Source organism: Sulfitobacter sp. SH22 (assembly GCF_965641905.1).
Taxonomy (GTDB): domain Bacteria; phylum Pseudomonadota; class Alphaproteobacteria; order Rhodobacterales; family Rhodobacteraceae; genus Sulfitobacter.
Window position 1 is genome coordinate 1 of record NZ_CBFFKI010000003.1, and the last position, 57,671, is coordinate 57,671.

Genomic DNA, 57,671 nt, shown 5'->3' on the forward strand with positions numbered 1-57,671 from the left:
ACCTTTCCCTTCCAAGTTGTTGTCAAGTTCAACGAGCATCTGTTGTCTTGTTGATTAATATTTCGTGGGACTAGATAAATGAAAATTCTTGCGGTTGATGACGATCCGATCATCCTTGAACTGCTTGCGCATTTCATCGATACGTTGACGGATCACAAGGTGGTTTTAGCCTCTTGTGCGGATGAAGCAATTGATGTGATTCAAGCGAATGCCCGTTCACCATTCGATTGCTTTTTGCTTGATATTCAGATGCCGGGAACTGACGGCATCACGCTTGCGGGCAAGATTCGCGCGATGGAACCCTACACCGACACCCCCATTCTTATGCTCACAGCCATGTCTGAAAAGGTCTACATCGATGCTGCCTTTACCGCCGGGGCAACAGATTATGTCACCAAACCGTTCGAGATGTCCGAGCTAAAGGCACGCCTGTCGCTCGTTGAACGTGCCTTTGATCGTCGCAAGGCCAGCACTGGAAAAATATTTGCGACCCAAGCAGTAAGCCCAGAATATAACAAGGTCACGCCGCCGATCAATCTGCATGAGCCAGTGGCCATTTACGATGTCGACAACCTGATTGATTTCATGGCGCTCGAAAACTACATCCAGCAGCTTAGCCGCAACGATTTGTTTGGCTCCACCGCCTTTGCGTTTACAATCCGTAAAATCGAAGAGTTTCACCGAACAATGTCGCCGTTTGAATTCTATTCGGTACTGGTCGACATGGGTGAAATCATTTCCGATACACTTGGCGGCAGTCAGTTCCTGATGGCATATGCAGGGAACGGTACTTTCATCTGCATCACCGAAAGTGGCTGGTGCCCCGATACCAGAGCCCTTGCAAATAGCATCAACCTTACTGCGGCCAAGACTGAATTATTTGACAATCAAGGTCAGCGAATTGAGCCCCGGGTTTGCGCAGGGGAAGCAATCAAATTGATCTGGAAAACCAGCGCATCGGTTATGGATGCAATATCAGCGGCACATGCGTCGGCTGAATCGGCCAGCGCTGCGTATCAGAAAAACCAGAACAATGTTTGGCAGATTGGACTTACAGCATGATCCATCAGAAACTTGAATTACCCGGTATCGAACGCATCCGCACACGTTTCCTTGAGTTATTAAGAGAACGTCAAGTTTCCATTGCCGAACACGCGCTGACCGCATGGGAAAGCGATGAGCTTGAGAAGATTAACGGAAGCCTGGCCAGTGCGCGGACATTGCTCCACCAAATCGCAGGTACCGCAGGGTCGCTTGGCTTTGAAGAGCTGGGCCAGGAAGCGCGCACGGTGGAAACAGAAATTGATGACCATTTAAACGGGGCCGATGCAGATCTGGCGATCTGTCCCGGCGCGTTGATTTATCACATGAGCGATTTTGTCCAGCTTTGCCAGACTTTGACCGCCGCACAGCCCGAAACTGCGCAGTCGGCCTAGTTTAAAACACAGCTTTGATCTGATCACCCAGCGTGATTGGATCAAAAGGCTTGCTGATCACAGTAACCGCACCGATCTGGCGCAATTCGTCCAACTCGTTTGCTTGGGCACGTGCTGTCATAAAGATCGCTGGTATATCCGCAAATGCTGGCAGTTCCCGAAGTTTTTCCAGCGTTTCACGACCGGTCATTCCCGGCATCATCATATCCAGTAGCAGTACATCGGGCGTAAAATCATTCGCATGTGAAAGCGCATCTTCGCCGCATTTGCGTTGAACGACTTCGAAACCGCCTGCCATCTCAAGCGATAGCTCAACGATTTCACGGATCGCTTCATCATCCTCTACGTGAAGAAGTTTGATCATACCTGCCCCTTGTAAAGACTATACTTCTGCCTGATGCAGAAACTGTCCGCTAGACCAACCCTTGATTCTAGTTTGGGTTGATTAGCTTGCTTTCTGAGAAAAATCCATAACACTTTCGATGATGTAGTCCATATCTGCCTGAGCTTTGATGATATGGACACTGATCCGATCATCTTTTTCCCGCACACCATCGGATGATAGGCTGACAAGCCGCGCATCTGGTTGTTGCTGAACGATTTCCTTAAGCAACACCGCCGCGTCCCCGTCTGGTAAGGTCCAGTCCAGAATGATGACATCCCAAGGGCCACCATCCGACAACATCGCTCTGACATCCTTTAGGCGGGTGACGTTTTGCACGTCCGCATAGGGCTTCAGACCCGCGCGGATCACTTCGGCAAAATCTTCATCGTCTTCGAGATGCAAAACCTTGAGCCGCTCATTTTTCTTAGTCCGCAGCTGTTTGATTGCAGGAGGTGCCGGTTTCCGTGAGGGTTCTACGATCTGGCAAGTAAACCAGAATACGGTCGGTCCATCCGGCTTGCTTTCAAATCCGATGTCGCCACCCTGACGCCATACGATCTGGCGGCTGATATTCAGACCCAGCCCTGTACCGCCATTGGCACGTGTGTCTGATCCGTCGGCTTGCGAAAAACGCTGGAAAATGCGCCCTTTAAACGATTCAGGCACCCCTTTCCCAATGTTCTGGACATAGACAATCGCGACCTTGTCCAGCTTTTCGACAGTGATCTTCACCTCTGTACCATCATAAGAATACTTGCATGCATTCGAAATCAGGTTTGCCATTACCTGCATCATGCGCCCCGAATCTGCGATAACGTGCAGCTCTTCCTCGGGAAGCTCGACAACTAACGTCGATTTGTGGGTCACGGCGAATGGCAGCATTTCGTTGTGTGACGATCGTATCAATTCCCCAAGGTCGACCTCGACCATGTTAAAGCTGATCTCGCCCGACGAAATCTTTTCGAGGTCCAGAATATCATTCACAATGTCGGTCAGGCGGTTCGAGTTTGACCGGGCAATCTCGATCAGGCGAAGCGAGGAAGCTGGCAGTTTGTCACGTGCGGCTACCTCGATCAGGCCAAGCGCCCCCTTGATCGAGGTCAGCGGTGTGCGCAATTCATGGCTAACCGTAGAGATAAATTCGCTCTTGATCTGGTCGATCTTCTTTTTATCCGTTATATCAATAACTTGAGCGATAAACACATAAGATCCGGCATTCTTGTCAAACGTCCAGGTAACGTTAAAGAAACCCCAGCGATGCCCCCCGTCTTTGTGAAGTATCCGGAACTCCCCGCGAAAAATATCTTGGATGCCAGACTTCATCGTCTCCTGAACCGCATCAATCAATCCGCCCATCTCGTTCTCTGGGATGACCTTGCTCAGGTTGAAATCCTTCAGCATCTCATCCCGGGAATACCCAGTCAGATCGCACATGGCCGAATTCACGCCAATAAAATATCCGCCATTGTTGAGCGTCGCCATACCAACGGGGGCGGCCTCTTGCACGGTACGGAACCTTTGTTCGCTGGCCTCCAGCGCATTGCGCGCATGGCGCAGATCGGTCACGTCGATTTGCGTACCGACCATGCGCGCTGCTTTGCCATCGGCATCACGCTCAAGGACCACAGCATCCGATTTCATCCAACGCCAGCTGTCCCCAAACCCCATCCGGTATTCCGAGATCGACCGGTCTGTCTCTCCGTTGATGCATTTCCGGTCTACCTCGAACAAAATCGGAAGGTCATCCGGATGAATCCGGTTCATAAAGATGCCCTGCGGATCCTCGGCGTCTTGATCAACGCCCATGATATCCCGCCACGTATGCGACACCACCGATGTACCGGTCTTCAGGTTTATTTCGAACACGCCGATCTGAGAGCCAGACAGCGCCGCATCAAACCGCTGTTTTGTTACGGCCAGTTCGTCCACCACCTCAACGTTGGCAGTTACATCGCGAACAATCACTGTTGTGCGACGTTTTCCATTCAAGGTGACCCAGCGGTTTGTCTGAAGATCAAGATACAGTTCACGCCCCTCAAGGGTATGACCCAATGCATTATAGCCTTTTTGCATCTCGCTTTTTGGTATTTCAGTGACGAAATTCTTGAGTGGCAGTCCGCTTAGACCTTCGCGCTCGCCGCCAAAGCAGGTCGTTGCGGCATGATTTGCGAACAAGATTTTCAAATCTTCATCGAGGATAATCACAGCAACGACCGTATTTTCCACGAGCGACCTGTTTTCTTCTTCTCGCGCACTGATCTGTTTGCCCCGCAGTGCTGCGATCTCGGCCAGGCTTTCATTGCGGGCCCGTAACGCACGCATCGCAAATGCCAACATGACGGATAACAACAGCCCGCCCAACAAGATGAAATACGGTCCACGCAAGTTGAACGACGTGTCAAAAAACTTCGTGCTTTGGTATTCAAGCGTCCAAGGTCGGCCAAATATCTCCAAAGAATATTTCGCAACCTGAGTACCTTGTGAATCAGGCTCCTGCTCGGTGGCATAAATTAATGTGTCCGGGTTAGCCGCGTTCCCGTCATAGACTTGAAAGTCGAAATAATTCTCCAATCCCGGGCTCAGATTTCCCATCAAATTACGCCCGATAAAGGGCGCATAAACCCAGCCGCGCAATTCTTCATCCCTAAAATACGGCTTCAGAATAAGGAAACCGGGCTGTGCGGTCTCATCTTGCACCAACAAAATCCGGGGCGTGATCTGCGGCAAACCCGTTTCGCGGGCACGATTGGCGGCTTCACGGCGGCCTTCCTCGAAACTGATATCCAACCCGACAGCTTGGGCGTTAATATCAACCGGCGCGATATATTTGATCAGGTATTTTACGTCGCTGTCGGTTTCGGGATGCGCCGAAAAATCAGGCGTCCCGTCCGCACGCATCTTCGCGACAAATTCCGCGACTTCGTCTTTTGGAACCAGCTCGATAAAACCGATGCCGTTAATACCAGGTAGTGAATTTTTTATATCAATGGTGCTGGCAAAGATTTCAAAATCATCTGACTCGATATTTTCTGATGCATGCAGCATCCCCGCAGCGCCATTCAGGCTTTGCAGGTAAATATCCAATCGGGTCTTCAGCGCCTGAAGCCCGTCTTCTGTCAGCCGCTGAAATTCAGCATGTGCCGCGACTTGGCCGATGCGTCGACTTTCTGCGAACACTCCCAAAGTCACGAAAATGCAAAATACAACAAGAAGGATATCGAGACGCTTGAACAACCAACAAATCCATTCAAAATCATGCCCATGCCTGCCGCACTTAAGGCTCGGGATAGGAGAAACACCAAATTCGTTTATAGGTTGTGTTTTTTTCTCAAACAACCAAAAAGCCTCCTTGCCCGCAGGGATTGTGGCGAAAGGCGAAACAATTTTACTTATTGCGTTTCGTCCCAGTTTTGCGTGCTTTTGGGAAAGACCAGCATGGCGCGGAAATCATTAACGTTCGTCAGGGTCGGCCCGGTAACGATCTGACCGCCCGCCGTTTTGAAAAACCGATGGGCATCATTCCTCGCCAGCGCCAATTCCGGGTCAACATCCGCCTCTTTGGCCTTGCGTAACGTGGCAGGCCCGATGCACGCCCCGGCCACTTCGTCTGCACCATCGACCCCGTCCGTATCACAGGCCAGCGCCCAAATATCTGCAGCACCGCCCAAGGCCAACGCCAGGGCAAGGCAATATTCGGCGTTTGGCCCGCCGATCCCGTCCCCGCGCCGTGTGACCGTCAACTCTCCGCCTGACAACATCAACACGGGTTGGTCACCCGGTTTCATGGCTGCTTGCGTGGCAAGGGCAAGCTTTGCGTGTTCGGTTGCAACATCACGGGCCTCCCCTTCTAGGTCATTGCCCAAACGGACAACCTGCAAATCCAAGGACTGGGCAAGCGTTTCGGCCGCATCCAACGATTGCTTTGGTGCAGCGTAAATCTGGTTGGTCACCCGTGACAGTCGCAGATCATCCGGCTTAATCACCTGTGATCCCTTTGACAGGGCCGCACTGACAGAGGCAGGTACAACGATCTTCCAACGGTCCAGAATGGCCTGCGCATCCGCAACCGTGCTTGCATCCCCGACGGTCGGCCCCGACCCGATCATCGCCATATCGTCGCCCGGAACATCGGAAATCATCAGCGCCAGCATTGCAGCCGGATAAGCCGCCGCCGCCAGTTGCCCGCCTTTGACCTGCGACAGGTGTTTGCGCACCACATTCATTTGCTGGATCGGCGCACCAGACGCCAACAGCCCTTGGTTCACCGCCTGCTTTTCGGCAAGGGTGATATCGCCCAAGGGTGCCACCAGCAACGCCGACGCGCCGCCAGAAATCAGCGCAAGCACGAAATCGTCCTCGCCCAATCCATCCAGCAAGGCCAGCATCCTTTGGGTCGCGACGACCCCTGCCTGATCGGGCACAGGGTGCGCCGCCTCGACGATCTCAATTCCCTGACAAGGCCGGGCATAGCCGTAGCGGGTAATGACCAGACCCTCGCAAGGGCCCCATTCGGCCTCCACGGCCTCGGCCATGCGCGCGCTGGCCTTGCCCGCCCCGATGACAACAACCCGACCTGCGGGTCGTGCAGGCAAGAACCGTGCCAGACTTTGCATGGGATCAGCCACTTCGACAGCGGTGTCGAACAAACTGCGCAGCAGCGCCTCAGGGTCGGGAAGGGTCATAAAACGTCTCTAAACTTGCTTAAAAGCCGACAGCGCAGCCGTCTTTGCGATGGTCTGATCCAGCCACATATCCATCACCCTGCCGCGCGATCAGTTGCGCACCGCCAAACCCAAAGGCGTTGTCGGGTGCCTCGCGGGTGATTTTGTGGCCCATGGCTTCCAATGCGGCAACTGTCTCATCCGGCATGGTGCTTTCAACGGCCACCTCCAGCCCCGTCACGAAACGCCAGCGTGGCGCGTCACTAGCGGCTTGGGGTGATTGACCGTGCACCATCATCCGCGTGACCATTTGCACATGACCCTGCGCCTGCATCGGGCCACCCATGACGCCAAAGCTCATCAACGGTGCGCCCTCTTGCATCACAAAACCCGGAATGATCGTTTGGAAGGGCCGTTTGCCGGGACCGATCTGGTTTGCATGACCGGGTGTCGTCACAAACCCTGCGCCACGGTTTTGCAGGCTGATCCCTGTATCAGGCACAACAACACCCGATCCGAACCCCATATAGTTCGACTGGATCAACGACACCATCATACCCGACGCATCTGCCGCTGTGATATAGACAGTGCCACCATGTTTCGGCGCGCCCTCAACTGCCATTTTCGCCTTGTTAGGGTCAATTTCCGCGGCCCGCCGCGCCAGATACGCGGGGTTCAACATCTCGCTTGGCGTGACATCCATATGCGCGGGGTCGGCAACAAAAGCCTCGGCATCGGCGAGGCCAAGCTTGATGGCTTCGATCTGCAAATGCAGCGCCTGCGGGCTGTCGGGAGCATGGCTTGCCAGATCGAAATGATCCAGAATCCCAAGTGCTGCCAGCGCCGCGATCCCCTGCCCGTTTGGCGGAATTTCATGCAAGGCAACGCCTGCGTAATCCTGATGCAAGGTGCCGCACCAATCGACGCTGTGATCCGCCATATCGGACATCGACAAAGCAGACCCGTGCCGCGCGGCATCTGCCACAATCTTCTCGGCCAGTTCGCCGGTATAAAACGCCGCGCCCTTGGTCTGGGCAATCAGCCGCAGCGATTTCGCCTGCGCGGGGTTTCGGAAAATCTCACCCGCCTTGGGCGCGCGGCCACCGGGTAAAAAGCAGTCTGCAAAACCGGGCTGCTGGCCCAATGTCTTGCCCGCCATTTCCCACAGCCGCGCGATGATCGGCGACACGGGAAACCCGTTTTCAGCATAGTCTATTGCAGGGCCAAACAGGGTCTCGAACGGCAACGCGCCAAAACGATCCGACAGCGCAACCCAGGCCGAAACAGCCCCCGGCACCGTGACGCTGCCCCAGCCGCGCTCTGTTACTTCGGTCGCGGTCAATCCGGCGGGTGATCTGCCCGACGCATTCAAACCATGCAGCGCATCCCCGTCCCACAGAATTGCAAAACCATCGCTGCCAAGGCCATTCCCGGAAGGTTCAACAACAGTCAGCGCAATCGCCGCAGCTAGGGCCGCATCAACAGCATTCCCGCCTTTATACAGCATGGAAAGCCCGGCTTGGGCTGCCAAAGGTTGCGATGTTGCAACAACATTGCGGGCCAGCAAAGGACCACGGCGAATATCATAAGGAGTGTCATAATTCATGCCCTATCCTGCGACCGGAACTGACCAAGACGCAAGTGGATAAGTGGCATAAATTTCCCGCCTAAATATTGGGCACATTTCATCACACGAAATCACATCCCAAGGAGTGTTTTGCAAATGTCCCTTGTGGTTCCTGAAATGCGCCGTAACGTTGATATATGGAAAAAAACAAACAATTTTTTGACGAAATGATTGCCGGGCCGGATACGGTCACGGCCCCTTATGCTGGCTATAGCAAATGGTTCGAGGAGCAAGACCCGGCCCATCTGACGCGCAAATCGCAAGAGGCCGAAACCTTCTTTCGCCGCAGCGGGATCACCTTTAACGTCTATGGTCAGGCCGAAGCCCAAGAACGGTTGATCCCCTTCGATCTGGTGCCACGCATCATCGCGGAACGCGAATGGGCAAAGCTGTCAAAAGGCATTGCGCAGCGGGTCACCGCAATCAACGCCTTTATTCACGACGTCTATAACCGCCAAGAGATCTTGCGCGCGGGCGTCGTGCCCTATGAACTCGTTGCCAAAAACGAGGCGTTCTTGCCGCAGATGATGGGCTTCAGCCCCCCCGGCAAGGTCTATACCCACATTGTCGGCACCGATATCGTGCGCACCGGACCAGACGAGTTTTTCGTGCTCGAGGACAATGCCCGCACCCCGTCAGGCGTATCCTATATGCTGGAAAACCGCGAAACGATGCTGCAAATGTTCCCTGAACTTTTCAGCCGCGTGCGGGTCAAGCCGGTCAGCACATACCCTGACAGCCTCCACCGCGCCTTGTGCGACAGTGCCCCGCCTGCTTGTACCGGCAAGCCGCGTGTCGCCGTTTTGACGCCGGGCATTCATAACTCGGCCTATTTCGAACATTCATTCCTTGCCGATCAAATGGGCGTTGAACTGGTCGAAGGCCATGATCTGCGCGTCGTCGATGGCCGGATCGCCATGCGCACGACGCTGGGGTATGAACCTGTTGATGTGCTGTACCGCCGGATCGACGACGAATATCTTGATCCGCTGAACTTTAACCCGGAAAGCATGTTGGGCGTGCCCGGCATCATGGATATCTACCGTGCAGGCGGCATCACGATTGCCAACGCACCCGGTGCCGGTATTGCCGATGACAAGGCGATCTACTCCTACATGCCCGAAATCATCGAATTCTACACCGGCGAAAAGGCAATCCTGAAGAACGTCGAAACCTATCGCTGCGCCGAACCCGATGCGTTGAAATATACGCTCGATAACCTCAAGGATCTGGTGGTCAAAGAGGTGCACGGCTCAGGCGGCTATGGCATGTTGGTTGGCCCTGCCGCCAGCAAACAAGAGCTTGAGGACTTTGCCGCAAAACTGCGCGCACGCCCCAGCAACTATATCGCACAACCGACGCTATCGCTTTCGACCGTGCCGATCTTTACCGATGGCGGGCTTGCCCCGCGCCACGTTGATCTGCGACCCTATGTGCTGGTGTCCCCCAAGGGGATCGAAATTACACCGGGCGGGCTGACGCGCGTTGCGTTGCAAGAAGGGTCGCTGGTGGTCAACTCAAGCCAGGGCGGCGGGACCAAAGACACTTGGGTTTTGGAGGAGTAGCACAATGCTAGGCAAAACCGCAGGGGGTCTGTATTGGATGTTCCGGCTGCTGGAACGCGGCGAAAACACCGCACGCATGGTCGAAGCCGGCTTTCGCATGGCGCTTACCCGATCCACCGACAGTGAATCCGAATGGAAATCTGTTGTCACGACATCCGGTGTGCGCACGGGATATGACCAAGTTTACGATCACTATGCCGCCCGCGAAGTCATCGATTATCTGCTGCGCGACACGCGCAACCCGTCCAGTGTCCTGTCGGTCAGCAAAGCAGCCCGTGATAACGCGCGTCTGGTGCGGACCGCGCTGACCACCGAAGTCTGGGAGGCCGTGAACGAAAACTGGATGGTCCTGACCGAATTGTTGCAAACCCCCGTGCAGGAAAAGGATTTGCCCGCTGCCCTTGCCACCATTCGCCAGCATTCGGCACTGGTGCGGGGGGCCTTGCACGGTACGATGCTGCGCAATGATATCTACGATTTTTCACGCATCGGAACGTTTATTGAACGGGCCGACAACACCGCCCGCATTATCGACGTTAAATATTACACGCTGCTGCCATCGGTCAAATTTGTCGGGTCTTCGCTGGATAACGTGCAATGGGAAACCGTGTTGCGGTCCGTATCTGCGCACCGGTCGTTTCGCTGGCTTAATCAAGGCGACATGACCGCCTCGGCGATTGCCGATTTTCTGATCCTTGACCGTCGCCTGCCTCGATCCTTGCTGTTCTGCGTGAGCCAGGTCGAAGACCAACTGGAAGCCCTGGCCGAAGATTACAACGTCCGTGTGCCTTGTAACGACATGGCAAAGAAACTGAAAAAAGAAATGAAATCACGTGACATCGCCACGATCTTTGAGGATGGCCTGCACGAATTCATCAGCGAGTTCATCGGCAAGAACAATGCCCTTGGATTGCAGATCGAAACCGATTTCAGGTTCAACAAATAGGCTGCCCAGATATGTTACTCCAGATCAGCCACACCACCGAATACAACTACGATCAGCCGGTGGAGTATGCCTTGCAGCAGGTACGCCTGACACCCCAGGTGCTGGATTGTCAGAAAACCCTGGATTGGAAGATCACGGTCAAAGGCGGCATGATCGAAGCCTCTTATATCGATCACCACGGCAACACCGTGCATCTGATCAACGTCGATGCAGGGGGCCAGTCTATCACCATCACTGCCGCCGGTTCAGTCGAGACGACCGACACCGCAGGTATCATCCCGCTGCCCAAAAGCGGCCCGCCGCTGTGGTATTTCAGTCAGCAAACACCCCTGACCGCAGCAGGCGACGCGATTACCGAGCTTGCTGCTGAAAGCGAAAGCCACGAAAATATCCTGAACCGTCTGCACGCCTTGTCGCGCATGATCGCGGAACGGGTCAGATATGGCAAAGACGGCACCTATGTCGTGACCACCGCAGAGGAAGCGATGCAAGGTGGCACAGGCGTTTGCCAGGATCACGCACATATCTTTATTGCGGCGGCGCGCGCTGGCGGGATTCCCGCGCGCTATGTCAGCGGCTATCTGATGCTGAATGGTCAAATCGACCAAGAGGCAAGCCACGCCTGGGCCGAAGCCTATGTCGAAGGGTTGGGTTGGGTCGGCTTTGACGTATCAAATGCGCAATCCCCCGATGAACGCTATGTTCGACTGGCCGTCGGGCGCGATTACCACGACGCGGCACCTTTTTCGGGGATGCGCGTCGGCAGTGCCGCAGAAACGATGATTGTAAATCTGCAGGTCCAGCAGTAAAGCGGGCCAACAGCTTGCGGTACGTCCCAAGCGATCAATCAAACGGATATCCATACGATGACCTACTGCGTTGCACTTCGCTTAGAACAAGGGCTGGTCTTTATGTCAGATACCCGCACCAACGCGGGCGTCGACAACTTTTCCACCACCCGCAAGATGTTTACCTTTCAGGTTCCCGGCGAACGCCTGATCACGATCATGACGGCAGGCAACCTTGCCACAACGCAATCGCTGATCAGCCTGTTGGAAGAACGCTCTAAGATCGCGATGGAACGTGACCCCAGCATTCTACGTGCGCCAACCATGTTTCAGGTTGCACGGCTGGTCGGTCAAACCCTGCGCGAGGTCATTCTCGACGTGCAAAGCAAAGGCCAGATGTCGGCGGCCAGCTTTCAAGCGACCGTAATCGTCGGCGGTCAAATCCAAGGCGGCATGCCCACCCTGTTTCTGGTCTATCCCGAAGGCAATTTCATCGAGATTACCGAAGATACGCCTTTTTTCCAGATTGGTGAAACCAAATACGGCAAACCGATCCTTGTGCGCGCCTACGAGCCGGATATGAGCCTGCAAGATGCCGTGAAACTGCTGTTGGTGTCGTTTGATTCAACGCTCAAGGCGAATTTGTCGGTCGGGCTGCCCATTGATGTGCAGACTTATGAAAACAACACCTTCGAGGTCGCAAGCAAGACCCGCATCGAATCCGAAGACCCGATGTATCAGTCGATTTCAAAAGGTTGGGGCGATGCGTTGAAATCGGCGTTCCAGACGTTGCCTTCCTACGATATTGAATCCGGCAAACGCACAACCGACAGCTAAACGAAAAACTGCCGCAGTCTTGACCGCGGCAGTCCCTTTGTTTCCAAGCAGGCGCTTAGGCAGTTTGCTCGCACAGGCGCTTGCGCGCAGCCGCGTATTCAGTGGCAAAGCGTTCCACCACATCGGCTGCCGGCATGACAGATTTCACCGCACCGATCCCTTGGCCCGCGCCCCAAATCTCTTTCCAGCTTTTGGGCTTTTGACGGTCGGCCCCGAAATCCATATTCGACGGATCGGACCGTTCAAGGTTGTCGGGGTCCATGCCCTGCGCCTCGATAGACGGTTTCAGATAGTTACCCCAAACGCCCGTGAACAGATCGGAATAGACGATATCGGACGCCCCTGAATCCGCGATCATCTGCTTGTACCGCTCGTCTGCGTTTGCCTCTGTCGTGGCAATAAACGCCGATCCGGCATAGCCGCCATCGGCACCCATGGCTTGCGCCGCCAAAATGCTGTCACCGCGTGCAATCGCACCCGACAAAAACAGCGGCCCGTTGAACCATTCGCGAATTTCCTGAACCAACGCGAGCGGCGACAACGCACCCGCGTGCCCCCCTGCCCCGGCCGCCACAGCGATCAGACCATCGGCACCTTTTTCAATCGCCTTGTGAGCAAAGCGGTTGTTGATGACGTCATGCAACACCACGCCACCCGCACCATGCGCCGCATCGTTCAGCCAGTTCTGCGCGCCCAGGGACGTGATCCACAACGGCACTTCGTGTTTCACGCAAATCTCGACATCGCGTTCCAGTCGCGCGTTGGATCTATGCACGATCTGGTTCACCGCATAGGGCGCTGCCGGGGTATCTGGGTTCGCCTGGTTATGGCGGTCCAACTCTTCCTTGATGCGGGTCAACCATCGGTCCAGCTCGATCGGTTCGCCGTCGGCTTCGCGGGCGTTCAGCGCGGGAAAACTGCCGACGATCCCCGCCTTACATTGTGCGATCACCAGATCAGGGTTTGAAATGATGAACAGCGGGCTGCCAATCAGCGGAATACGCAGAGTGTCGAAAAGAGCAGGTAGCGTCATGGTTTCCTCCGGGAAGTGTTCTTTTGCCTGTAACTTGTCAGGGCGCGGCAGATTAGGGAATGACAAACGTTGCGTCCGTCACCCCCCGCCTCTGACGTTTCAGGCTCTAAACAGCCTCGATGATGGTGACGTTAGCGATACCACCACCCTCGCACATGGTTTGCAGGCCGTATTTCTTGCCCTGCGCATGAAGGCTGTGCACCAGCGTCGTCATCAACCGCGCACCCGACGCACCCAACGGATGGCCAAGCGCAATCGCGCCGCCATTTACGTTCAGCTTTTCAGGGTCCGCCCCGGTGTGCTTGAGCCACGCCATCGGAACCGGCGCAAAAGCTTCGTTGACTTCGAACAGGTCAATGTCGTCGATCTTCATGCCGGCGCGTTCCAAAGCACGGTCGGTGGCAGGCAGCGGTTCTTCGAGCATGATAACCGGATCACCGGCAGTCACGGTTAGGTTCACGATCCGCGCCTTGGGGGTCAGGTTATATTTCTTCAATGCTGCCTCGGACACGACCAGCACACCCGCCGCCCCATCGCAAATCTGCGAGGCGTTCGCAGCCGATATCATGCCGTTCGGGTCCAACAGTTTTACGTTCGAAATAGACTCTAACGTTGCATCATCGCGGATACCTTCGTCGCGGGTATGCATCCCGCCTTCGATTGCAAGCGGCACGATTTCAGCATCAAACGCCCCGGCATCGCGGGCAGCAGTTGCCCGATGGTGGCTTTCCAAGGCAAAGCTGTCCAGTTCTTCGCGGTTAAAGCCGTGCTTTTGCGCAATCATCTCGGCCCCGATAAACTGGCTGAAATTCTTGGTGCCAAAGCGTTCTGCGATACGGTCGCTAAAGGGCCCCTCGCCCAATCCCGCCTTGGCATGCAATGTCACGTTCGACATCATCGGCACACGCGTCATGCTTTCGACACCCATCGCCACGACAACATCTTGGGTCCCCGACATCACAGCTTGCGCAGCAAATTGCACCGCTTGCTGTGAACTGCCGCATTGACGGTCGATCGTGACGGCCGGCACCGATTGCGGCAGGTTCGACGCCAGCACACAGTTGCGCCCAAAGGCAAAAGACTGTTCACCCGCCTGGGTCACACACCCGACGATCACATCGTCAATCGCCGCCCCATCAATGCCACTGCGCGCAACCAGTGCATTCAGCACCTCGGCCCCCAGATTTGCAGGGTGCCAATCACGCAAAGCCCCCCCGCGCCGTCCGCCAGCAGTCCGGACCGTTTCAACGATATATGCATTAGCCATAGGTTTTCCCCTCCCGGAAAATGGTTATTTCGGTGCCATGCGGATCGCGCCATCAAGGCGGATCGTTTCGCCGTTCAGCATCGGGTTGTCGATAATTGCACCGACCATTTTGGCGTATTCCGAAGGATCCCCCAAACGGCTGGGGAACGGCACTTGCGCACCCAAGGAAACTTGCGCTTCTTCAGGCAAGCTGGCCAGAAGCGGCGTCAGGAACAGGCCCGGCGCAATGGTCATCACGCGAATGCCATAGCGCGCCAATTCGCGGGCGATTGGCAGGGTCATCCCGACAATACCGCCCTTGGACGCAGCATAAGCAGCCTGCCCGATCTGCCCGTCAAATGCCGCAACAGATGCGGTGTTGATGATAACGCCACGCTCTTCGCCAATCGGGTCGGCCTTGTGCAATGCGGCGGCAAATTTCGACAAAACGTTGAACGACCCCAACAGGTTGACGTTGATCACCCCTGCAAAGCTTTCCAACGGCAGCGCGTCGCCTTCGCGGCTGACAACTTTGGCTGGTGGCCCGATGCCCGCGCAGTTCACCAAGATACGCGCCTTGCCATGCACACCTTCGGCATCTGCAATCGCAGTGGCGACAGCATTTTCATCCGTCACGTTCACCTTGAAGAATTTTCCACCGATTTCGGCGGCTTTGGCTTCGCCCATCTCGGCGTTCATGTCAAAAATCGCGACTTTGGCACCGGCCTTGGCCAGCATTTCGGCTGTCGCCCCGCCCAGGCCCGAGGCACCCCCGGTTACAATCGCCGCTTGTCCTTGAAGTTGCATGTGCAGTCCCCCCTTGGCGGGCCGCATGGCCCGCATATTTCAGATTCAGGGGAATGTTGCGCGGGCTGTCGGGGAATTCAATCCAAAAGGCAGAAAGGTGCAGAATAACGCTAAGGCCGTCAGCCCGTTACCTTTGCCCCCTGCGCGATTGTCGGTTCCGCGTTGTTCAACTGTTCTATCGCAAAACCGGCCGCTGCTTTGTAGCGGGCCATGAAAGCATTGCGTTCCTCAAGCGACACGACATCGTTGATATCTGTAAACTCTCCGCCACAGCGATCGTTCACCATATTCAGCAAACCAAACGGACCCGAACCACGGTTGCGCAAGATCAGCTCTGACACCGGCGCACACAGCGCGTCATCATAGGCTTTCAACGCCGCCGGGGTCACACCATGTTGCAACATCATCGCCCCGATGGTGCGCGCATCAATGATTGCCTGACTGGCCCCGTTCGACCCCGTTGGATACATCGCATGGGCCGCATCGCCCATCAAGGCAACGCCCCCATCAACCCATGTATCCACAGGGTCACGGTCGATCATCGGGTTTTCATAGGCGATTTCGGCACCTTGCAACAACGCAGGCACGTCAAGCCAATCATAGGTCCACCCTTCGAAATGGTGGCTGAAATCGGACACCTTGGCAGGCTTGTACCAGCCGCTTTTGCGGTCTTCGGTTTCATCAAAGGTGACTTCGGCGATCCAGTTGATGTCGGCAAAGCCCTGATCATCAACATCCGAGATCGGATAAATCACCATCCTTTGCAGATGTGTACCCAACCCGATAAAGGACGATCCCGTCCGGCTGGGTTTCGCCCGTGTTGTGCCGCGCCACATCAAGGCACCGCCCCAGTGGATCGGCGGCTGATCGGGGTGCATCTGCGCGCGGATCGCCGAATGAATACCATCTGCGCCGATCAGCAATGTGCCCGTTTCCACAGCCTCGCGCCCGTCGGCACGGGTGATCTGAGCGGCGACTGTGCCATCAGCGTTCTGACTGTATCCGGTAACCTTTGCCCCCAATTGCACCGCATCCTTGCCCGCCCGGGCAATCAGCGTGTCGTACAGCATCATATGCAGCTTGCCGCGATGCACCGCGTATTGGGGCCAGTTATAGCCCGCTTCGGTGCCGCGGGGTTCTGCGTATATTTCCTGCCCCTGCTGACCAACCAAGGCCCATTCCCGCGCGGGCAGTCCGACTTTGTCCAGATCGGCAGCCGTGATCCCCAGATCAAACAATTCGCGCACGGCATTGGGTTGAATGTTGATCCCGACGCCCAGAGGTTTCAATTCGCGGACCGATTCAAACACGGTGCTGCGCACCCCGATTTGGTCAAGGGTCAAGGCAAGCGCCAGCCCGCCAATGCCACCACCGGCAATCAGAACATGAGGTTGGGACATTGTATTTACCGCCTTTGTACAAAAGTTACGATCTGTTAGCAGATCATCGCGATGGGTCAAACCCGTCCTGCAGGCGAACCGCCTTGCTGGCCAGCGCGACAAACTGTGCGCGTTCGGCATCAGACAGCCCGCCCAGAATATCGTCCTGCAAGGCGGTGACAATCGGGGTGACTTTGCGCAACACGTCCTGCCCCTCCTTGGTGAGCGCAACCTGTCTCGCGCGCTTGTCGTCGGGGTTCACGGTGCGGGTCACCCAGCCTTTACGCTCCAACCGGTCGACGACCCCCCCGATGGTTGCGCGGTCATAGGCAATGCGCAGCGCGAGCGTGGCCTGATCAACCCCCGGCGTGTCGCAGATGGTGTGCAAGGCCGCGAACTGAACCGAGGTCATGTCGATCCCTGCCGCTTTCAGGTGATCGGCAAATGCCGCCGTCGAAATTTGGTGTAACCGCCGGATCAAATGGCCGGGCATTAGGCTCAGGGACATGTGCCACCTCTTTGGTAATAAGCATACTTACCAAATTGACACTGCCGCGCAAAGCCCCTATATGATAAGTATACATATTAGATTGGAGCGGCATATGCAGTACCACCTGAACGGCTTTCACCCCGGCAACCCTCATGTCGCCGAACCCGTCGGCGCAGGCCATCCCGCGACGCCCCCTGCTCAGGTCGATGTGTTGATCGTCGGGTGCGGCCCTGCTGGCCTGACCCTTGCTGCGCAATTATCCGCTTTCGCTGATATCTCCACCTGCATCATCGACCAGAAATCCGGGCCCTTGCAGATCGGTCAGGCTGACGGGATCGCCTGCCGGTCGGTCGAGATGTTCGAGGCCTTCGGATTTGCCGAATATGTGCTGCGCGAAGCCTATTGGGTGAACGAGACGACATTCTGGAAACCCGATGTCACGCACCCCAATCATATCGCCCGCAGTGGCCGCATCGAAGACACCGAACAAGGTTTGTCCGAAATGCCCCATGTGATCCTAAGCCAGGCGCGGGTGCATGACTTTTATCTAGATGTGATGCGGCAAGGCCCGCGACGGCTTGAACCGCATTACGACCGCAAATTCATCGGGCTGACCCGCGATGACAGTGCTGATTTCCCCGTCACAGTTACCATCGAACACGCGCCAAGCGGGGCCCAGCCTGTCACCGAAACCATCCAAACGCGCTATGTCATTGGGTGTGATGGTGCCCGCAGCGGGGTGCGCCACGCAATCGGGCGTGACCTTGTGGGCGATGCGGCCAATCAGGCATGGGGCGTGATGGATGTGCTTGTGGAAACCGACTTTCCCGACATTCGACTTAAATCCGTGATCCATTCCGCCTCCGAAGGGTCGGTTCTGATTATCCCGCGCGAAGGCGGCTACATGGTGCGCATGTATATCGAGCTGGACAAACTGAATGCCGACGAACGGGTCTCGCAAAAGGGCATCACCGAACCGCAACTGATCGCAGCAGCCCGCCGGATCATGGCCCCCTATACGCTTGACGTGAAACAGGTCGCTTGGTGGTCGGTTTACGAGATCGGTCAACGGCTGTGCGATCAGTTTGATGATGCTGAAACAGACACGAACCCGAGGGTATTTATCGCGGGTGACGCGGGCCACACCCACAGCCCCAAGGCGGGCCAAGGCATGAACGTGTCCATGGGGGATGCGTTCAATCTGGGTTGGAAAATAGCGGCCGTCCTGCGCGGGCAGTCTGATCCGACGATCCTGCGCAGCTATTCAGCCGAACGCCAGGCCATCGCGCAAGAGCTGATCGATTTTGATCGCGCCTTTGCCAAGATGTTCAGCGCCCGCCCCGCTTCCGGCAATACCACGCAGGAAGACACTGTTGATCCGGCTGAATTCCAGCGCTACTTCCAAAAGCAGGGCCGTTTCACCGCTGGAACATCCGTGCATTACGCACCGTCGCTGGTGGTCGGGGATGCGCGGCACCAAAGTCTGGCGACCGGTCTGACGGTAGGGATGCGGTTTCACTCTGCCCCCGTGATCCGCATTGCCGATGCCAAGACGGTGCAACTGGGTCACATGCTCAAGGCCGATGGCCGCTGGCGCATTCTCGCCTTTGCCGGGCAAGATCACGATCTAACGATCCTATGTGGCTATTTAGGCTCTGATATCTCGCCTTTGACTTGGGCGACCCCCGCTGGGGCAGACAGTGATTCAGTGATTGATGTCAGGGCGATCTATCAAGCCCCCCACCGTGATCTGAACCTGCGCAGCCTTCCGCCCTTGCTTTTACCGAAGAAAGGCAAATACGGGCTCACGGATTATGAAAAGACGTTCAGCGCCGACCCTTCCGCAGACATCTTTGACATGCGCGGGATTGACCGGAAACACGGCTGCATCGCGATTGTCCGACCGGATCAATACATCGCCCAAATTCTGCCACTGGACGCACATGATGGAATCACACGCTTTTTCGCGTCTGTTCTAAAACCACATACGGGGAACTAACCCCGTCAGGCCGGTTTTTGTGCCAACTGCCATTTGATACGGGCAAACACCATTTGCAGGGCAAGCCCGGCAAAAACAAAGCTCATGTCAAATATCCAGGGATCATTGATCAGCGCCGCTTTGATCGACTGGCCAAGGATCGACAAAACCGTCCCCAGTGCAAAACAGGCCAGACCGAAACGCCCCATCAATTCGATCGGCCAGACCCAGCGGCTGGCAGACAGGCGCGTGACCCAGCTTTGGGTCGACAGGAAATAGACCAGCGCCAGAATATGCAGCAACCGCGGGGCGGCAAGAAAGGTCTTGTCGAAATCCGCGATATAAAACGGGAAACCGACGTCACGCAGATGCCCCAGCCCGCCGCGCCCGAGAAGCTGCACGCTTTCGATTTTCACCCACGCCAGCGCAAGAATCAAAACCGCCAAAGACCCCCATTTCGCCCAGCCCACATCCGGAACAAGGCGCTGCCCGTCTTTCAACCGCATTCCGGCACCCAGACCGATGGCGAACAGAAACTGCCATGCAAAGGGGTTAAAGAACCACCCGCCTTCGTTCGGGAATGCAGGAATGTTCAGCCGCATTTCGCCGGTCATGATCCATAACAGGAACGACGCCGCCAGCATGATCCACATGCTCCGTTGTGCGATCAGGATCATGACCGGCGTCATCAACAACAGCGCGGCGTACATGGGAAGGATGTTTAAATACCCGAATTGATGCCCCAAGGTCGCGATGCCAATGGTCGCCTGAACGGGCGCGCCGATCCATGGGGCGACATTGTTGACCTCCCACATTTGTTCGGCACCAAACCAATAGGCAGCGCCCATCATGATCGCCAAACTGATCATCGTAATCACCAGATGCACCGAATACAGCGTCCAGGCCCGCCCCCAGCATTTGGCAACTGCACGCCACAGCGGCAAACGGACAAACGCCATCGGATAGGCCAGACCTGCCGCCATACCGGACATGAAAACGAACCCTTCGGCGGCATCGGAAAAGCCGAAATTCCGGTTGGTAAACGGCTCCAGCGGGTTGCCGGGAACGTGGTTGATGAAAATCATCACCAGCGCCAGCCCGCGAAAGAAATCGAGACGCGGATCGCGCGAAGACGCAGAAAGGTTTGTGTGAGGCATAGATCCAGACCGTTCAGGCAGAAATTTGTGCGGCAGGGGCAAGGGATGCGGCTGATCTGTCCAACCATTTGCCCATGATCCGCTGATGATCCGCGACCACCTGCGGCAGCGCGGCTTCTTCGGGTGTCAGAAACACCGGCCCGTCCGAGGGGTGCGAGCTGAGCCAGATCACGAGCGGGGCCAACAGCAACGGAATACCGATCGGCAAGACCCACAACATAAGGTCAGAGGCAAAAACATGCGTCAGGAAGATCACCCCGATCCCCCAAAGCTGAATCCACCAACCAGCCGCAAAGGCTTCGATCAGCGTCAGCCGGCCGTCACCGCGGGTCTGCGCAGGCCAGCCCCCGTCACGCCCCGACAGCACCTGCAACACCGCGCGTGTTTGCCACATCAGCATGATCGGCGCGTTGATCGACGACAGCAACAATTCACGCAGCATCCCGCGCATTGCAATCACTGCACCGCCAAATTGCGCCACCCGCCCGCGCAACACCGCATCCAGCAAGATCAACACCTTGGGCAGCACCAAAAGCCCGAACACCCCCACCGCCACACCGACCGCCTTTGATGTCTGGTCGGACGGAAAGACGGGAAACAACTGGAACGGTTCGGGAAAGAAATCCGGTTCGGGTGCCGTCGCGGTGGCATACAGGTTCGATGCAAGAAACATCATCCAAAACAGCGGTGCGATATAGCTCAGGATGCCTTGGAAAAACGCGAACCGTGACCATGCTTTCAGCCCGGGCGCAGAAATCACGCGGATATGTTGCAGGTTTCCCTGACACCAGCGCCGATCCCGTTTGGCAAAATCGATCATATTTTCCGGCCCCTCCTCAAAGGAACCGTCAAGGTCGGGATCGACGCGCACCGACCAGCCCGCCCGCGCCAAAAGCGCGGCTTCGACATAATCATGGCTCAGGATATGCCCCCCGAAAGGCGGCGGGCCGGACAGTTCGGGCAAGGCACAGCTTTCGGCAAAGGCACGCACCCGAACCAGCGCATTGTGCCCCCAGAATGCGCCTGTCGACCCCTGCATCGCCGCCTGACCCTGGGCAAAGACAGGCGAATAGAATCCGGCGGCGAATTGCATCGCGCGGCCAAACCGGGAATGCGCGTTGATGATCCGTGGCAGGGTTTGCAGCAGGCCCAGTTTCGGGTCGGCCTGCATCCGGCGGACCATTTCGGCCATAGTGGCCCCATCCATCAAACTATCAGCATCCAGAATAAGGGCAAAATCGTAATTCGCCCCAGACGTTTCAAAGAAGTCCTGGATATTGCCCGCCTTGCGCCCCGTGTTGCGGCGGCGGCGGCGGTAAAAGAACCGCACGGCTTTGCCCTGCGCCTTGCGGGCATCTTGGGCGCGGTCGTCCCACAGATGCACGAACCAGCGTTCTTCCTCCGCGCCCAATTGATCATTTTGGGTGTCTGACAGAATGGCAAAATCGAAATGTTCCGTCAGACCATGTCGTGCAATCGCCTCATCCATAGCTGCCACCCGCGCAAAGACCGCGGCGGGGTCTTCGTTATAGACGGGCATCAAAATCGCAGTGCGGGTGGTAATCGGCGTAGTCATCGGCGGGGCGGGTCTGCGGCTGGCGACCAATCCCTCGACCGATTGCACGGCACCCCATGCCAGCCAGAATGTTGTGATAAACACCAAAGCAGACCGGACACCATCGACCCATTGATAACCGTCAGCCGCGCCAAACTGCAAAAACAGCGCAGCGGCACCGGCCCCAAGGCCAATGCTGACAACCAATGCAAAGACACGTGCCGAAAGCACGCCGCCTGGGGACGTCTTGGTATTCATCTCTTAGCGGCCGCGCGCCGCGGGGCCGAAGCTTTGGATCACACCAGCCAGAAACCGCCGCAGCTTGGTCTCTGTCACGGCAATATGTGCCATTTCGATCACCTGTTGAGGCATGACCATGGGCGCATCCGGCAAAGCCACGTCGCGCAAAATCAGCGCGGTGCGGCTTTCACCCACAGAAATATCGGACATCAGGGCACCTGAGCGTTGGGTCGTCATGGGCGCATCCATTGGTAAATCCAGGTTTCGGTCAACTTGCGGCCATAACCGGCCACATGGGCGACAAGCTCCACCAGACGCTCGTTTTCGCCATCTACATCAATAACCAACCGCCACTTGGTGGTGTTTTCGATTTTGGACAGGGCGATATGCTGGATCTTGCCCCGTGACAAGGTGACAACGGGTTCCATCTTGGCGTCTGCGGGCAGATCGGCCATCAAGCCGCCGTCAAAATCGATGACAAATTTGCGCAGCGATTCCTTGGTGCCGGACACGCCTGATGTCCCGCCCTTGCCTGCGAGCGTGCTGACAATCCATGCACGATCACCGTCACGGTTGGTGCCAAGCGTACCCCACCGCAACCGATAGGAATAGTCGCGGCTTTCGCCTGCGCGCGGCATTTCGGACGGCACCCAAAAGCTGACGATATTGTCGTTACCCTCAAGGTCCGAAGGGATCTCGACCAGACGGATCGCGCCAACACCCCAATCCCCTTGCGGTTCAATCAATACCGAAGGGCGGTCGTGATACTGCGCACCGGCGTCTTGGTAATCGGTAAAATCGCGGTCCCGCTGGATCAGGCCAAATGATTTGAGGTTGGGTTCGTTAAGATAGGTACTGCCCAGACGGGGCGGGTTGTTCAGCGGGCGCCACAACACATCTCCATCCGTCCGCACCACCATCAAGGCGTTGCTGTCATGAACCTGCGGTCGGTAATCATCGAAGGTATCACTGTTCTTTTCATCAAACAGGAACATCGAGGTCAGCGCAGCGACACCCAACTGTTCCACGTCCTTGCGAAAATGCAGCTTGGCGGTGACATCAATGGTCGTCTCCGCCCCGGGTCGAATGACAAACTTGTACGCACCGGTGCATGACGGGCTGTCAAGCGACGCATACATCACAACGTCTTCCTGGCCTGCATTCGGGCGTTCAAGCCAGAACGCGGTAAAGCGGGGAAATTCCTCTTCGCCGCCAAGCCCGGTGTTGATCGCAAGACCACGCGCCGAAAGACCGTAGCTGCTGTTGCGCGCCAATGCCCTGAAATAGGACGCCCCGGCAAAGGCGACCAGTTCATCAAACATATCAGCCCGGTTCAGGGGGGTATTCAGGCGAAACCCGGCCACACCCGGTAACGGGACATGCTGCGGCACGCGCGGGGCAAGGTCGTCATAATACAGGAAATCGTCGGTCGAAAATTCCATCGGGGTTTGAATTCCATCGACCACTTCGTGAACGGCGACGGTTTGTTTGTACAGCCAGCCGGGATGGAACGCGTGCAGGTGGAACAACACCCCATTATCCGCCCAACGGGCACGTTTCGGGTCAAACTGGATCTTGCGGTAGTCATCGTAATCAAGGTCAGCGATGACTTCGGGGGCATCGGATGGTGCAACATATTCTGCCTGCGCCGCCTCTTTCATGCGTGCATCAAGCCAGTCAAAGGAAAACGGCAGCGGGGCAGCAATGGCGGGGGATTGTGTTTCAACCGCGCCCTGCTGCGCTGGTGAAACACGCGTTACATCATCCTGCGCAAAAGCACCGTGCGTAAAAGCGACAGCGGCAACAGAACTGGAGAGAGCGCCCAAGACAGCCCGGCGGCTGGGATGCAGGAGGCCCGTTTTCGAAGACCTGGATTTTATAGACATTGAAACCCAATAACTAAATTGAAGAAGGCTGGTACCCTGCACAAACGACTGAGTCGCGGGGAGAATGCATGGTCTGTGACCCAATATGTCCGGTTTCGCTGCACCGCCACATAAATATGCCGAACCGCTTGAGAACAGGCGAGTTTTCGCAGGAGACCCCCGCGTAAACTGGCAGGTCTTAGCTCGCTTGCGGCTTTTTTGGGCGGCAACAGGTCATGAGGGAAGTAAAAGCAACGTCGGCACCGCGAAAACGACAGTTGCCAAAACATTGGCGATCCCGGGAGGACTCGAACCCCCAACATCCTGATTAGAAGTCAGGTGCTCTATCCAGTTGAGCTACGGGACCGTTGTGAAATGCTCATACCTATTTTGATTGAGATGATCAAAGCTAAATATCATCAAATGCGTCAGGATGCAGGTCTTGCCAGAATGCCTTGATCGCTTTGGTGTTCAGCGCCGACATCCATCCGTGCCGTTCAAAGTCCGCCCGCGCATCAGCCGTGTCGATCATCGACATAAACAGCCGCCGGTCGGCATCGCGCTGTGTGGGCGTGCGTGCGGCAACCAGATCGCGCACCCGCTCCAACAGCTTTGCGCGGGCGCTGGTCGGTTTGGCAACGGGGGCTTCGGCCTTGAAATTGTCGCGCAGCGCTGCTGTCAGGTAACCCACGGGGTTTTGCACGCCCCCCTGCCCCGCCACATAGGTAATCTTGTCGCCAACATGATCCTCGCCATGTTCGGCGATCCACTGGCGCGCCAGACGGTCGCTGACCCCCAAGGCTTGCAACCGGCTGTAAACATCCGATTTACGCACGCCTTCACCGTCATCCAGATCCAGAATGGCAAGCTGCGGGTTTTCGGTGATCTTGAACCGAATATCCGTGACCGCCCGCCCGCGTTTGCGAATTTCAGGCGTGACCACAATGTTCGACGTTTTGTTCACCTCGGCCACGGCGGGTTTGATGATCTTGGCGTTCAGCTGCTTGTAGACCGCGTAATAGGCGCTGTCTTCGACCCCCATAAGCCGCCGGAACAGATCAAGCGACCACCAGCCGGTGCTGCCCGTGCGAACAAACCGATAGCAATTCTCATAGAGCGCCAAGGCGTGACCGCTGGTGAACCGGCGCTGGATGTTCAAATTGATCAGCGCGAATACTTTAGGGTCGTTCAGTTTAGACGCTAATGCAGGGGAATACGCATATTCACATACCCCGCCCTTCAGCTTGGCATAGCTCAGCAAGCTGGAAACGCCCCATTCCTGCTGGCCCTTATCATCCAGCATATCCCATTCCGCCACGGTTTCAGCCAGCCCGCGCAAGGACTGTTTCAGCGTATCCATATCATTGGAATTATAGCCGATCATCAGACACAAGGTGCGCGCGTCGATCATGTGGACCTGTTGGCTGGTCAGCGTGTCATAGGCGTTCAGCAACAATACGTTGCTCAACTTGCGTTGCAGCAGCGTCAGTTTACCCGACACATGAATCGCCGCCACGTGTTTTTTGACCGCCCCGCGTCGCAGGACACCGGTCAGCCGGTCTTTGGGGATATCAATATCCTGTCGTTTCATCGCTCTGCCCCTTGGCTGTCGGATTCGCGTCCGATCTGTTGCCTCGCGTACAGTTTGCGTTAAAAGGCACCTCAAAGCAATACGACGATGGGTGCCTTTCATCAGGGGCGCTCTGCCTCGGAATTCGATGGTTAAGGTGCCAATTTACGGGACGGCCCGAAAGACTGATTTGGCGAACAGACCCTAATGAGGGGAAATTAGACCCTAATCACCAGCCCACCGGAGATCGGCACCCTTCTTCCTGCGAATCGGTGCCTGTTCTACCGTATTCAGGCACCCTTTGACCTGTTCAATGGTACCTTTCAGCCTGTATTCAGGCACCCATATGCAGTTAACGCATTGAATTAATTGATACTATCCGCAGCAAACATCTTAAAGAGACTAAAGACTCTTACACTTATATGTGGTGTTTCTTTGATTGAATTCCCAAGGTACGCAGAATTAACCGGATTCAGATTCACATAAGCCGTATGATGTGCGATAGATAAGCGGATACTCACTTGTTTCGCATACATGGCCGAGGACATATGTCATCCACTCCCAAAGCACCGACACCGTCGTATTTCAATATCGATCCAGAAGCAGCAGCAGCGCGTCTGTCTGATCCTATCGATACCGCACGATTCGCGAAAGCCGCTGCATTTGCCAGCAAAGGTCGGGATGATCTTGCCCGCCGTGGATATGCCCCGGATGGCAAGAAGCGCCTGCGCAAGTTTTCCACATGGGAAATATGCCGCTATCTGCTTGATGTCGCCCCTGCCCATCTGCGCCGCGTGTTAAAGGCGCACCCGGACCTGCCCCAAGGCAGCGGAGAGGCTGGATCGAAATGGTTCACCCTCGAAGAGGTGCTGCAATTGCGGGAGCATTTCGCGACCGAAGGGGCATCAAACAAGCAATATAAATCCTGGCGTCCCGAAGGGTTGCCGGCAAAAATTATCTCGGTTGCGAATTTCAAGGGCGGTGTCGGCAAGACATCAACATGCGCCCATCTGGCCATGTCGGCCGCGCTTGACGGGTACAAGGTTCTGGTGATCGACTTGGACAGTCAGGGGTCGATGACCTCTATCATGGGCGGTGATGTGCCGGATGAATGGTCGACAGCCTTCCCCCTGCTGGCCAAGGATTTCGCCCGCCACTTGCAAGATGAAAACGCGGTGCGCCGGGCGCGTGGAGCACCAGAGCTGCCGCTTGACGAGACCCTGACCGAAAGCCTCAAGGTTTCGCCGCGAAACCTGATCCAGCCGACCCATTGGCCTAATATCGACCTGATTGGTGCGCAGTTGAATTTGTACTGGGCAGAGTTTCAGGTGCCGGTCTGGCGGATGCAGGTCAAGTCGTGGCCCCTGTGGGATGCGCTCACCAATGCGCTGTCCTCCGAAGGGGCGATGGACGAGTACGACCTGATCTTTATCGATACTCCCCCTGCCCTCGGGTATCTGACTATCAATGCGTTGGCCGCCGCTGATATCTTGTTGGTGCCCCTTGGTGCATCGTTTCTCGAGTTCGATTCAACGGGCCGTTTCTTTGATATGCTCTATTCGACCTTTGCCAGCATCGAAGAAGGCGAAAACCGGATTCGACGTCAGGAAGGGCTGTCGGAAATGAAGTTCGAATGGGACGCGGTGCGTGCGCTGATCACCCGCTTTGATGCGGGGCAACAGACCGATCTGGCGAATGTCATTCAGGCGTATTTCGGAGATTTCATGACGACCTACCGGCAGGAAGTCACCGCAATGGTCGGGCAGGCCGGCGAGCAGGTAAACGGCATCTATGAGGCCGATTATCGGGAGTTCAACCGCGATACCTATGTCCGTGGCCGCGAGACCTTTGACCGGACCTGGGCAGAGGTCAAAGAGGTTGTTCTGGGAACATGGTGGCGCGATTTGCAGGCACTAAAGCAAGAGGAAGCGAACAATGGCGAAGCGTAGAAAACTCGAAGCCCCCTCTGCGGATGACATGAGCCGTATCGAAGAAGAGTTTCGCCGCGAAACCCCTGCCCGCGCAGCTGCGCCAATCGCTCAGGTGGCTGCTGATACGGCGGATGCTTATGAGGCTGGTACAACAGAGGAGCGCGCCGCACGGGCCCGCGACAGCGCCGAGGCGCAAAAGTTTCGCGCTGCTGATGCTGCGGGCCTGCTGATTTTCGAAATCCCGATCGACGCAATCGAACCCTTGTCGATGCAGCGCGACAGAACCGTTCTGGACCAGGAAGCGATGGCCGAGCTTGAACATTCGATCAACGCCAACGGGCTTCGCATGCCGATTGAGGTATACACTCTCAAAGGGTCGGCGTCTGGTCGGCAATACGGGTTGCTGTCAGGATACCGCCGTTTGATTGCGCAGCAAAACCTGTATGCGCGCAGCGGTGATGCAACGTTCAAGGTGATCAAGGCGGTCTTGCGCGACCCAGACCAGATGGGCGGTGCCTTTGTTGCGATGGTTGAAGAAAACGAAATTCGCCAGGACCTGAGCCATTACGAGCGGGGCCGGATTGCTGCAATCGCCGCGCAACAAGGCGCGTTCAGTTCGACCGAAGATGCTGTTTCGCAGATGTTTGCCGCCGCGTCCAAAGCTAAACGAAGCAAGATCAAATCCTTTGCGATGATCTTTGAAGAGCTGGGCGATATGCTGGAGTTCCCCGAGACAATGCGTGAGAAAGACGGCCTGCGGCTGGCTGCGGGGCTGCGCGCCGGTGCCGAGCCACGGCTGCGCGATGTGCTGGGCGCGGGGCAGGGGGGTGACCCCAAAAGCGAATGGGCGCTGATCGAAAAAGTGCTGTCAGAACATCAAAGCGAGGCACCCGACCCGAGCAGAGGCGGCCGACCCAAAGCGGCACCCCCCGCGCCGGGTTGGAAGGGCAAGGATACCCTGACGACAGCGACGGGCATTACCCTCAAGCGTGAACTTGATGACAAGGGCTTTCTGATCCGCATCAGTGGCAGGGGCACATCAACCGACATGATCGAAGCGATCATGCAGGACATTCGTGAAAAGCTGGAAAAGGGTTAACCGTGACCCGCGATGAACCCCAAGGTGACGGCCGCCAGCAGGCCGTTGCCCGACAGATAGCCACTGTCACCAGACCCAGACACCCCGCAGGCAGCCCCACCGGCGGCATAGAGGTTCTCGAAGGCACCACCTGACGTCATCCGCACCTTGGCGGTGGCTGGATCAACCTCGAGGCCCCCTTGGGTGTGAAACAGCGCGCCAGTGACCTTGACCGCGCAAAACGGCGGGGCAAGGGCAGGGAGGTGCCATGTGCGGCCAAAAGCATCGGTGCCATTGGCCGGAATATCGGCGATGGACCGGCGCAATGCACCGGTGGGCAAGCCGGTTTTTTCAGCCAAACCAATCAGGGTTTCGTCGCGGATCACAGCGCCTTGGCTTTCGGCATTCTTGAAGTCTTCGAACTGCCGGGCGATCCCTGCGATCCGCGCATCAAAAATGACCCATGCGATGCCACCGGGCTGGCTCAACACAGCGCGGGCGGCTTCGGAATATCCCTGCGCCTCGTTCCAGAACCGAGCGCCATCGGTATTCACCTGAATGCCGCCTTCTGTAACCGTGGCCCAGGTGATCAAAATGCCATGGGGGTGGGCGACATTGCCGTGCCCTTGATACGCCCCCAGATGGCGCGTTTTGGCCCCCAAGGCCTCGCCCCAAGTGATCGCCTCGCCCCGGTTTCCGTCATGGCCAAACCAGACGGCATTGTCGATTTCCGACATATGTTTGGACACCATCGCGCGGTTCCCGCCAAAGCCGTTGCAGGCCAGTATCAGACGGTCACACCCGATTGTTTCGATGCTGCCATCTGGGACGGCAAGCTGCGCCCCTGACAGATGCGACCCTGCCGCGAACAACCGCGTTGCGCGGCGGTTGCAGATCAGGGGGATGTCCAATGCTTCGACACGGGCGCGCAGGGCATCGATCAATTCCCGGCCCGATCGTGTGGGCAGGCCATGCATCCTGCGGCGGCTGTGTCCGGGATAGTCAAAGTCGGTAACCAGCGAAAAGGGCAGGCCATGGGTATCGGCCAGCCATTCGATCACGGGACCGGCTGTTCGTGCCATCGCATCCACCAGATCGGCGTCGTTTTCATCATGGGCTTTGGCCTGAATATCGCGGGCGAAAAGCGCAGGCGTATCATCAATCTGTGCGCTTGCCTGAAATTTGGTCCCGGCGGCGGGTATCAATCCGGCGCTTAGTGCGGTTGACCCTGTGGGGACAGCATCGGCTTCGATCAGCAGCACGTCCTGACCCGCTTCATGCGCGGCAAGGGCAGCCACCATCCCGCAGGCACCCGCGCCGATGATCAGGGTTTCGACCGTTAGCTCAAAGGCTTCGGGGGGCGGGCAGACATCAGGCGCTGCCATCAAATTTCTTCCCCATCGCCAGCATTTCCGGTGTGCCGATTGCAGCGTTCAGACCGTCAAAATCATGCATCCGGTCGGCAAATGCCTTGTTGGACCCGGTATTTTTGAGGCTGGCGTAATATTCCTGCGCCGTTTTCGCCAGGGCGCGCACGATGCCACCCGGGAAGATGACGATGTCAAACCCCATGTCCTGCAACGCTGTGGCCGAAGATATCGGCGTGGCCCCGCCTTCGACCATATTAACCAGCAGCGGCACCCGACCTTTGAACGCTGCCGCGATCTTGGACAGTTCGCCGCTATCACGCGGGGCTTCGATAAACAGCACGTCTGCGCCTGCTTCGATATAACTGCCAGCGCGGTCAATCGCGGCATCGAACCCTTCGACGGCAATGGCGTCCGTGCGGGCGATGATCAAGGTGTCATGCCGCCGTGCATCGGCCATCGCAGCGATCTTTCCGCACATTTCATCCTTTCCTATCAGTGACTTATCGGAAAGGTGCCCACATTTCTTGGGGTATGTCTGGTCTTCGACCTGCAAGGCCGATGCACCGGCGCGTTCATAGCTTTGCATGGTGCGTCGGGCGTTCAGGGCGTTGCCGAAACCGGTGTCGGCGTCCATGATAACCGGTAGATCTGTCCGGTCTGCGATCAGGGCCATGGTATCGGTCATTTCCGATGCCGTGCTGAGCCCGATATCAGGGCGGCCAAGGCGCGTATAGGCGACAGCCGCACCCGACAGGTACAGGGCTTCGAAACCGGCATCGGTGGCAAGGGCTGCGGTCAGCCCGTCATAGACACCGGGGGCGATCAGAATTTCCGGATCGGACAGGCGTTTGCGAAGGGTCATGCCGCTTCTCCGATCATTGCAATTGCTCTGGCGCAAGATACGATTTCAGTCACTGATCCCAAGGATTTCAGCGTTGCATCATGAACATCATCATTAAAGGCAGCGCAGCCGTCGGACAGCAAGATCGTGTGTATGTCGCGCAGATGCGCATCGCGCACGGTGCTGGCGACACCGCCGTTGGTCACGATCCCGCCGATAATCAACGTGTCGATCTTCATCGCACGTAATATATATTCCAGCCGTGTTTGATAAAACGCTGAATACGCGACCTTTTCCACGGTGAAATCCGCTGGTGCAAGCGTATCGACCAGGGCATGGCCAAAACTGTTCGGGGCAAAATCGCCTTTGGTCAGAAACGGGCGCAGCTTTTTCAGATGCGCGGCGATCAGGGGTTCACCGTCGCGTCCGGGAACAAGCGTGAATTGCGCCGAGATATACGTCCCTCCGGCGCGGGTTAGAGCCTGTTTTACAGGGGCAATCCGGTCGGGCAGGGCCAGGATGCTGTCAGCGCCCTGGCCGGCACGGCCATAGGCCCCTTCAGGGTGCAAAAAGTCATTTTGCAAGTCGATTGTCAGCAAAGCCGTGGATGATGGGGTCATGTCGTGGCCCTTTCGATCAGCGTGTTCCCGTAGGCGTCGACTTTGCCCACAAGGCCGGGTTCAATCAGCACGGTTGTATCAGGTTGTTCCAGAATGGCAGGGCCTGCGATTTCGGCACCTACCGGCAGTTCCAGACGATTGTACAGCTTTGTTTCATGCCAGCTATCCCCAAAATGCACCTGACGCACGCCCTTGAAAGCCGCCTCAACGCTGCCGCCTTTGGGGGCGAGCGTGGCCAGATCAAAACGCGGCCGCCGGCCTGTGATGGCAGAGCGCAGGTTGATGATCCGTCTTGTGCCGTTTTTCAGCAGCCTCCCATAGGTTGCACGGTACGCGTCATCAAAGGCGATGCCGATGCTTTCTTCGGTGGGGGGAATGACCTTTCCGTCAACCACGGACACCGGAAGGGTGACCGCCACGGTATGTGTCTGCCCAAGATAGGCCATATCGAGGGTGAATTCGGTATCGCGCCCTTCGAAATGGGTGCGGGCCGCATCAAGGGTGGCAAGGCCGCTGTCCACATGAGATTGCATAAAGCCGGTCAGGTTGGGCAGGTCTATGCCCGCAAGCGTCGCGTTGATCGTTTGGACGAAATCCTGCCGCATGTCAGCGATCACGCAGCCCATCGCCGAAGTGACCCCCGGATAGCGCGGGACGATGGACCGGGCCAGCCCGACCTCGTCCATCATGGCCCCGGAATGCAGGGCACCACCGCCACCAAAAGGCATGAAGGCAAAGCGTTTAGGGTCAAAACCCCGTTCAATAGAGACCAAACGGAGCGCCCCGGCCATGCGGCTGTTTGCAACACGCAGGATCGCTTCGGCGGCTTGCAGGGCGTCAAGGTTCAGGGGGTTGCCCACATGTTCAAGAATCGCTGCCTTGGCCGCTTCGACATCCAGACGGTCGAGTTTGCCCCCGATCGGGTTGTCGGGGTCAATGCGCCCCAGAACCACATTGGCATCCGTCACGGTCGGGCGCGTGTTGCCCTGGCCATAGGCGACAGGGCCGGGGGTGGACCCGGCGCTTTCTGGGCCGATGTTCAGCAGGCCGCCCTTGTCGACCCAGGCGATAGACCCGCCACCGGCACCGATTGTGGTGATTTCGATCATCGGCGACCGGACAACCATGCCGAAATCAATCGATGTTTGCGGCGACAGCATTGATTTGCCCTTGGCGATCAGACTGACGTCGAAAGACGTGCCGCCCATGTCACCCGTGATGACATCAGGGTAACCGGCCGCCTGCGCGATATATCCGGCAGCAATCACGCCAGCCGCAGGGCCGGACAGGGCGGTGCGCACGGGCAGTTTGGCGGCGGTATCGACATCCATGACACCCCCGTTCGACTGCACGATCATGAACTCCCCAGCAAAGCCGCCGTCTTTCAAAGCAGTCTCTAACCTAGCCAAATACCCCGAAACTTCGGGTTGCAGATAGGCGTTGAGGGCTGTGGTGGAGAACCGTTCGAATTCGCGTATTTCTGGCAAAATCTCGGAGGAGGCGGACACATGGGCATTTGGCCACATGGCACGTACTGCCTCGACGGCAAGGCGTTCGTTTTCGGCATTTGCATAGCTGTTTGCGAATAGGATCGCGCAGGCAAGGCAACCATCGTCAATCAACTGCTGCGCGGCCTGACGGACTGCATCCAGATCAACAGGTGTGCGGATGGTACCATCGGCGAGGGTCCGTTCAGGCACCTCAAGCCGGAGCGCGCGGTCGACAACGGGGGTGAAATCACCGCGCAGGCCCCATGTGCGGGGGCGGTCGCGGCGGCGCATTTCAAGCACGTCGCGCAGACCCATTGTGGTAATCACCCCGATTTTGGCTCCTTTGCGTTCAAGCAGCGCGTTGGTGCCGGCTGTGGTGCCGTGCACAACGACTGAAACGGTTGACAGATCATCCACCCGCTGGCTGATCCCGCTGAGGAAGCCGCCCGATTGGTCGGGGCGCGTGGTGGGTACCTTGGCCACTTCGGCGATACCGGTTGCTTCGTCCAGAACGAAAATATCGGTGAAAGTGCCGCCAACATCGACGCCGATCATGCGGTTTGAACTGGTCATAGCGATACCTCTTTCCAAGCGGGGCCATATGTTTCTGTGGCGTAAGCGTCGCTGAGCAGCCCGCCCGCAACATCACGTGCGACATCAGCAGGGGCGCGATCCGCTGCGGGGCCATAGCCGCCACCGCCGGGCGTATCGAGCCGCACGGATTGGCCGCGTTGCAGTTTGATCCCGACCATTTTTGACGCCATCGGCGGATTGTGCCAGCCGTCGTCCTGTTCATAGGCAAAGACGTTCATCGCAGCATCGCCGCCACCCGCAGCCCCCTTGGGGGCAAAACGCCCGCGTTCACCGAACAAGAACGCCGTGGCCGATTCCTCCAGCACCTCGATCTCGTAGGTGGCCCCCATGCCGCCACGGTGCATACCCGCGCCGGCACTATCGGGACGCAGCGCCCATTGTTTGAACATCACGGGATACGCTGCCTCCAGAATTTCCATCGGGGGAATGGTTGCGGTGGAAATCGGCGCGTTGCCGTGGTTCAGCCCGTCAGTTTCAATCGACCCGCCATGCCCGCCGCCATAGAAGCTGAACATCACCCAAGGTTGCCCGTTCGCACGTTTCCCCGAGATGGAAAGCGCGTTGATCGTGCCATAGGCATTGGCGACGACGCGGTCGGGGGCTGCCTGGGAGGCCGCGGCAAAAATCACGTCGATCATGCGCAAAATAGTCTCTGTATAACCGCCAACGGGGGCAGGGAAGGGCGCAGAGAGCAGCGAGCCATCCGGGATATTGACCTTGATCGGGCGCATCACACCGGCGTTTGCGGGCAAGCTGGGAAAGATGTGTTTGATTGCAACGTAAGCCGTGGCCACGGCTGTGGGCAGCGCGATGTTCACGGGCCCCGCACAGCGATCGGCAGTGCCTGCGAAATCGAGCGTCATGGTGTCGCCGCTGATCTCGAGCGCGACTTTGATCTTCAGCGGGACATCGGTGATACCGTCGTTATCCAGAAAATCCTCGGCTTCCCAACGGCCATCGGGCAGGTCGGTCAGTTCGGACCGCATCAGAACCTCGGCCCGGTCGCCAAGCGCATCCAGTGCTGCGCGCACGGTGTCGGCACCGTATTCGGCCAACAGTTCATCCAGACGCTTTACCCCAAGGTCCAGGGCCCCAAGTTGCCCGTTCAGGTCACCCTGAGCGGATTGCGGCAGACGGGTGTTGCGCATCAGGATGTCGATGATGTCTGTCTGAATGGTGCCGGCCTTGGCCAGCCGGACGGGGGGCAACACAAAGGCTTCTTGAAACGCATCGGTGGCAGCGGGGTTATAGTTGCCAGGTACAGCGCCGCCCACATCATGCCAGTGCCCGACTGACGCGAGGTAGCAAAACAGCTTTCCGTCGTGGAAATAGGGTCTAACAAGGCGCATATCGCTTAGATGCGTGCCACCAAGATGGGCATCGTTGAAGATATAGATATCGCCGTCTTCCAGATCACCGTTTTCGGCGGCCTTGTCGATCACGGCCTTTACGGCAAATGACATCACCCCGACAAAGATCGGCAGGCCGGATTTCCCCTGCACCAGCGTATCGCCCGATACAGCATGGTACAGCCCGTGGGATGCATCATGCGCCTCGGCGATAATGGGGTTAAAGGCAGCACGAAACAGGGTCGCGTCCATCTCGTCGGCGATCTGTTCCATCCGTCCGGCCAGAACGGCGAGCGTGATCGGGTCAATGTCTTGGGTCATGGGTTTGCCTTTGTCTCTGCGATATCGTTCCAGACGTCCTGCCGTGTCAGGTGGCCGTCGGTAAGTTCAAAACGGTCAATAAACCGGATGCCCTCAAAGGGCGTGCCATCGGGCCATTCGCCCGACAGCGTGCCACGGCAATATACAACGGCAGCGTCGCCCGGTGTTTGCAGGGCCTCAAAGCCGGAATAGGTTTTGGTGACGAATTTATAGCGGGGTTTTGCCCAGTCGATCAGTTGTTGCAGCTGGGTCATCGGCGCGGTGCCGGGGAAAGTCATGGTGAACCCTGCGCCCAGCATGTCGGCGGCCTTGTCGATGTCACGCGCTTCCATGGCGGTCAGATAGTCGCGCACCAAAGTGATCGGATCTGGGAGGGCAGGGGCCGGCGTGCGGTGTTGGCCACCGCGCATGTAGCCTGAAGGATCCAGATCGTGAATCATCACTGTCACGGCTTCGGGTGGGGCGGGAACCACGATTCGCACCGCATGGGTCAGGGCCTCGCAAAGGCGGGATTTGTCGCTGTCGCTATATCCTTGCATGACGTGAAGCTCGATAACGGGCATGTGGTCTCCTTGGCTAAGCTGTATTTTTTGTAATACAGATTATTTCATATGCATAGGTCAAATATTTTGCGTTTGAGCAGATAGATTTCTTGCGTTTGAAAAATCCGCCGCTAGGGTTGGAGTGAATTGAAGGGGTCAAGATGGCGCAAGGAATTACATCTTTGAAGGGCAGGGGGCTTCCCGAGGGGGGCAAGGCGCGGCGCGTGTATCTGCATCTGCACGAAGAGATCATGCGCGGCGTTCATGCACCCGGTGCCGTATTGCCGGGCGAGCAAAAGCTGGCCGTGACGCTGGATGTGTCGCGGGTCACGGTGCGCCGTGCGCTTGACGCCTTGGAAGGCGACGGCCTGATCGAGCGGCGGGCAGGATCCGGCACGACCGTGTGTGCGCCCAAGGTTTTTCCGTCGATGGCGGCGGATTTCAATACATTGATGCCGCAGCTGGTCGAGATGGGCCAGAACACGACCGCGCGGCTGTTGTCGTTCAGCTATGGCGCGGCCCCGAATGGTGTTGCAACGGCCCTTGGGCTGGATGGCCAGACCCGTGTGCAGGCAGCCGTGCGGTTGCGTCTGGTCGAAGGAGAACCGTTTTCGCACCTGACCACATGGGTGCCCGAAGACATCGCGCAGAATTATACCGAAGCCGAGCTTGCCACCACGCCGCTGTTTCGCTTGTTGGAGCGGTCCGGCGTCAAGGTTGACGCGGCGCATCAGACGGTCAGTGCAACGCTTGCCTCGCCCGATGTGGCCGAGGTGTTGGGCGTCAGCGTCGGAGCACCTCTTTTGTCGTTGGACCGTGTTGTAAAGGATGCCGAAGGGCGCGGTGTTGAATATCTGTCAGCGTTGTATCGCCCCGACATGTTCAAGCTTGAGATGGCCCTGACACGGGTGGGCGATGGCAAGGCCCGTCATTGGGAGCCGGTGATTAACCCGGCCCGCAGAGAGGCCGCAGAGTGACCGCGCCACAAACCATTCTCGCCAAGCTTTGGGCCGCGCATGAGATCATGCAGCGCGACGATGGCACGTCCTTGTTGTGGGTGGACCGGCATCTGGTCCACGAGGGGTCGCATCACGCTTTTGCCAAGCTGGACAGTCGCGGGATGAAGGTCGCGGCCCCTGATCTGACATTTGCTGTGGTGGATCACTACGCGCCCACCCGCGCAGGGAATGTTGCGGCAGATATTCGACGGATGATCAAAACGTTGGGGCGCAATGCGCGTGCGCAGGGCATCCGTCTGTTCGATCTGCGTGATCCGGGGCAGGGGATTGTCCACGTGATCGGGCCGGAACAGGGTCTAACCTTGCCCGGATTGCTGATAAATTGCGGCGATAGCCATACCTCGACCCATGGTGCGTTTGGTGCGCTGGCCTTTGGCGTGGGGGCGACCGAGGTCGCGCATATTCTGGCAACCCAGACGATCTGGCAAAAGCGCCCGCGTGTCATGCGGATCACGGTGAATGGTGTGCTGGGGTCAGGTGTTGGTGCCAAAGATCTGGCGCTGCACTGGATTGCCCAACTGGGGGCCGACGGCGCGCGCGGCCATGCGATTGAATATGCAGGGCCAGCGGTTGAGGGGTTGAGCATGGAAGGCCGGCTGACCCTGTGCAACCTGAGCATCGAAGGCGGTGCACGGTTAGGGTTGATTGCGCCGGATCAGGTCACGTTCGACTATCTTAGGGGCCGCAAATTTGCGCCCAAGGGGGCGGATTGGGATCAGGCGATTGACGATTGGTCTGTGTTGAAAACGGACGAAGGCGCTGCGTTTGACCGCGAAGTCACGATTGATGCCGCTGCCATTGCGCCCACCGTGACCTGGGGCACCTCGCCCGAGGATGCCTTGCCGATTACAGGCCATGTGCCCGACCCTGCGCAGCTGAGCGGGGCCAAGCAAGAACAGGCCCGCGCGGCATTGGACTACATGGGGCTGAACGCCGGAATGCCGTTGGAAAGCGTTGCGGTGGATCAGGTGTTTATCGGCTCCTGCACAAACGGACGTATCGAAGACTTGCGACTGGCCGCCAAGGTGCTGGCCGGGCGCAAGGCCAAGGTGCCGGGGTTGGTGTCGCCGGGGTCGGCCGCCGTCAAAAAACAGGCCGAGGCCGAAGGGCTGGCGCAGATATTCACCGAAGCGGGTCTGGAATGGGCCGATTCAGGCTGTTCGATGTGCGTCGGGATGAACGGGGATCGTGTTGATGCAGGCAAACGCTGCGCGTCTTCGACCAACCGGAACTTCAAGGGCCGTCAGGGCCGCGGTGCGCGCACCCATTTGATGAGCCCCGCAATGGTGGCTGCAGCCGCCGTTTCCGGTCACCTTGCCGATGTACGCCCCCTGCTGGAGGGACGGTCATGAGCGGTTGGACAAAGATAAGCGGGCGCGCCGTGGCACTGCCGCAGGCGAATGTGGACACAGATCAGTTGATCCCCGCGCGGTTCATGTCGGCCCCGCGCAGCGATGGCTACGGGCCGTTTCTGCTGCATGATGTGCGACAGGACCAGCCCGATCATGTGTTGAACCGCTACAGCCACGCCGATGTGCTGGTCACGCGGCGCAATTTCGGCAGCGGGTCGAGCCGCGAAGCTGCGGTTTATGCGTTGGTCGATTTTGGGATCAAGGCGGTGTGCGCCCCCAGTTTCGGGGATATCTTTGTCAGTAATGCGGTGAATAACGGTTTGCTGCCCGCCCGTTTGACTGAAGACGAGATTGAAGCGTTGATTGATACCCTTGGCCAGGCCGATGCGCCTGCCACTGTCGATCTGTCCACCGGAACGGCAACAATCGGCGGCCAAACGCTGTCCTTTGATCTCGATCCGGTCTGGCAGCAAAAACTGGTGAACGGTTGGGACGATATCGACCTGACCGCACAGCATAACGACGAGATAACGAAGTTTCGCGCCGCACGGTTTGCAGCGCATCCGTGGGCTTTGCCCGCGACGTAAGGGGGTCTGCGCCCAAGGTCGGGCAAGGGTCAAACTAAATCGGGGTCCGCAAAGGAACCCCATCAACCGGGAGAACGACACTATGAAACATACAATATTTGCAAGCATCCTTGCCACGACCGCGCTGACATCCGCGGCCTTTGCCCAAGATACGATTACAGCTGTTCACGCCTTTCCTGAATCGCTGATCTATACGAAGTCTTTCCTTGAGTTCGTCGACAAGGTGAACGCCGCCGGCGAAGGTGTGGTCCAGATCGAAGTGCGCGGCGGGCCAGAGGCCATCGGCATGTTCCAGCAGCCTGACGCGGTGCGGGATGGCGTGGTTGATATGGTCTATACGCCGGGCAGCTTTTACGCCGGTGCATTGCCTGAAAAAGACGCGTTGGTCACATCGAACATCACCGGAGCCGAGGCCCGCGCCAATGGCGGGATCGAATTGATCGACCAGATTCACCAAGAGAAAATGGGCGTCAAATATCTGGGCTGGTTTGATTCCGGCGTCTGCTACAACCTTTGGACCCGTGACGAACCAACGCTGGACGCTGACGGCAACCTTGATGTGTCGGGTCTGAAACTGCGCGGCAATGCGGTCTATAACGCGTTTTTCACCGATTATCTGGGCGCGCAGGTTATCGATTTGCCAACAACCGAAGTTTATTCCGCGCTTGAGCGTGGGGTGGTGGATGCAACCGGTTGGACACAGATCGGCCTGATCGATCTGAAATGGAACGAGTTCCTGAACTACCGGATCGAGCCTTGCTTCTTCTCGACCGATCTTGGCACGATTGTGAACCTTGAAAAGTGGAATTCTCTATCCGAGGAATCGCGCACGATCCTGCAAGATGTCGCTATCGCTCATGAAGCGGAAAGCGCCGCCAAACTGGGTGCCGTGCGCGACGAAGACTTTGCCAAGTTGGAAGAGGCGGGCATGAAAGTTGTCACATTGGAAGGCGCTGCGGCCGACGCCTATCTGGCGGCTGCAACGCAAAGCACATGGGACCGCATGAAGGGTCTGATGGCCGAAAGCCCTCAGGGTGACGGCAACTTCGACAAGCTGATCGAGCTTTTCTACAAGAAGTAAAACCAAACGCGGCGTGCCGGATTTCTGGCGCGCCGTTTTTCTTGGGCCGTATTTTTAGAACGAGGCGCAGCATATGGAAATGGTCGGCAAATTATATCGGGGGTTCCTGTATGCGATGGCTGGTATTGCGGGCATCATGCTGGTCTGGCTGATGATTTCCGTCATCACCTCGGTGGTGATGCGCAACAGCGGCTTACAGCCCTTTGCGTGGCTGTTTACGTCGTCCGAATATGCGATTCTATACATGACCATGCTGGGCGCACCGTGGTTGGTGCGTGAAAAAGGGCATGTTCATATCGAACTGGTGACGGCGGCATTGCCGACGCGGGTGCGCCGTATCGTTAGCCGCTTGGTCGCCGCGCTGTGCGTTCTGGTGTCGCTGGTCCTTGCGTGGAAAGGGGCGGAACTGTTCCTTGGCAATATCGCGCGCAACGATCTGGATGTGCGCGCCTACTACTTTCCTAAATGGATACTTACCATCGCCTTTCCGGTCAGCTTTGGCCTGATGGCAATTGAATTTTCCCGATTTGTGTTCGGCGACGACCTGATGCACTCCGGCGAAGCAGGGATACACGAATAATGGAATGGTTTGAGTCGCTCGCCCTGTTGCTGGGGTCGATCCTTGTTTTGATGGCGATTGGCATGCCGGTGGCTTTGGCCTTTCTGGCGGCCAACATCGTGGGCGCGTGGTTTTTCATGGGCGGTGCCAAGGGCATCACCTTGCTGCTGAACAACGGTTTTGGCGGGTTGACGAATTTTGCGTTGGTCCCGATCCCGTTGTTCTTGCTGATGGGCGAAATCTTCTTTCACACCGGCCTTGGCGCGCGGATGTTCAACGCGATTGACCGGTTGTTGGGCAAATTGCCGGGGCGCTTGTCTTATGTCACTGTCTTGGGCGGCACCGCGTTTTCGACATTGTCGGGGTCATCCATGGGGTCAACGGCACTGCTGGGCAGCCTGATGGTCCCCGAGATGACAACCCGCGGCTACAAGAAACACATGTCCATCGGTCCGATTCTTGGCACCGGTGGTTTGGCGATTATCATCCCGCCCTCGGCCTTGGCCGTTCTACTGGCGACGCTGGCGCGGATTGATGTCGGGGCGCTTCTGATTGCGGGGATCATCCCCGGCCTGATCCTGGCCAGCTTTTATATCGCGACGATTTATATCCAGACCAAGATCGACCCGTCTGCGGCACCCGCCTATGACGTGGAAACCCTGAGCTGGGGCCAGAAGATGCGCCTGCTGTTCGGGGATGTGATGCCGATGCTGTCGGTCATGGTGCTGATCGTGATCGGCATGGTCGGCGGATTGATCACCCCGTCCGAGGCGGCTGCATTCGGGGCGCTTGGCGTCTTGATCCTGGCGGTACTGTTTAGGTGCCTGACGTGGGAGGCCATGAAGAAATCGGTGATCGGCGCGCTGCGCGTGACATTGATGGCCTATCTGATCGTGTTCGGCTCTGCCACGTTCAGCCAGTTGCTGGCGTTCTCGGGGGCGTCGTCGGGGTTGATCCGCTGGGCGACGTCGTTTGATCTGGCACCGATCGCGATGCTGCTGGTGATGTTCGGCGTCTTGCTGTTGCTGGGCATGTTCATGGAACAAATCTCGATGATGTTGCTGACCGTGCCGATCTTCTTTCCTCTGGCGGCGACCCTTGGGTTTGATCCGATCTGGTTCGGGTTGATCATCCTGCTGGCACTGGAAATCAGCTTTACCACGCCGCCCTTCGGATTGCTGTTATTCGTGATGAAGGGGGTCGCCCCCAAAGACACCACCATGCGCGAGATCTACCTGTCGGCCTTCCCGTATATGGGGTGTTCGATGCTGTTGGTGGCGCTGCTGATCCTGTTCCCGCAAATCGCACTTTGGTTGCCGGGGATGTAGCCGTCGGGCCACTGACTGACCAACGTGAACAAAAAACCTGATGCTGCGTGGGTGGATTCTCAAGGGTCGTTGCGACGGTTTCCGCTATCTCAGTTTCATCAGTTCTTCTCTGAAGGCTTCGGTTGGGGTGCGCCATCCTAGACACTTTCTGGGGGTGCCGTTCAAGCGATCACAAATCGACTTCATGTCCCGATTTGTTAGCGTGGCCACGGGCGCGTCACGTGGCAGATATCGACGCGCTCGCTTGTTCAGGTTTTCCACTGAACCCTTTTGCCAAGGTGATTGTGGATCACAAAACCAGGCCTCTGTTCCGATCACTGGCTTGAGTTCACGCCAGTTCCTGAACTCAATCCCACGATCAAAGGTGATGGATTTACGGGCTGGCTGGGGAAGGGGTTCCATCACGCCCATGAGCCGGTTCATCAGATGCGTCGTGCTGCGGTCGTTGTTGCGGAACAGGACGGCAAAGCGCGTCTTGCGTTCGACCAATGAGGCGACGTTCATCTTGCCTTGAGCACGCTCGAAGATCATCAGATCACCCTCCCATTCGCCAAACGTCTCGCGGGTATCAACGTAGTCTGGTCGTTCATGGATGGATCGATCCGGTGGAAACACAAGGCCACGTGGCTTACGCGAATGATGCGGTCTTCGTTTCTTGCGGCGGTTTGGCAGGTAGCGGGCAAGTTCTCTGGATTGGCCATCGGGGCCGTAAACGTAGGCATAGATCGTCTCATGGCTCACGCGCACGGTCTGACCCTCGAAGTACAATCGGCCTGCGATCTGTTCGGGTGACCAACCTTCTTTGAGCTGTTTGATCACAGCTTTGCGCAACCCATCCAGGCGTACCAGTTTGCGACGGCGCGCGCGTCGATCCGTGGCATAGTCCTGCGCGTTAACTCCATAATACCCATTCAGATAAGGGATATCTTCATCGTTGTAATAGTTGCGCTTGATCTCGCGGTAGACTGTGGATCTATGCCTGCCAATCTCAGCCGCGATTTCACCGACTGACATTTTAACATTCAACATATCCTCGATCGTGCGCCGTTCACGCAGGTTTAGCTCTGTATGGGCCATCTTTCATTCTCCTTGCTTTCCAGCAAGATAGGGGAAATTTCGCAACCCAGTATAGAATGTGCCCCGGCTGCATCAGGTTTTCGGATAATGTGGATTATGTTATCAAACAGACAGGTATTGATCGCGGATTTCGGGATGGGCCTGAAGCTCTGACAGGCTGCCCACGAATTTTTGTGTGCCATGTTCGATGATGACCACCCCGTCTGCCACCGCCTGGGCAAAGTGCAGGTTTTGTTCTGACAACAACACCGTCAGGCCTTCGCGTTTCAGCTGAAGGATAACGCGGGCCATTTGTTCAACGATCACCGGCGCGATGCCTTCTGACGGCTCATCAAGCAGAATAAACGCGGGATTTCCCATCAAGGTGCGCGCGATGGTCAGCATTTGCTGTTCACCACCCGACAGCGCCTTTCCCCGGTTATTGCGCCGCTCGGCAAGGTTGGGGAACAGATCGAACACCATGTCGTCTGTCCATGTGGTGCAGCCCTCACGCGGGGGCTGGCGGCCGACCTCGAGGTTCTCCAGAACCGTAAGCTGGGTAAAGATGCGCCGTTCTTCGGGCACATAGCCCAAGCCCGCACGCGCGACCTTGTGGCTGGGCCATCCGGTGATGTCCTGACCCTTGTAGGTGACTGTCCCGCTGCGGGGCCGGACCAGTTGCATGATGGATTTCATGGTGGTGGTTTTACCCGCCCCGTTACGCCCCAAAAGTGCTACGACCGTGCCGGCCTCCACGTTGAAATTCAGATCATTCAGAACATGTGCCTTGCCGTAGAATGAATTGACGTCTTTGACCTCAAGCATGGGCGTCCTCCTGCGCTTTGAACAGGGTGCCGCCGCCTAGGTAAACCTCTTGGACCTGCGGGTTGTTGCGAATTTCATCTACCGTGCCATCGGCGATCAACTGCCCGCGGTTCAACACCATGATCCGGTGCGCATGGGCAAAGACCACATCCATGTCATGTTCGGTGAACAATACGCTGATGCCTTTGGCATCCAGAATATCAGCCGTCAGCTGCATAAGGGCGATGCGTTCGCGCGGTGCCATCCCGGCGGTGGGTTCATCCATCAGCAGCAGGATCGGATCATGGGCCAGTGCGACAGCCAGCTCCAGCCGTTTCAGGTCACCATATGCCAGCACGGCGCAGTGGCGTTCGGCCTGATCGGCCATACCCACGGTATCAAGCAGGGCGAGTGCTTCGTCGCGATAGAGTTTATGGGCAAAGGTCGTCAGGGAATACAGCCGCCGGTGGTGCGATATTAGCGCCATTTGCACGTTTTCAACCACGGTCATCGACGCATAGGTCGCGGTGATCTGAAACGTGCGCCCGACCCCCATGCGCCAGATTTTGCGCGGCTGCATACCGGCGATGTTCTTGCCCAACAGCTGCACAGTGCCCGAGGATGGCTTCAACTGTCCCATCAGCATGTTGAAACAGGTGCTTTTGCCCGCGCCATTGGGGCCAATCAACGCCAGCAATTCGCCCTTTGCCAGATCAAAGCTGACATTGTCGACGGCTTTGATCGCGCCGAAATTGCGTGACAGATTGCGAACAGACAGGATCGGGCTCATTTCGCGTCCTCCGGTACTTTCAGAATGCCAAGGCGTTCACCCGCCTTGCGCAACGATCCAACGATGCCTTCGGGGCCAAGGATCACGATAACGATGATCGACAGGCCAAGGGCAAGGCGCCAGTATTCGAACCGCGTCAGGTAATCCTTGATCCCCTCAAAGAACGCGGCACCGACCCAGCCACCGGACAGGGTTTTGACACCGCCCAGGAACACCACGATCAGGGCGTCGAAACTGCGCGCGGTTTCCAACTCGTTCGGGAAGATGCTGCCCTTGGAAAAGACGAACAATCCGCCCGCAAGACCTGCCATGACGCCCGCAAAGGTGAAGGCGACCCATTGAATGCGCTTGGTGTTGATCCCCATTGCCTCGGCCTGACGGGCGCTGTCGCGTGCGGCGCGCATGGCATAGCCAAAGGGCGCGTGGGCCGCCTGACGCAGCAACAAGATACCGCCGACACACAGCACAAAGGCGAGGTAGTAATAGACGCTGTTGTCCGACGCCCAGTCGGAGGGCCAGATGTTCACCAACCCGTCATCGCCGCCAGTGACTTCGCTCCATTGGAATGCGAGGCTCCAGAGTAGTTGACCAAAGGCCAGCGTTAGCATGGCGAAATAAACGCCGGTTGATCGCAGGCAGACCCAGCCGATCACGATCGCAGCAAGACCCGCGCAAACGGGGGCCAGCACCAGTGCCAGTTCCATCGGGGTGTTGGCGTGGGTGACAAACAAGGCGGCAGCATAGGCCCCGCCGCCAAAAAACGCAGCGTGCCCGAAACTGACCAAGCCGCCTTGGCCCAGCATGAAATGAAGCGACGCGGCGAACAGAGCGAAGATCATGATATCCGTCACCAGAACCACGGCAAAATTACTGCCATAGAAAGGAAGAAGCCCAAGGATCAGCAATCCGGCAGCCACCAACAGTCGCATATTTCTGCCTGCGGGCTTTATCGGGCGCTCGGGTTCGCCAACCTGACCATGTTCGCCGGCGACTTCCTCTTTGCCCAGCAGACCAAAGGGGCGGAACATCAGCACGATCACCATGACCACGAACATCAGCACAAGCGTGGATTGCGGCGCATAGGTCACGCCAAAGACGTTCAGGACGGAAATGATAACAGCAGCCAGATAGGCACCGGGCAACGACCCCATGCCACCGATCACGACCACCACAAAGACAGGCCCAAGAATGTTGAAATCCATCAACAGGTCGGCACCGCCTTTGGGAAGTTGCAGTGCACCACCAAGGCCCGCCAGCGCACAGCCCAGAAAGAACACGCCGGTAAACAGCCACGCTTGGTTAACGCCAAGCGCGCTGACCATTTCGCGGTCTTGGGTGGCGGCACGCACCAATGTACCGACGCGGGTGCGGGTGATCAGGTACCACAGGCCAAAGGCGACAAACGGAGTGATCACGATCAGCGCGATGTCATATTGCGGCACCGGTTCGCCCATGATGCGGATCACACCCTTAAGGCCCGGGGCACGTGGCCCCAGCAAATCCTGCGGACCCCAGATCATCAGCGCAAGGTCTTGGATAACAAGGATAACACCGAATGTGGCGACCAGTTGGAACAGTTCAGGCGCGCTGTAGACAGGGCGCAGCACGCAAAATTCGACGATGACCCCGATCAGGCCGACGATGATACCGGCCAGCAGAATGGCCACCCAAAAGCCGACCATACCGGGCAGCACCTGCATCAGCGAATAGCCGACATAGGCCCCCAGCATATAAAATGACCCGTGGGCAAAGTTCACGACGCGGGTCACGCCAAAAATCAGCGAAAGACCAGAGGCAACCATGAAAAGCGCGCCAGCATTTGCAAGCCCAGTCAAAATCTGTGCGATAAAAAGGCCCATCAGCCACCTCGATCAATTTGGGGAATAGGTTCGGTCGCTCCGGAAGGGGTTTCCCTCCGGAGCAGTGCCGGTCGTTATTCTGCGGGACGCAGTTTTGCGACTTCTTCGTCGGATGGCAGATAATCAGCGCCATCCAGATAGGTCCAGTTGGTCATCACGCCAGCACCGTCTTTCAGTGCAGTTGTACCGATAAAGGCACCCATGGTTGCCTGATTGTCGATTTCGCGGAAGGTGATGTCGCCCACGGGTGTGGCAACGCCCAGCCCTTCAAACGCCTGACGGATCGCTTCGCCTTCGGTTGATCCGGCTTTCTGGATCGCAGCCGCAACGGTTGCTGCGGTCATGTAGCCAACAAGCGACCCCAGTTTGGGTGTCTCGTTAAAGCGTGCCTGATAGGCATCAACAAAGACCTTGTTCGCGCCGTCTTCCTCGGTGAAATCATACCAGGGGTAACCGGTCACAACCCAGCCTTCGGGGGCTTCGTCGGCCAGCGGTTCAAGGTATTCTGGTTCGCCGGACAGCAGGCCATAAACGGTGCGACCGTCAAACAATCCGCGTGTCGTGCCTTCGCGCACGAATTTGGCAAGGTCTGGGCCAAAGGTCACGTTATAGATCGCATCGGGTTTGGAGCGTTCCAACGCCTGCACTTCGGCACCTGCGTCGATCTTGAACAAGGCGGGCCACTGTTCGCCGACAAATTCAACACCGGGCTTCAACTTGGTCAGCACTTCTTTGAACGCGGCAACGGCGTCTTTGCCATAGGCATAGTTCGGTGCAATCGTTGCATATTTCATCGCGTCGGTTTTGGCAGCCTGTTCGGCCAGCATCGCGGCTTGCATATAGGTCGATGTGCGCAAACGGAATGTCCAAGGATTGCCCTGCGACCATGTCAGCGCATCGGCAAGCGGTTCGGAGGCAAGGTAAACCCACTGCTTTTCCGCAGCCACAGAGGAAATGGCGAGGCCGACGTTCGACAAAATCGTGCCGGTCAGCATCACAGTGCCTTCGCTGGTCATCAGTTCTTCGGCGATCTTGATCGCCTCACCGGGGTCGCCCTGATCGTCGCGGAACACGAATTCAAGCGGGCGATCCAGCACACCGCCGGCGGCGTTGATTTCTTCCAAACGCAGTTCGATGCCTTTTTTATAGGGCTCTGCAAAGGCGGCCATACGTTTGTAGTGGTTAATCTCGCCAACCTTGATCGGTTCGCCCGATTGGGCAAGGGCGGCAAGGCCCGTCATGCTAAGGGCAGCAGCCCCTGCAAGGGTTTTCAGGAATGTGTTTCTGTTCATTTGGTGTCGTCCTCTGTTGGGGTGGTGCCGTCTTTTGCTGCATTGTTTGATAGAGTTAATCGTGTTGAACAAATACCGGTGAAACAGGGTCGCCCAGATCATCGGTTGCTTCGGCCTCAATCCGGTCGCGAATGCGTTTCCGGTAGACGTTGGGCCCTTTGTCGATGGCAATGCGAATGGGTTTGCGCTTTTGCGGGCGCTTTTCCTCTTCGTGCACTGCCTCTAGGATCTCTTTGTCTTCGGCAAAGGCAACCCGAAACATCGCGTCCATTTGGTCAGACGCGGCATCATCGCCAAGGGCCGTGTTTCGCAGATGCATCCAGTGGTCGATCGTATAATCCTCGGTCACGGGGGTAACAAAATGCAACGCAAAGATGCGCACGCCCTTGTTGCGCTCTTCTTCAGGAAGTTCAAGTGCAGCTTCGGCTGACCCGAAATCAATAACCGCAGTCGAGGGCATGTGGAGATAGTAATAATGCCAGCGGTCGACATTGCCGTTAAAGCCCCCGAATTTCTTGAAAAAGCCGATCGGTTCGGCATCCCTGATCCAGCGCCAAGCCACTATAACTTCGTCAGCGGTTTTCACATGCACGGGCACGTTTTCCGACGCGGCATTGCCCAAGGTTGTCGGATGCACAAAGCTGACATGGGCAGGATCAACCAGGTTTTCGGCGACGTTCAGATAGTTGGCTTTGATATGCAGCTTGTCCCCGTGGTGCAGGTGCCAGCCGTCTTGCGACAGTTCCGGCATGTCAAAAGCCAGCGCGGGGTCGGCTTTGTCGGCGTCGCCCATCCAGATGAAAACGATGCCATGACGCTCGAGCACCGGGAAGCTGTCGACATAGGCGCTGGCTGGCAGGTTCGATTGCCCCGGCACGCGTACGCATTTACCGCCGGCATCAAAGGTCATCCCGTGATAACCGCATTGAATGGTGTCACCGATGCGCTTGCCCTTGGACAGCGGCAGCAGCCGGTGCGGGCAACGGTCTTCCAAAGCGGCAAGTCTGCCGTCACTGCACCGGAACATCACAAGGTTCTGCGCAAGCATGGTTAGCGGCACAAGATCGCGGTCAAAATCGGTGGACCATCCAGCGACATACCAGGCATTTCTGACAAAGGACACGGGCGACTCCTTGCGTTAACTATCCTCATGAAGGACCAAAAACTTGTTAGCTGTCAAACAATACTTCTGATCCGTTCTGTTGTGGACCCCAGTTAAAATCCATGGAATGATAATGCACAAGAAATATGCAGTTGCAGCAAAATACTGGACGGTACATTGAACGAAGCGGCGGATTCACAAAACCAGACGGCCTCCTACGAGCTGGAAGATCAGGTGGGTTTCAAGCTGCGTCTGGCCAACCAGCGACATCTTGAGATTTTCAACCGCCGGATGCCCGACATCACGCCGACGCAATTTGCGGTACTGGCGAAGCTGCGCAACGAGGTCAAAATCAGCCAGAACCAGTTGGGCCGTTTGGTGGGCATGGATGCGGCAACGACCAAAGGCGTGGTCGACCGTCTGCGCAAAAAGGGGCTGGTGAAAAGCTGCCCGTCCGAGACCGACATGCGCCGGCTCGAGATTTCATTGACCGAAGCGGGCATCGCCTTTGCCGCAGATGCTGTGACCACCGCCCACGAGATTTCTGCCGAAACCGTCGGCAACCTGACCCCCCGCGAGGTTGACCGGTTGCTGACGTTGCTCGACAAACTTTAGGGGTTAGCGCAGGCCGTCTTTGCCTTCCGCATCCGAATGGGTCAGCCCGCCCACCCGTGGCAACGGGCGCCCGCTGTCAGTCACCGCAACCGCGACCATGATTTCACCGGCGCGTGGCGCATCGTTCAGGCGGACTTCGATCCCGTCGAAATGGCTGCGCACGTAAGCGGCATCCTTGTGCCCCAAAGGCACGTCCAGCACCTGCCCCGGCCCGCCCATTTTTTTCGACGATGGCACCAGTGCCGCACCTTTTTCCACCGCGACACGCAGCGGCGCACCCAGTTTCGGGTGCAGGATGGCGGCGGCATGTTCCAGCTCTCCGCCCTCCCCGACCATGGCCGCTTTGCCATAGCTTTCGGCCTGCGCGGGTGTGATCCCAAGTGCGGCGATGCATTTGTCGCCCAGCAAACCGCCCAGCTCTGCGCCAATGTCCATTAGGGGCGTTAGATCCTCGGTATAAGAGCCTGCAAAAGGGTTCTTGATCACGGCCACGGCAACGGCCTTGCGTGTGGGCGGCGAAATGGTTTGACCAATCTCGCGGTGGGTTTCTTCGACCCAAACGGCGATTTTACGGATTTCAGCGCTCATCTCAGGCCATCCTCCCCTTTGATGTCCTTGGCATCCAGGCCCCCTGCCCGGTTGTGCACCCGCGATCCTGTGGTCATCACAAGGATCACCGCCATTTCATTGGCACGGGGGCTGTCGTTCAGCCCCACTTCGATTGAATCGAAATGGCTGCGCACATAGGACGCGTCGACATGGGTGACAGGCACATCAAGGCGCACGCCAGCCGCCCCGACCTTTTTCGAAGAGGGCACGATTGCCTTGGCCCCGCCCAATACACCCCGCATCGCATAGCCGCCCGGCGCATGCCACAGCGCGCCATGTTCCAACTCTCCGCCCACGCCGACGATTGACCCTTTGCCGTAGCCTTCGATCTGGTCCGCCTCAACGCCGAGAGCAGCCAGCAGCTTTTGCGCCATCTCAAGCCCCAGCGGTTTGAGGTCTTCCATAAAGGGCTGGATGTCTTCGACATAAGACCCTGCATAGGGGTTTTCGATCACGGCCATCACATAGCCGCGTTTCAGCGGCGTGTTGGCGCGGGGGCCGCCTTCGTGAAAGATTTCCTCGATACTGGTGACCATCTTGCGGATTATGACGTCAGGCATTTTGCGGGTCTTTCGTTAGGTGTTTCATTTGTTCGGGCAGTCCGGTGGTTCGGCTTTGACCTTGTAAGAACATCGCCGCCCCGTCGATCAGCCGTGCATCGCGCATCATGTTGGCCGCAGTTTCACCGCGTTGCAGGGCGCGCGCAACATCTGATTGCGACAGGCGTCCAACATGGGTGACAACGGGGGTGTTTCCCAGATCGCTATCGTCTTGCAGGCTGAAGGCGGGGGCGCGTTTTATGGCGGGGTGATCGGGCAGATCAACGGCATTGCCGAGCTTGGTGGCGGCCGCATCGGCACCACAGGCAGAGCGCGCCAGGACGGTCACGGCATCGGCAATCCCTAGGCTAAGGCTGCGACCGCGTTGCCCGCTGGTGGCGATCCCGCGCATGGGATCGGTGCTGGCAATCGTGACCGTGCCAAGGTTCTGGCCGTCGGGCGATGCAATGGCAATCTTGAACGTGGCCTCATCGGTTAGATGCAGTGCAATGTCGCCACCGTTGTTCACATAAGCGCGTGTCAGGTCCGCGGCGTTGACCATGGCTGCCAGCACCTCTTGGGCGACGGCACCGGCGACGCAGATCATTGGCGTGGTCAGCCCGTCGGCATGGGGCAGTGCTGCGCGGTACATGCGGCGGGCGATCTTGCCTTCGGGCTTGGTACTGACAGGTTGGCGCAGCAGCGGCAGTTCGGCCGTCAATTCGCTCAAAACAGTCTCGAACCTGGCAAAAGCCGCACGAAAGGCCGTATCGCGCGCACCATCCGCCCCGATGATCAGGTCGATCGGCCCGTGTGACAAATGCAACCTGTTGCCGGGCAAAAGGGCGGCTTGGGCGTTCATTTATCGCCTTTCGCCCAGCCATAGTTTTCGCGATCATTCGGGTCGGATTGCAGGGCCAGTTGCGCCACACGGCGGACGTCACGGGTGACGACTTCCGCGACTGGCTGGATATGCTCCATATGCCCGCCAAGGGTGCCGTAATCTTCGCGGCGCAGGGTGAATTCGATGGGGGCGACCAGCGCGGGCGTTGGCACATATCCGAATGAATTCGTCGGCATGTCCATCACGTCAACCATCACCGTGATCCCACCGCCGGGCCAGACGTATGCCTCGGCCCCGCCACAAGACACATGGGTCAGGGATTCCTTGACCGACCGGGTCAGGCGCACGGGGTTTTCGGTAACACCGGCCCGCAAAGACCCGCCAGCACCGCCCATGAACAGCACCGAACACAGCGACGGTTCGCAGTTTTCCGCGATCCGTTCTGCGACGACCAGCAGTTCCGGCGTGATCTCGGCGGGTTGCGGAACCAGATCGTCGTCAAGGATGAAATACGCCCATTGTTCGCCTGTGGTCGAGATCATCAACAGCCGCAGTCCGGGCCACGCGCGCTTGGGGTCGGCGGGGCGCAGGATGGTCAGCGGGTCTTCGACATCGGTGCCGCCCCAACCGGTGCCGGGGTCAGCGACCTGAAAATACCGTCCGGGGGTCGAGCGGCGCCCGTTGATGCGGATGCCCGACGGGGTCATGTCCAGCCCCTTGCCCGCCTCGTGTTCGCTAAGGACTCCGGTAATGTGGTCGTCAACAACAACGACTTCGTCCACATGGCCATGCCATTGTTTGGCGAACATGCCGATGGTGGCAGACCCGCAGCCGACGCGCATAAGTTTCTCGGGGGTACCGTTGATGACGGGGGCCTTGCCTGCCTCGACGATCATGTGCACGCCGCCGTCAATCGTCATCTCGACGGCCTCGCGATTGCACAGACGCAACAGCGCATCGCAGGTCACGCGGCCTTCTTTCTTGGAGCCCCCCGTAAGATGTTCAACACCGCCTAGGGACAGCATTTTCGACCCGTATTCAGAGGTCATCACATGGCCGATTGCCTCGCCATCCACCCGCACCACGGCACGTTCGTCGCCGATATGGCGGTCGGTGTCGATTTTCACTTTGACGCCGCAGTACGAAAATATGCCCTCGGTCACGACGGTGACCATATCGACGCCTTCGACCTCTTGGCTGACGATAAAGGGGGCTGGTTTATAGTCGGGGTATGTCGTGCCGGCCCCAACGGCAGTCACGAAATCGCGCCCGCCCTGAATGACGTCGCCATCCCAATCCTGTGCATTGTTGCCTTGGTCAAGGAAAGCCACAGCCTTGGCCCCGGACTGGATGACAGTCAGCGGGTCAAGCCGGACCAGTTCGCCCGCATGATTGGCATAGCGGTCACAGGCACCGGATTTACCTTCGGCAATAAAGCACATGACGGGGCATGCATCGCAGCGGATTTTTTCGGGCTTTTGGTCGCGCAGGTCATCAGGCATGTCCGGCCTCCTTTAGGGCGGCGCGCAGGCGCGTGGGGGTTGCGGGGGCGTGGGTCACTTTTGCGCCTGTCGCGTGATAGATCGCGTTGAATATCGCAGGTGCGGTGGGGATCAACACATGTTCGCCCAGACCCTTGGCACCATAAGGGCCGTGGGCATCTGCGATTTCCAATATCAGGGTCTGTATCGGGGGAATATCGCCAATCGTGGGGATCAGATAGTCGTGCAGGTTCTCGGTCCGGCCGGGGATATATTCTTCCATCAGCGCCATGCCCAGACCTTGGGCGATGCCGCCTTGCACTTGCCCTTCAACCAGCAGCGGGTTGATCGCGCGGCCCACGTCATGGGCGGCAACAAAACGCAGGGGTTTGCACAGGCCAAGGACGATATCGACCTCGACCACTACCAGATGTGCGGCGTATCCGAATTGCGCATAGGGGACGCCCTGCCCGTTTTCATCCAGCGGTTTGATCGGCGGATCATAGGTTTCCTGCGCCATCAACACATAGCCTTCGGCGTTCGGATCAAGCCGCGACAGATCAAGGGTTTGCGTGCGGCCTGCTTCGGTCACGATCACCTGCCCAGTTTCCAAGGTGATCGTGGCGTCCGGGCCTGCATTGGCCTGCCGCAAAATCTCGCTGCGCAGGGTTTCGCCCGCTTTCAGGGCGGCATTGCCCGACACAAACGTCTGGCGCGAGGCCGATGTTTTGCCCGCGTCTGGCGTGATGTCGGTGTCGGCACCCAGCAGGGTCACCCCGTCAATCGACACGCCAAGCGCCTTGGCAAAAATCTGTGGAATGACCGTGTTAGAGCCTTGTCCGATGTCCAACGCCCCTTGATGCAACACCACCGCGCCATCGGCACGCAAGCCCGCCTTGATCGTAGAGGGGTTGGGCAAAGATGTATTTCCGCAACCATACCAAGCGCTGGCAATGCCAACCCCGCGTTTATGCGTGGTGTTGGTTGCGTTGAATGCAGCACATTCGGATTTGGCATCTTCCCAGGCGGGGCGCAGCGCCTCAAGGCAGGCTTTGATGCCGACGCCTTGGTCAAACACCTGGCCGCAGACGGTCGGAACATGATCTTCCAGCGCGTTCTTCAGGCGGAAATCCAGCGGGTCTATCCCCAGCTTTTCAGCCAGCAGATCAAAAACGGTTTCCTGCGCGATAGCGGACTGCGGCACGCCAAAGCCGCGAAATGCACCCGAAGGGGGGCAATGGGTATGCACCGCACGGCTGCGCGCGCGGTAATCGTCGATCCGGTAGGGACCAGAGGCATGGACCGGCACGCGGTTCGCCACGGTCGGCCCCCAACTGGCATAGGCACCGGTGTTGAAATCACCGTCAAAACGCAACCCGGACAAGGTGCCATCGGCCTTTGCACCGACCTTGATCTTGATCTGGGCGGGGTGGCGTTTGGTGGTCGATTGCATGGTTTCATTGCGTGAATAGGTCATGCGCACGGGTTTGCCGGTTTTCATCGCAGCAAGTGCAATAAAGGGCTGCAAGGAAACGTCGATTTTCGACCCGAACCCGCCGCCGACCGCTGTCGGGACAATACGGATATCGGCCATCGGCATGTTCATGATGGCGGCCAGAGTTTCGCGGTCCATCCCCGGTGCTTGGGTGCAGGCATGGACATGCAGGCGGCCATCCACCATCTCGGCAAAGCCTGCCTCCGGCTCGATATAGCCATGTTCGACAAAGCTGGTTTTATAGTTTGCCTCGACCGTAACATCCGCAGCCTCAAGCGCCGCATCTGCATCGCCGCATTGCACAAAACCGCCGCACATGATGTTGCCTTTGCGGTCGTCAAACAGCAGCGGGGCATCGGGGGCGATGGCGTCATCAATGTCGGACAAGGTGGTTTGCGGGGTCCACTCCACCGGAAAGCTTGCCAGATCCAGCGCGGCGATGGTGCCTGCGTCGCCCACCACGCATGCAACCGCTTCGCCACGGAAACGGATATGGCTGACAGCAAAGACGGGCTGGTCAATGAAGCTGGGGATAACGCCGAAAGCATTCAGGCCGGGCACGTCCTTGGCTGTCAAAACAGTCTCTATTCCACTGTATTTAGCCTGCCATGCCTCAAGATCGCCAAAGGTGAAACTGGCCGAGGGATAGGGCGAACGGATCACGCGGGCGACCAGCGCACCGGCAGGGGCAACATCATCGCCAAATTTCTCGGACCCGTCCACCTTGGCCAGCCCGTCGAACCGGCGGGCGTTATGGCCAAGTTCGGTCGGGGCTTTGATCAGTTGATCGGCGGCATGAGCACCCACGACGGCGTCGATAATTTTGCGATAGCCGGTACAGCGACACAAAACACCGCCAAGCGCGTCTTGAACCTGCGCATCGGTCGGTTGTGGCTCCGCACGCAGCAGGGCGACGGCTGACACCATCATGCCGGGCGTGCAAATTCCGCATTGGGCGGCTTGGTGGTGCTGAAAGCTTTCCATTAACGCCTGCGCGTCTGGGTCGGCTTTGACCAGTCCGGCAAGCGTCTCGACCTTGCGGCCCGTTGCCTGTTGCGTGGCCATCAGACAGGCGCAAACCGGCGCGCCGTCGACCAACACTGTGCACGCGCCGCAATCGCCCGCGTTGCAGCCGATCTTGACGTCTTTGCGGTCCAGACGTTCGCGCAGGGAATGGGATAGACGTTCGCCCGGTGTCGGTTCAACCTGCACGATTTCCCCGTTCAGCGTGAATGACGTGATGCGTGTGGCGGCAGATTTGTCCATCAGGCGGTTCCTTCCAAGGCAAGGGCGATGGCGCGGCGGATCACCTGCGTTGCTGCGGTCTGGCGATAATCGGCGCTGGCGCGGACGTCTGTGATGGGGGTCAGCCCGTGGATCAGATCACCCGTCACGGCGTTTTGCAGATCACCGGGCGGTAGGCCGCGCAATGCATCCTCAAGCGTGGTCAACCGCTGCGCAACAGGGGAGGCCGCACCGATGGCGATGCGGATATCAGAGACTAATCCGCGCTCAACCCGCAAAACCACGGCAACCATGCAGATCGAGATGACCAGATATTTGCGGGCCCCAAGTTTCACAAAGCTGCCCATGGACCCGTTAGGCAGGTCTGGAATGTGGATCGCGGTCAGAATTTCATCGGCGGCACGGTCAGTCTTGCGCACACCTTGCAAGAACGCGTGCAAAGGCATCTGGCGCGTGCCGTGGGGCGAGGTCAGTTCGACCCCGGCATCCAGCGTCAACAACGGCGGCACCCCGTCAGCGGCGGGGGAGGCGTTGCACAAGTTGCCCGCGATTGTACCGGTGTTCTGGATTTGCACCGACCCGACTTCGCGGGCGGCCAGTTTCAGCCCGTTAAAGGCAGGCGGCAGATCGGCCTTGATGATGTCCGTCCAGGTTGTTGCGGCCCCGATCCGCCAGCCTGTGTCTGTGCGCGAGACGCCGCGCAAGTCAGTCAGTCGTGAGATATCAATCAGCGTTCCGTCGAAATGACGATCACCTTGCGCAGGAAACCAGTCTGTCCCCCCGGCGATGATCGACGCGGGCCCCGCGGTCAAAGCCGTCAGCGCATCCTCAAGCGTGGTCGCGGTGATATAGCTCATGGGGTGTGTGCTCCTGACTGGCGGAAATATTGTTGGTGTACGAATAAGAATTCGATGTGGCGGTTTCTGTCAAATCAATTCGCGGCCGCGCTATCCGACAAAAGCCTTTTCGACCACAAAAGTGGCGGGGCGGTTGTTGGCCCCTTCCTCAAGGCCGAACCCTTCAAGCGCTGCTTTAGTGTCGGCCAGCATTTCCATCGACCCACAGATCATCCCCCGATCGGTTTCGGGATTGATCGCAGGCACGCCCAGATCGGCAAAGATTTTGCCCGATGCCATCAGATCGGTCTGCCGGCCCATGCGCGGCCAATCCTCTCGGGTCAGTGTGTCGTACAGGGTTAAACGCTGTGCAAACTCTCCGATCAGCGGGTCCGCCTTAAGGCTTTCAACCAACTCGCGTGAATAGGTCAACTCCCCTGCGGTGCGGCAGGTGTGGCACAGGATCAGGTCGTCGAATTTTTCATAGGTTTCCGGATCGCGGATGATCGACGCAAAAGGCGCAACCCCGGTGCCGGTGGCGAACATCCACAACCGTTTGCCGGGCAGCAGCGCGTCATTCACCAATGTTCCCGTGGGCTTGCGCCGCATCAACACCGTATCGCCCGCCTGAAGCTTTTGCAGATGTTCGGTAAGCGGGCCGTCGGGCACCTTGATCGAATAAAATTCAACTTCTTCGTCCCAGGATGGCGATGCGACGGAATAGGCCCTGAACACGGGCTTTTCGGCATTCGGCAGGCCGATCATCACAAACTCACCTGACCGGAAACGAAAGCTGTCAGGCCGTGTGATGCGAAAACGGAACAGGCTGTCAGTGTAATGCTGCACCAGCGTCACGGTTTGGGCAAAGACCCCTGCGGGGATCGGAAACGGAGTGTCGACTGGTGCTGTGCTGTCCATGCGGAATCCTTTTCAACGGTTGGATAGATTGTTTGTATACATATGAAAAACTGTCAAGCGTTTCATCTTGATCCGTTTGAATTTTCTGTTAGCGTTCAAATGAAACCAGATGCTTGAAAGGCGAACCCATGTCTGACACCCCCGCAAAGCTTGTGATCCGAAATATTGGCATGATCCTGTCTGGCAAGATGGAGGAACCCATTTTTGACGGGGATTGCCTGATCGCGATTGGTGGCAAGATCTCCGAATGGGGCGCGGAAAAGGACATGGATTGCGAAGGGGCGACAACCTTGATCGACGCCCATGGCGCAACCCTTGCGCCCGGATTGATCGACAGCCACGTGCATCCGGTGGTGGGCGATTACACCCCGCGCCAACAGCAGTTGGGCTGGATCGATTCGACCCTGCATGGCGGTGTAACCACGCTGATTTCGGCGGGCGAGGTGCATATGCCGGGGCGGCCCAACGATCCGGTTGGCACCGTCGCGATGGCGATTGCGGCGCAGCGCTGGTACGAAAACTTCCGGCCTTCGGGCGTCAAGGTGCACGCGGGCGCGCC

Annotated in this window: 50 protein-coding genes and 1 tRNA gene (1 of these 51 running past the window's edge); 17 read left to right on the plus strand and 34 right to left on the minus strand. The window is 57.7% G+C overall.

Annotated features, from left to right (window positions below; translation table 11 throughout):
- The first annotated feature begins 78 nt into the window (after nt 1-78).
- On the plus strand, nt 79-1,062 hold the full coding sequence (locus ACSQ13_RS01725) for a response regulator (protein ID WP_176248673.1): 984 nt from the start codon (nt 79-81) through the stop codon (nt 1,060-1,062).
- Nucleotides 1,038-1,436, plus strand: coding sequence for an Hpt domain-containing protein (locus ACSQ13_RS01730; RefSeq protein ID WP_435988104.1), 399 nt, complete (start codon nt 1,038-1,040; stop codon nt 1,434-1,436). Before ACSQ13_RS01725 ends, ACSQ13_RS01730 begins: the two co-directional genes overlap by 25 nt.
- Nucleotide 1,437: 1 nt before the next feature.
- On the opposite strand, the gene ACSQ13_RS01735 is transcribed toward ACSQ13_RS01730, so the two are convergent.
- From ACSQ13_RS01735 to ACSQ13_RS01750, 4 genes are all read right to left on the minus strand, one after another.
- Complete coding sequence (locus ACSQ13_RS01735; RefSeq protein WP_176248671.1) at nt 1,438-1,800, minus strand: response regulator; 363 nt, start codon at nt 1,798-1,800, stop codon at nt 1,438-1,440.
- A gap of 81 nt (nt 1,801-1,881) precedes the next feature.
- Nucleotides 1,882-5,157: a CHASE domain-containing protein gene (locus ACSQ13_RS01740; RefSeq protein WP_295512349.1), complete on the minus strand. Its 3,276-nt coding sequence runs from the start codon at nt 5,155-5,157 to the stop codon at nt 1,882-1,884.
- Between the two features lie 53 nt (nt 5,158-5,210).
- On the minus strand, nt 5,211-6,503 hold the full coding sequence (locus ACSQ13_RS01745; RefSeq protein WP_176248670.1) for a glycerate kinase type-2 family protein: 1,293 nt from the start codon (nt 6,501-6,503) through the stop codon (nt 5,211-5,213).
- A gap of 19 nt (nt 6,504-6,522) precedes the next feature.
- The gene (locus tag ACSQ13_RS01750; protein WP_176248669.1) at nt 6,523-8,088 is read right to left on the minus strand and encodes a gamma-glutamyltransferase family protein; all 1,566 of its coding nucleotides are present in this window, start codon (nt 8,086-8,088) and stop codon (nt 6,523-6,525) included.
- 158 nt (nt 8,089-8,246) lie between these two features.
- Here ACSQ13_RS01750 and ACSQ13_RS01755 point away from each other — a divergent pair, with 158 nt between their 5' ends.
- From ACSQ13_RS01755 to ACSQ13_RS01770, 4 genes are read left to right on the plus strand one after another with little or no spacing between them, the layout of a single operon-like run.
- The gene (locus tag ACSQ13_RS01755) at nt 8,247-9,674 is read left to right on the plus strand and encodes a circularly permuted type 2 ATP-grasp protein (protein WP_176248668.1); all 1,428 of its coding nucleotides are present in this window, start codon (nt 8,247-8,249) and stop codon (nt 9,672-9,674) included.
- 4 nt (nt 9,675-9,678) lie between these two features.
- The gene (locus ACSQ13_RS01760) at nt 9,679-10,620 is read left to right on the plus strand and encodes an alpha-E domain-containing protein (protein WP_176248667.1); all 942 of its coding nucleotides are present in this window, start codon (nt 9,679-9,681) and stop codon (nt 10,618-10,620) included.
- Between the two features lie 11 nt (nt 10,621-10,631).
- Nucleotides 10,632-11,429, plus strand: coding sequence for a transglutaminase family protein (locus tag ACSQ13_RS01765; RefSeq protein WP_295512345.1), 798 nt, complete (start codon nt 10,632-10,634; stop codon nt 11,427-11,429).
- A 57-nt stretch (nt 11,430-11,486) separates the two neighbouring features.
- Nucleotides 11,487-12,245: a proteasome-type protease gene (locus tag ACSQ13_RS01770; RefSeq protein WP_295512344.1), complete on the plus strand. Its 759-nt coding sequence runs from the start codon at nt 11,487-11,489 to the stop codon at nt 12,243-12,245.
- A gap of 55 nt (nt 12,246-12,300) precedes the next feature.
- Here ACSQ13_RS01770 and ACSQ13_RS01775 read toward each other — a convergent pair whose 3' ends face one another.
- The 5 genes from ACSQ13_RS01775 to ACSQ13_RS01795 form a co-directional block, all read right to left on the minus strand.
- Nucleotides 12,301-13,278 carry an NAD(P)H-dependent flavin oxidoreductase gene (locus tag ACSQ13_RS01775; protein ID WP_295512343.1) on the minus strand — a complete coding sequence of 326 codons (978 nt, stop codon included), beginning with the start codon at nt 13,276-13,278 and terminating at the stop codon, nt 12,301-12,303.
- Nucleotides 13,279-13,384: 106 nt separating this feature from the next.
- Nucleotides 13,385-14,545, minus strand: a complete 1,161-nt coding sequence (locus tag ACSQ13_RS01780) for an acetyl-CoA C-acetyltransferase (RefSeq protein WP_295512342.1) — start codon at nt 14,543-14,545, stop codon at nt 13,385-13,387.
- Nucleotides 14,546-14,569: 24 nt separating this feature from the next.
- Nucleotides 14,570-15,331 (minus strand): SDR family NAD(P)-dependent oxidoreductase, encoded by a 762-nt coding sequence (locus tag ACSQ13_RS01785; protein WP_176248743.1) that lies wholly within the window; start codon nt 15,329-15,331, stop codon nt 14,570-14,572.
- A gap of 119 nt (nt 15,332-15,450) precedes the next feature.
- Nucleotides 15,451-16,731 carry a flavin-dependent oxidoreductase gene (locus ACSQ13_RS01790; protein ID WP_295512340.1) on the minus strand — a complete coding sequence of 427 codons (1,281 nt, stop codon included), beginning with the start codon at nt 16,729-16,731 and terminating at the stop codon, nt 15,451-15,453.
- A 43-nt stretch (nt 16,732-16,774) separates the two neighbouring features.
- Nucleotides 16,775-17,218 carry a MarR family winged helix-turn-helix transcriptional regulator gene (locus ACSQ13_RS01795; protein WP_176248741.1) on the minus strand — a complete coding sequence of 148 codons (444 nt, stop codon included), beginning with the start codon at nt 17,216-17,218 and terminating at the stop codon, nt 16,775-16,777.
- Nucleotides 17,219-17,312: 94 nt separating this feature from the next.
- Here ACSQ13_RS01795 and ACSQ13_RS01800 point away from each other — a divergent pair, with 94 nt between their 5' ends.
- Nucleotides 17,313-19,199 (plus strand): FAD-dependent monooxygenase, encoded by a 1,887-nt coding sequence (locus ACSQ13_RS01800; RefSeq protein WP_295512339.1) that lies wholly within the window; start codon nt 17,313-17,315, stop codon nt 19,197-19,199.
- Between the two features lie 5 nt (nt 19,200-19,204).
- On the opposite strand, the gene ACSQ13_RS01805 is transcribed toward ACSQ13_RS01800, so the two are convergent.
- The 6 genes from ACSQ13_RS01805 to ACSQ13_RS01830 all read right to left on the minus strand — a co-directional run bounded on the left by ACSQ13_RS01805 (nt 19,205) and on the right by ACSQ13_RS01830 (nt 25,586).
- Nucleotides 19,205-20,335 carry an OpgC family protein gene (locus tag ACSQ13_RS01805; protein ID WP_176248739.1) on the minus strand — a complete coding sequence of 377 codons (1,131 nt, stop codon included), beginning with the start codon at nt 20,333-20,335 and terminating at the stop codon, nt 19,205-19,207.
- Between the two features lie 13 nt (nt 20,336-20,348).
- On the minus strand, nt 20,349-22,148 hold the full coding sequence (mdoH, locus tag ACSQ13_RS01810) for a glucans biosynthesis glucosyltransferase MdoH (RefSeq protein ID WP_295512338.1): 1,800 nt from the start codon (nt 22,146-22,148) through the stop codon (nt 20,349-20,351).
- Nucleotides 22,149-22,151: 3 nt separating this feature from the next.
- Nucleotides 22,152-22,367 (minus strand): hypothetical protein, encoded by a 216-nt coding sequence (locus tag ACSQ13_RS01815; RefSeq protein ID WP_295512336.1) that lies wholly within the window; start codon nt 22,365-22,367, stop codon nt 22,152-22,154.
- Nucleotides 22,364-24,016: a glucan biosynthesis protein gene (locus tag ACSQ13_RS01820; protein WP_295512334.1), complete on the minus strand. Its 1,653-nt coding sequence runs from the start codon at nt 24,014-24,016 to the stop codon at nt 22,364-22,366. The genes ACSQ13_RS01815 and ACSQ13_RS01820 overlap by 4 nt, the downstream gene beginning before the upstream one ends.
- A 269-nt stretch (nt 24,017-24,285) precedes the next feature.
- A tRNA-Arg gene (locus ACSQ13_RS01825) sits at nt 24,286-24,362 on the minus strand.
- Nucleotides 24,363-24,404: 42 nt separating this feature from the next.
- Complete coding sequence (locus ACSQ13_RS01830; RefSeq protein ID WP_295512332.1) at nt 24,405-25,586, minus strand: replication initiation protein; 1,182 nt, start codon at nt 25,584-25,586, stop codon at nt 24,405-24,407.
- A gap of 527 nt (nt 25,587-26,113) precedes the next feature.
- On the opposite strand from ACSQ13_RS01830, the gene ACSQ13_RS01835 reads away from it, so the two are divergent.
- Both ACSQ13_RS01835 and ACSQ13_RS01840 read left to right on the plus strand, forming a co-directional pair.
- Nucleotides 26,114-27,514 (plus strand): AAA family ATPase, encoded by a 1,401-nt coding sequence (locus tag ACSQ13_RS01835; protein WP_176248734.1) that lies wholly within the window; start codon nt 26,114-26,116, stop codon nt 27,512-27,514.
- Nucleotides 27,501-28,595: a ParB/RepB/Spo0J family partition protein gene (locus tag ACSQ13_RS01840; RefSeq protein ID WP_295512330.1), complete on the plus strand. Its 1,095-nt coding sequence runs from the start codon at nt 27,501-27,503 to the stop codon at nt 28,593-28,595. Before ACSQ13_RS01835 ends, ACSQ13_RS01840 begins: the two co-directional genes overlap by 14 nt.
- Here ACSQ13_RS01840 and ACSQ13_RS01845 read toward each other — a convergent pair.
- Genes ACSQ13_RS01845 through ACSQ13_RS01870 form a run of 6 tightly spaced genes read right to left on the minus strand, consistent with a single transcriptional unit; the run spans nt 28,592 to nt 35,722 of the window.
- The gene (locus tag ACSQ13_RS01845) at nt 28,592-29,959 is read right to left on the minus strand and encodes an FAD-dependent oxidoreductase (RefSeq protein WP_295512328.1); all 1,368 of its coding nucleotides are present in this window, start codon (nt 29,957-29,959) and stop codon (nt 28,592-28,594) included. The genes ACSQ13_RS01840 and ACSQ13_RS01845 overlap by 4 nt on opposite strands.
- Entirely contained in the window at nt 29,946-30,806 is an 861-nt protein-coding gene (locus ACSQ13_RS01850) for an isocitrate lyase/PEP mutase family protein (RefSeq protein WP_176248731.1), read from the minus strand. Before ACSQ13_RS01850 ends, ACSQ13_RS01845 begins: the two co-directional genes overlap by 14 nt.
- On the minus strand, nt 30,803-31,405 hold the full coding sequence (locus ACSQ13_RS01855) for a cysteine hydrolase family protein (protein WP_176248730.1): 603 nt from the start codon (nt 31,403-31,405) through the stop codon (nt 30,803-30,805). Before ACSQ13_RS01855 ends, ACSQ13_RS01850 begins: the two co-directional genes overlap by 4 nt.
- Nucleotides 31,402-33,468, minus strand: a complete 2,067-nt coding sequence (locus ACSQ13_RS01860) for a hydantoinase/oxoprolinase family protein (RefSeq protein WP_295512326.1) — start codon at nt 33,466-33,468, stop codon at nt 31,402-31,404. Before ACSQ13_RS01860 ends, ACSQ13_RS01855 begins: the two co-directional genes overlap by 4 nt.
- Nucleotides 33,465-35,159 (minus strand): hydantoinase B/oxoprolinase family protein, encoded by a 1,695-nt coding sequence (locus tag ACSQ13_RS01865; protein ID WP_176248728.1) that lies wholly within the window; start codon nt 35,157-35,159, stop codon nt 33,465-33,467. Before ACSQ13_RS01865 ends, ACSQ13_RS01860 begins: the two co-directional genes overlap by 4 nt.
- Nucleotides 35,156-35,722, minus strand: a complete 567-nt coding sequence (locus ACSQ13_RS01870; protein ID WP_176248727.1) for a nuclear transport factor 2 family protein — start codon at nt 35,720-35,722, stop codon at nt 35,156-35,158. Before ACSQ13_RS01870 ends, ACSQ13_RS01865 begins: the two co-directional genes overlap by 4 nt.
- Before the next feature lie 140 nt (nt 35,723-35,862).
- Here ACSQ13_RS01870 and ACSQ13_RS01875 point away from each other — a divergent pair, with 140 nt between their 5' ends.
- The 6 genes from ACSQ13_RS01875 to ACSQ13_RS01900 all read left to right on the plus strand — a co-directional run bounded on the left by ACSQ13_RS01875 (nt 35,863) and on the right by ACSQ13_RS01900 (nt 41,627).
- Nucleotides 35,863-36,678: a GntR family transcriptional regulator gene (locus tag ACSQ13_RS01875; RefSeq protein WP_176248726.1), complete on the plus strand. Its 816-nt coding sequence runs from the start codon at nt 35,863-35,865 to the stop codon at nt 36,676-36,678.
- Entirely contained in the window at nt 36,675-38,072 is a 1,398-nt protein-coding gene (gene leuC / locus ACSQ13_RS01880) for a 3-isopropylmalate dehydratase large subunit (protein WP_295512323.1), read from the plus strand. Before ACSQ13_RS01875 ends, leuC begins: the two co-directional genes overlap by 4 nt.
- Complete coding sequence (gene leuD, locus ACSQ13_RS01885) at nt 38,069-38,659, plus strand: 3-isopropylmalate dehydratase small subunit (RefSeq protein ID WP_295512322.1); 591 nt, start codon at nt 38,069-38,071, stop codon at nt 38,657-38,659. The genes leuC and leuD overlap by 4 nt, the downstream gene beginning before the upstream one ends.
- Nucleotides 38,660-38,741: 82 nt before the next feature.
- Nucleotides 38,742-39,740: a TRAP transporter substrate-binding protein DctP gene (gene dctP / locus ACSQ13_RS01890; protein WP_176248723.1), complete on the plus strand. Its 999-nt coding sequence runs from the start codon at nt 38,742-38,744 to the stop codon at nt 39,738-39,740.
- Nucleotides 39,741-39,813: 73 nt separating this feature from the next.
- Complete coding sequence (locus tag ACSQ13_RS01895) at nt 39,814-40,320, plus strand: TRAP transporter small permease (protein WP_176248722.1); 507 nt, start codon at nt 39,814-39,816, stop codon at nt 40,318-40,320.
- Nucleotides 40,320-41,627 carry a TRAP transporter large permease gene (locus ACSQ13_RS01900; RefSeq protein ID WP_176248721.1) on the plus strand — a complete coding sequence of 436 codons (1,308 nt, stop codon included), beginning with the start codon at nt 40,320-40,322 and terminating at the stop codon, nt 41,625-41,627. The genes ACSQ13_RS01895 and ACSQ13_RS01900 overlap by 1 nt, the downstream gene beginning before the upstream one ends.
- Nucleotides 41,628-41,711: 84 nt before the next feature.
- On the opposite strand, the gene ACSQ13_RS01905 is transcribed toward ACSQ13_RS01900, so the two are convergent.
- From ACSQ13_RS01905 to ACSQ13_RS01930, 6 genes are all read right to left on the minus strand, one after another.
- On the minus strand, nt 41,712-42,704 hold the full coding sequence (locus ACSQ13_RS01905) for an IS30 family transposase (protein WP_295510153.1): 993 nt from the start codon (nt 42,702-42,704) through the stop codon (nt 41,712-41,714).
- Nucleotides 42,705-42,806: 102 nt separating this feature from the next.
- Nucleotides 42,807-43,508, minus strand: a complete 702-nt coding sequence (locus ACSQ13_RS01910) for an ABC transporter ATP-binding protein (RefSeq protein WP_295512383.1) — start codon at nt 43,506-43,508, stop codon at nt 42,807-42,809.
- Nucleotides 43,501-44,277 carry an ABC transporter ATP-binding protein gene (locus ACSQ13_RS01915; RefSeq protein ID WP_176248719.1) on the minus strand — a complete coding sequence of 259 codons (777 nt, stop codon included), beginning with the start codon at nt 44,275-44,277 and terminating at the stop codon, nt 43,501-43,503. Before ACSQ13_RS01915 ends, ACSQ13_RS01910 begins: the two co-directional genes overlap by 8 nt.
- Nucleotides 44,274-46,136 (minus strand): ABC transporter permease, encoded by a 1,863-nt coding sequence (locus tag ACSQ13_RS01920; protein ID WP_176248718.1) that lies wholly within the window; start codon nt 46,134-46,136, stop codon nt 44,274-44,276. The genes ACSQ13_RS01915 and ACSQ13_RS01920 overlap by 4 nt, the downstream gene beginning before the upstream one ends.
- Before the next feature lie 74 nt (nt 46,137-46,210).
- Entirely contained in the window at nt 46,211-47,428 is a 1,218-nt protein-coding gene (locus ACSQ13_RS01925; RefSeq protein WP_176248717.1) for an ABC transporter substrate-binding protein, read from the minus strand.
- A gap of 55 nt (nt 47,429-47,483) precedes the next feature.
- The gene (locus ACSQ13_RS01930; RefSeq protein ID WP_295512381.1) at nt 47,484-48,551 is read right to left on the minus strand and encodes an aromatic ring-hydroxylating dioxygenase subunit alpha; all 1,068 of its coding nucleotides are present in this window, start codon (nt 48,549-48,551) and stop codon (nt 47,484-47,486) included.
- A gap of 156 nt (nt 48,552-48,707) precedes the next feature.
- Here ACSQ13_RS01930 and ACSQ13_RS01935 point away from each other — a divergent pair, with 156 nt between their 5' ends.
- On the plus strand, nt 48,708-49,145 hold the full coding sequence (locus tag ACSQ13_RS01935; protein WP_176248715.1) for a MarR family winged helix-turn-helix transcriptional regulator: 438 nt from the start codon (nt 48,708-48,710) through the stop codon (nt 49,143-49,145).
- Between the two features lie 3 nt (nt 49,146-49,148).
- Here ACSQ13_RS01935 and ACSQ13_RS01940 read toward each other — a convergent pair whose 3' ends face one another.
- From ACSQ13_RS01940 to ACSQ13_RS01970, 7 genes are all read right to left on the minus strand, one after another.
- On the minus strand, nt 49,149-49,733 hold the full coding sequence (locus ACSQ13_RS01940) for an amino acid synthesis family protein (RefSeq protein ID WP_176248714.1): 585 nt from the start codon (nt 49,731-49,733) through the stop codon (nt 49,149-49,151).
- Complete coding sequence (locus ACSQ13_RS01945) at nt 49,730-50,314, minus strand: amino acid synthesis family protein (protein WP_295512380.1); 585 nt, start codon at nt 50,312-50,314, stop codon at nt 49,730-49,732. The genes ACSQ13_RS01940 and ACSQ13_RS01945 overlap by 4 nt, the downstream gene beginning before the upstream one ends.
- Nucleotides 50,307-51,155 carry a UPF0280 family protein gene (locus tag ACSQ13_RS01950; RefSeq protein ID WP_176248712.1) on the minus strand — a complete coding sequence of 283 codons (849 nt, stop codon included), beginning with the start codon at nt 51,153-51,155 and terminating at the stop codon, nt 50,307-50,309. The genes ACSQ13_RS01945 and ACSQ13_RS01950 overlap by 8 nt, the downstream gene beginning before the upstream one ends.
- Nucleotides 51,152-52,639 (minus strand): 6-hydroxynicotinate reductase, encoded by a 1,488-nt coding sequence (locus ACSQ13_RS01955; protein ID WP_176248711.1) that lies wholly within the window; start codon nt 52,637-52,639, stop codon nt 51,152-51,154. The genes ACSQ13_RS01950 and ACSQ13_RS01955 overlap by 4 nt, the downstream gene beginning before the upstream one ends.
- Nucleotides 52,632-55,379: a molybdopterin-dependent oxidoreductase gene (locus tag ACSQ13_RS01960; protein WP_176248710.1), complete on the minus strand. Its 2,748-nt coding sequence runs from the start codon at nt 55,377-55,379 to the stop codon at nt 52,632-52,634. The genes ACSQ13_RS01955 and ACSQ13_RS01960 overlap by 8 nt, the downstream gene beginning before the upstream one ends.
- Nucleotides 55,379-56,215, minus strand: coding sequence for an FAD binding domain-containing protein (locus tag ACSQ13_RS01965; RefSeq protein ID WP_295512378.1), 837 nt, complete (start codon nt 56,213-56,215; stop codon nt 55,379-55,381). Before ACSQ13_RS01965 ends, ACSQ13_RS01960 begins: the two co-directional genes overlap by 1 nt.
- Before the next feature lie 90 nt (nt 56,216-56,305).
- A complete protein-coding gene (locus ACSQ13_RS01970; protein ID WP_295512377.1) occupies nt 56,306-57,112 on the minus strand; it encodes a ferredoxin--NADP reductase in 807 nt (268 codons plus the stop codon).
- A 128-nt stretch (nt 57,113-57,240) separates the two neighbouring features.
- Between ACSQ13_RS01970 and ACSQ13_RS01975 the strand changes: the two genes are divergently transcribed.
- Nucleotides 57,241-57,671, plus strand: the 5' portion of a protein-coding gene (locus ACSQ13_RS01975) for an amidohydrolase family protein (protein WP_295512376.1). Its footprint extends 760 nt past the window's final position; 431 of the gene's 1,191 nt are visible here — the first part of the coding sequence; the start codon lies at nt 57,241-57,243; its stop codon lies beyond the right edge, outside the window.

Excerpts from the sequence above, each read along its gene's own strand:
- ACSQ13_RS01830 (WP_295512332.1), bottom strand. The coding sequence starts at position 25,586 with ATGAAACGACAGGATATTGATATCCCCAAAGACCGGCTGACCGGTGTC.
- ACSQ13_RS01790 (WP_295512340.1), bottom strand. The coding sequence starts at position 16,731 with ATGTCCCAACCTCATGTTCTGATTGCCGGTGGTGGCATTGGCGGGCTG.
- ACSQ13_RS01840 (WP_295512330.1), top strand. The coding sequence starts at position 27,501 with ATGGCGAAGCGTAGAAAACTCGAAGCCCCCTCTGCGGATGACATGAGC.
- ACSQ13_RS01870 (WP_176248727.1), bottom strand. The coding sequence starts at position 35,722 with ATGCCCGTTATCGAGCTTCACGTCATGCAAGGATATAGCGACAGCGAC.
- ACSQ13_RS01865 (WP_176248728.1), bottom strand. The coding sequence starts at position 35,159 with ATGACCCAAGACATTGACCCGATCACGCTCGCCGTTCTGGCCGGACGG.
- ACSQ13_RS01960 (WP_176248710.1), bottom strand. The coding sequence starts at position 55,379 with ATGGACAAATCTGCCGCCACACGCATCACGTCATTCACGCTGAACGGG.
- ACSQ13_RS01765 (WP_295512345.1), top strand. The coding sequence starts at position 10,632 with ATGTTACTCCAGATCAGCCACACCACCGAATACAACTACGATCAGCCG.
- ACSQ13_RS01760 (WP_176248667.1), top strand. The coding sequence starts at position 9,679 with ATGCTAGGCAAAACCGCAGGGGGTCTGTATTGGATGTTCCGGCTGCTG.
- ACSQ13_RS01820 (WP_295512334.1), bottom strand. The coding sequence starts at position 24,016 with ATGTCTATAAAATCCAGGTCTTCGAAAACGGGCCTCCTGCATCCCAGC.
- ACSQ13_RS01915 (WP_176248719.1), bottom strand. The coding sequence starts at position 44,277 with ATGAGCCCGATCCTGTCTGTTCGCAATCTGTCACGCAATTTCGGCGCG.
- ACSQ13_RS01900 (WP_176248721.1), top strand. The coding sequence starts at position 40,320 with ATGGAATGGTTTGAGTCGCTCGCCCTGTTGCTGGGGTCGATCCTTGTT.
- ACSQ13_RS01850 (WP_176248731.1), bottom strand. The coding sequence starts at position 30,806 with ATGACCCTTCGCAAACGCCTGTCCGATCCGGAAATTCTGATCGCCCCC.
- ACSQ13_RS01750 (WP_176248669.1), bottom strand. The coding sequence starts at position 8,088 with ATGAATTATGACACTCCTTATGATATTCGCCGTGGTCCTTTGCTGGCC.
- ACSQ13_RS01835 (WP_176248734.1), top strand. The coding sequence starts at position 26,114 with ATGTCATCCACTCCCAAAGCACCGACACCGTCGTATTTCAATATCGAT.
- ACSQ13_RS01920 (WP_176248718.1), bottom strand. The coding sequence starts at position 46,136 with ATGGGCCTTTTTATCGCACAGATTTTGACTGGGCTTGCAAATGCTGGC.
- ACSQ13_RS01800 (WP_295512339.1), top strand. The coding sequence starts at position 17,313 with ATGCAGTACCACCTGAACGGCTTTCACCCCGGCAACCCTCATGTCGCC.
- ACSQ13_RS01795 (WP_176248741.1), bottom strand. The coding sequence starts at position 17,218 with ATGTCCCTGAGCCTAATGCCCGGCCATTTGATCCGGCGGTTACACCAA.
- ACSQ13_RS01755 (WP_176248668.1), top strand. The coding sequence starts at position 8,247 with ATGGAAAAAAACAAACAATTTTTTGACGAAATGATTGCCGGGCCGGAT.
- ACSQ13_RS01875 (WP_176248726.1), top strand. The coding sequence starts at position 35,863 with ATGGCGCAAGGAATTACATCTTTGAAGGGCAGGGGGCTTCCCGAGGGG.
- ACSQ13_RS01970 (WP_295512377.1), bottom strand. The coding sequence starts at position 57,112 with ATGGACAGCACAGCACCAGTCGACACTCCGTTTCCGATCCCCGCAGGG.
- ACSQ13_RS01945 (WP_295512380.1), bottom strand. The coding sequence starts at position 50,314 with ATGCCTGACGTCATAATCCGCAAGATGGTCACCAGTATCGAGGAAATC.
- ACSQ13_RS01785 (WP_176248743.1), bottom strand. The coding sequence starts at position 15,331 with ATGCAACTTCAAGGACAAGCGGCGATTGTAACCGGGGGTGCCTCGGGC.
- ACSQ13_RS01860 (WP_295512326.1), bottom strand. The coding sequence starts at position 33,468 with ATGACCAGTTCAAACCGCATGATCGGCGTCGATGTTGGCGGCACTTTC.
- ACSQ13_RS01905 (WP_295510153.1), bottom strand. The coding sequence starts at position 42,704 with ATGGCCCATACAGAGCTAAACCTGCGTGAACGGCGCACGATCGAGGAT.
- ACSQ13_RS01955 (WP_176248711.1), bottom strand. The coding sequence starts at position 52,639 with ATGCCTGATGACCTGCGCGACCAAAAGCCCGAAAAAATCCGCTGCGAT.
- ACSQ13_RS01735 (WP_176248671.1), bottom strand. The coding sequence starts at position 1,800 with ATGATCAAACTTCTTCACGTAGAGGATGATGAAGCGATCCGTGAAATC.
- ACSQ13_RS01805 (WP_176248739.1), bottom strand. The coding sequence starts at position 20,335 with ATGCCTCACACAAACCTTTCTGCGTCTTCGCGCGATCCGCGTCTCGAT.
- ACSQ13_RS01855 (WP_176248730.1), bottom strand. The coding sequence starts at position 31,405 with ATGACCCCATCATCCACGGCTTTGCTGACAATCGACTTGCAAAATGAC.
- ACSQ13_RS01815 (WP_295512336.1), bottom strand. The coding sequence starts at position 22,367 with ATGACGACCCAACGCTCAGGTGCCCTGATGTCCGATATTTCTGTGGGT.
- ACSQ13_RS01725 (WP_176248673.1), top strand. The coding sequence starts at position 79 with ATGAAAATTCTTGCGGTTGATGACGATCCGATCATCCTTGAACTGCTT.
- ACSQ13_RS01950 (WP_176248712.1), bottom strand. The coding sequence starts at position 51,155 with ATGAACGCCCAAGCCGCCCTTTTGCCCGGCAACAGGTTGCATTTGTCA.
- ACSQ13_RS01895 (WP_176248722.1), top strand. The coding sequence starts at position 39,814 with ATGGAAATGGTCGGCAAATTATATCGGGGGTTCCTGTATGCGATGGCT.
- ACSQ13_RS01925 (WP_176248717.1), bottom strand. The coding sequence starts at position 47,428 with ATGAACAGAAACACATTCCTGAAAACCCTTGCAGGGGCTGCTGCCCTT.
- leuD (WP_295512322.1), top strand. The coding sequence starts at position 38,069 with ATGAGCGGTTGGACAAAGATAAGCGGGCGCGCCGTGGCACTGCCGCAG.
- ACSQ13_RS01965 (WP_295512378.1), bottom strand. The coding sequence starts at position 56,215 with ATGAGCTATATCACCGCGACCACGCTTGAGGATGCGCTGACGGCTTTG.
- ACSQ13_RS01775 (WP_295512343.1), bottom strand. The coding sequence starts at position 13,278 with ATGACGCTACCTGCTCTTTTCGACACTCTGCGTATTCCGCTGATTGGC.
- ACSQ13_RS01845 (WP_295512328.1), bottom strand. The coding sequence starts at position 29,959 with ATGGCAGCGCCTGATGTCTGCCCGCCCCCCGAAGCCTTTGAGCTAACG.
- mdoH (WP_295512338.1), bottom strand. The coding sequence starts at position 22,148 with ATGAATACCAAGACGTCCCCAGGCGGCGTGCTTTCGGCACGTGTCTTT.
- ACSQ13_RS01770 (WP_295512344.1), top strand. The coding sequence starts at position 11,487 with ATGACCTACTGCGTTGCACTTCGCTTAGAACAAGGGCTGGTCTTTATG.
- ACSQ13_RS01745 (WP_176248670.1), bottom strand. The coding sequence starts at position 6,503 with ATGACCCTTCCCGACCCTGAGGCGCTGCTGCGCAGTTTGTTCGACACC.
- ACSQ13_RS01910 (WP_295512383.1), bottom strand. The coding sequence starts at position 43,508 with ATGCTTGAGGTCAAAGACGTCAATTCATTCTACGGCAAGGCACATGTT.
- ACSQ13_RS01780 (WP_295512342.1), bottom strand. The coding sequence starts at position 14,545 with ATGGCTAATGCATATATCGTTGAAACGGTCCGGACTGCTGGCGGACGG.
- ACSQ13_RS01940 (WP_176248714.1), bottom strand. The coding sequence starts at position 49,733 with ATGAGCGCTGAAATCCGTAAAATCGCCGTTTGGGTCGAAGAAACCCAC.
- dctP (WP_176248723.1), top strand. The coding sequence starts at position 38,742 with ATGAAACATACAATATTTGCAAGCATCCTTGCCACGACCGCGCTGACA.